This window comes from Rheinheimera sp. WS51 (assembly GCF_050936095.1).
Taxonomy (GTDB): Bacteria; Pseudomonadota; Gammaproteobacteria; order Enterobacterales; family Alteromonadaceae; genus Alishewanella.
Map to the genome: position 1 here is coordinate 57,672 of NZ_JBOTRC010000010.1, position 54,118 is coordinate 111,789.

The window sequence follows — 54,118 nt, forward strand, 5'->3', positions numbered from 1 at the left end:
TGGCAGCATGGGCATATTTACCTTAGCGTAATCAGCTTTGCGATGAATAGCGAGCGCCCAAAAGTGTGGCGGTGTCCAAGCAAAAATTATCATTACCAACAATAATGCATGGCCGTGTACTTCACCGGCAACCGCCGTCCAACCAAGTAGCGGTGGCATGGCACCGGCTAAACCACCGATCACAATATTTTGTGGTGTGGCGCGTTTTAAAAATTGCGTGTATACCACCGCATAGCCAAATAAACTTGCCAAGGTTAACCAAGCGGTTAACGCATTAACAGCAAAATATAATAGCAAAAAACCTAGTATCGCTAAGCTAGTAGCAAACACACTGGCTTGTTTACTACTTATACGCCCCTTTGCAATGGGCCTACTATAGGTTCGCGCCATTTGAGCATCAATTCGACGGTCGACCACATGGTTCATTGCTGCTGCAGCAGCAGATAGCAAACCAATACCTAGTGTCGCCACTATTACCGTCACCATATTTGGTAACCCAGGCACCGCAAGCATCATACCTACCCAGGCGGTTAACACTAATAAAGCCACTACTTTGGGTTTAGTTAGTTCTAAATAATCTTTGCAGACAGCGGTAAAATCAACGGGTTTACTTATACTCAGCATGCGGACTCCTTGCCGACACTTTACTCGGCACTTGTACCAACAATAACACTAACACCATCAATAAATTAGCTGCCACAACATTGTGGGCAACCGCATTTACTAAAGGTAAGTGCAGCACAACATTCATTACACCTAAGCAAAATTGGCCTATGAGTAAGGCAATAGCAATTAGGGTAAGCTTGCGAATTCTGGGTTGTATAGCTCGGCGCCATAATTGCCATAAATACAGTGCCACCACACTAAAGGTGACTATAGCTCCAAAGCGATGTAATACATGCACAGTTTGCCTCGCCTCTGCCGACATAACGCCATATTCATAATCGTCGTGGCCTAGATGCAAATCAAAGGCAGCAATTAAATCCATACGTTGCCACCAACCAGCTTCGCATACAGGCAATTCTATACAGGCTAAAGCCGCATAATTAGCAGCAGTCCAACCGCCTAGCGCTATTTGAGTTATCACAACAATAACCGCTAAATAGGCTAAAGGTTTTAGGCCTACTAATTCAGATTGCGCGGGTAATTTAGGCTGTAACTGCAGCCAATAAACAGCGGATAAACTTAATAGTGCAAAGCCACCTAACAGATGCCCCATAACCACTAGCGGCATTAAATTAAGGGTTACCGTCCACATGCCTAAGGCTGCTTGAAAAACAACTAATAACAATAATGCACTAGGAATAAGCTTCGGCTTCGCGGCTCGCCACCAGCTAGTAACAAAAATCAAGGCAATCAATACGCCTAAACTGCCGGCAAAATAGCGATGAATCATTTCGTTCCAAGCTTTTTCCGCATGTACAGGTCGATCAGGGAAGGCTTGCATCGCTTGCGCTATATGATGATCTTGCTGTGGCACTTTTAAAAAACCGTAACAACCTGGCCAGTCAGGGCAACCTAAACCGGCATCAGTAAGTCGAGTATAAGCACCTAAGGTTATGACGCACAATGTTAGAATAATGGCAAAGCTAGCCAACCAGCGTTGTCTTGTCATACTTCTGTCCTATCGTAATTGAGCAGCTTTAATAAATCTTGGCGTAACGCTTTTGCCGTTAACACCATTTCATCTTCTGTGTTAGGCATCGGGTAACGCAATAAAGCTAAGCCTTGATAATCTACCAGCACAATATGATTCGCTAATTCGGCATTGAGTTGCTGCTTAGCTGTATGCTGGTTAAAGCTGCTAGGTAAGGTTGTCATTGGTTCTGTAGTCACTAGCACCGGTTGAACTTGCTGCTGTTTGCGGCCTAAACCAATAAATAATTGCTGAACGGTATAAACCGCATTTTGGCATAGTTGCTCACATTCCTTGGCTGGCAACACAGTTATACGCCAATGCGCTTGCTCAGCTGTCGGCTCTAATACAAACACTTCTTCGGTTTGCCAATGGCCTTTACTGGTAACTCCACTTTCAAACCAACCCATTCTCAATACTAGGTAGGCTAAAATTAATGGTACGGCGCAACATAATATAAATAGCAGTAAGAATTTATTTTTAGCCATAAACGACCTTTCCTTGATGACTCGCTGCTAATGCCACCCCTAGCACGACAATAGCTAACAATAACCACTGCAAGGCGTAGGCTTGATGTTTTTCAGGAGGCATGACAACAGCTTGATAATGGTGAATAAAACCTGTTTGTTGTTGCTGATATAACAATGCAGGATAAATAGGCTGGGCAATCTGCTCGGCTATCGCAGTAAAGTTAACTTGCTGGATCCGCATTGGCCAGTGCTCCGAACTTTCTATGTTTTGGCCTAATAACAGCATGCCGGCAACATCAGTATGCAAAACGCCTTGCAGTGTTAATTGCGCAGGGATCTCAACAGCAGGTAATTTATCTCGAGAATCAGTGCCGGCAATCCAACCTAGATTAACCAGTAATAGCTTATTTGTTGTAGCAAGCTTAGCGGCCACAATCACATCATAGCCAACTTTTCCTTTAACAATTTGATTATCTAACAACCAAATATAAGGAGCTTGCCAGCTTGCGGATGTAGCTAACTGCAAACCATCTAACTCAACACTGTGGTTATCACTGACTAGGTTTTCTAGCGCAGCAGCGGTTAATACACTTTGCTCTGCCTGTAGTGCTAACTGATTAAGCTGTACAGTTTTTTGCTCTGCTCGTTGTAACTGCCACCAAGATAGGTTGATTAAAATAACAAAAGCAGCCACAGTTAAACACAACCACGTTACGCGTACGGCAAAAACATGATTTGCCACTTTAATCCGCATATGTCTGACCTAATAGAGCACTATTTATGTTAATTAAACTTATTATCATTGCACTACTACTCTTTATTATTTTTAATTTATTTCGTGCTGGGATCTTAATGCTGCGCCCATCACAATCGGGCGTCAGCATGTCGCGCTTTTTAGGGCGACGCTTAATTATTTCGGTCTTACTTTTATTACTAATTTTTTGTGCCATTGCGTTTGGCTTAATTCAGCCAAACGCGACTCCGTCTTAACCGGGTTACAAAACATAGACGAACACGTATAGACACAGCCAGACCACATCGACAAAGTGCCAATACCAAGCCGCCGCCTGAAAACCAAAATGATTTTCAGGCGTAAAATGCCCCTTTAATACCCGTAAAAAGATAAAGAATAAGATGATGGCACCTAAGGTGACATGCACACCGTGAAAACCGGTTAACATAAAAAAGGTGCTGCCATAAAAACCTGAAGCCATAGTTAAGCCTAAGTCACGATAAGCATGCACATACTCATACACCTGCAGGCATAAAAAGCTTGCGCCAAGCACTAAGGTAAAAAACAGCATTAACTTTAACTGACCGCGTTTACTTTTTTCCAGCGCAGTATGGGCAAAGTGTAAAGTGACAGAAGAAATGAGTAACAAGGCAGTATTAATCATGGGTAAGCCAGTTGCTGGCATTGCTTGAGTTTCTGTGCCACCAGGGGTTTTAAGTAGCGGCCAACTTGCTTGAAACTCTGGCCATAACAGGGCAAAGGTGCTGGCATTATTGCTACCGCCACTAAGCCAATCTAAGGCGATAATCCGGCCATAGAATAAGGCGCCAAAAAAAGCCATAAAAAACATCACTTCAGACATGATAAACCAGCTCATACCTAAGCGAAATGAACGTGACATCTGATTGCTATATAAGCCACTCATCGACTCATCAATCACGTTTCTAAACCAGCCAAACAACATAATAATAAGCGTGGCTATACCGGCAAACAATAAGTAGCCGCCAAAACCGGTTCGCTGATAATTAATATCGTTAATATAATGGCCAGCACCAAAAGCAATTAAAAATAACGCAACCGCACCTACAATAGGCCAAGGGCTTTGCGTGGGAACATAATATTTCTCGTAACTGTTACTCATGTTATTCCCCAATTTTTGTCGGCATGCTGGCAATTTCTTGCATATTCGCTGTAACGTCATACAAAGTATAAGACAGCGTTATTGTAGAAAACCGCTTTGGTAATGCCGGATCAACATAGAACTGTAAAGGCATCAACATGTCTTTGCCACCAGCTAGTTGTTGCTGGCTAAAACAAAAACACTCTATTTTGTGAAAAAATAATGCTGCTTGCCCAGGGGCGACTGAAGGTACGGCTTGGCCAATAATTAAGCGCTGAGTTGGGTTAGTTGCTAGATAATTCACTCGATGCACTTCACCTGGATGCACCTTTATTCGACGCGTTTCAGGCTTAAATAACCAAGGCATATCTTTATTAGGCCGTGCAATAAACTCAATAATAACTTCACGGCTGGTATCTATAACAGCCGCATCAGTTGACGCCGCTGTTGTTGCCGTTTTGCCATTTATACCCGTAAGATCACAGAACACGTCATATAACGGGACTAATGCAAAGCCAAAGCCAAACATGGCCAAGCATATCACCACTAGTTTTCGAGTTAATATCTTATGCACAGGCTTTATCATGTCGCTACTTCACCTCTGGTGGCGTGGTAAAGGTATGATAAGGTGCAGGTGAAGCTACTTCCCACTCAAGCCCTTTTGCTCCTTCCCAAACTTGTGCCGTAGCTTTAGTTCCGCCTCTGGCGCACTTAACAACAACCCAAACAAATAGCAGTTGTGATAAGCCAAACAAGAAGCCACCCACGCTGATTAAGGCATTGAAATCTGCAAATTGCAGCGCGTAATCAGGAATACGTCTTGGCATACCGGCTAAACCAACAAAGTGCATTGGAAAAAACAGCAGGTTGACCGATATTAGCGAACACCAAAAATGCCATTGCGCCAGCTTTTCGTCATACATAAACCCTGTCCACTTTGGTAGCCAGTAATAGGCAGCAGCCATAATTGAAAATACCGCGCCAGTGACTAGCACATAATGAAAATGGGCCACCACAAAATAGGTGTCATGATATTGGAAGTCTGCTGGCGTTATCGCTAGCATTAACCCTGAAAACCCACCTATGGTAAACAAGACAATAAATGCAATAGCGAACATCATAGGCGCTTCAAAGGTCATGGCTCCGCGCCACATGGTCGCAACCCAGTTAAATACTTTTACACCAGTGGGGACAGAAATAAGCATAGTGCAGTACATAAAAAACAGTTCAGCAAACACGGGCATACCGGTGGTAAACATATGATGCGCCCAAACTAAGAACGACAGCAAGGCGATACTACCAGTTGCGTAAACCATAGAGGCATAGCCAAATAATGGTTTTCGCGAAAAGGTCGGCACTATGCTCGAGATAATACCAAAGGCAGGTAAAATCATGATATAGACTTCAGGGTGACCAAAGAACCAGAAAATATGCTGGAACAAGACGGGATCCCCGCCTCCTGCTGCATCAAAGAAGCTAGTAGCAAAATACTTATCGGTTAATACCATAGTGACAGCACCAGCAAGTACCGGCATCACCATAATTAATAGGAATGCTGTCACTAACCAGGTCCAAACAAACAACGGCATTTTCATCCATGTCATTGTCGGTGCTCTCATATTGAAGATGGTTACAATCACATTGATCGCACCCATAATTGATGAGATCCCCATAATATGGACAGAAAACACAAATAAAGCAGTGCTATCACTACTGTATGTTGTTGATAGTGGCGCATAGAAGGTCCAACCAAAAGACGGACCGCCACCTGGCATAAACAGTGACATAAGTAAAATTAAAAACGCAAAAGGCAGGATCCAAAAACTCCAGTTATTCATCCGCGGTAACGCCATATCAGGCGCACCAATCATCATCGGAATCATCCAGTTTGCCAAACCGGTAAATGCAGGCATAACAGCACCAAACACCATAATTAGGCCGTGTACTGTAGTCATTTGATTGAAAAAATGTGGTTCAACAAATTGCAAACCTGGCTGGAACAACTCTGCGCGGATCACCATCGCCATAGTGCCACCAATAAAGAACATCACTAAGGCAAAAATTAAGTATAAGCTGCCGATATCTTTATGGTTCGTTGTGTAAAGCCACCGCTTTATGCCTTTAGGTTTATGATCATGATGCTCGTCAACCACGGCAGACTCTGTTATTGCGCTCATCTACTCATCCCCTTTGCCATTTAAGACTGCATGTACATCTGCAGCTTGTACTAAGTCACCCGTATTATTACCCCACGCATTTCGCTCATAGGTAATTACCGCAGCAATTTCTTTTAAGCTTAACTGCTTAGCAAACGCCTGCATTGCTGTGCCACTACTACCATGCAGTACCATATTAATATGAGCTGCTTTATCTTTTAGTACCATTGCACTGCCTTTTAATGCAGGGAACACACCTGGCAAACCTTCACCTGATGTTTGATGGCAAACAGAGCAATGACCATTATAAGTCCGCTCGCCAACAGTCATTAATTCATCTTTTGACATATTCATTGCTAATAAAGCCTGCTCTTCAGCTCTGGCATCAGCATTACGCTTCTCTTCTTGTGCCACCCAAGCGGCAAAATCTTCAGGTGTTTTAGCTATAACCACAATAGGCATAAAACCATGATCTTTACCGCAAAGCTCAGCACATTGGCCACGATAGATACCGGGCTCTTCAACCCGAGTCCAAGTTTCATTGATAAAACCAGGGTTAGCGTCTTTTTTAATAGCAAAAGCAGGCATCCACCAAGAATGAATAACATCATCAGAAGTCATTAAAAAACGGACTTTTTTATTAGTAGGAATAACTAACGGTCTGTCGACCTCGAGTAAGTAATTTTGCTCTTTATTAAAGCGATTATTAATTTGCTCTTTGGGCGTAGCAAGTAACGAGTAGTAAGCAACATCATGATCTAAAAACTGATAGTGCCATTTCCACTGCGAACCCGTTATTAACACGGTGATATCCGCCTCAGTGGTATCTTCCATAGCAATAAGTGTCTTAGTGGCAGGGATTGCCATTAGAATTAAAATAACAACCGGTATTGCGGTCCAAATTATTTCAACTTTGGTGCTTTCATGAAATTGTGCTGGTGTTACGCCGCGCGATTTTCGGTGCCGAAAAATAGACCAAAACATCAAGCTAAACACAACCACGCCAATACCACAACAAATCCAAAATATCGTCATATGCAGGTTATAAACCTGCTGACTAATATCAGACACACCCTGAGTCATATTTAAGGGCATTGTTGTAGCATTAACTGACGCTGTGCATAGCAAAGCTGGCAGCGACCAACGAAGCCTACTCGGTTTCGTCACTGGACTTCTCCTCTGTCATTTTGCAAAGCAAACTGCAGAAACCAAGTTCACAGCACTACACGGCTATTATATTCCCACACCGAATCTATGTTTTCAGTTTCATCAGTACATTATTATTATTTTACTTTCAGGTTTCGAGGCTAGCGCTGAAACCACATTGATTAAATTATTTTTAATCTTATGCAGACTAAGAATTGTTCATAGAATGCAAACTGTAAACCCAAAAACGAAAAAAGCACCGGCAAACCATTAAGGTCAGACCAGTGCCTTTAAAAAATAAGCTGTTGAGCTTAGTACATTTTACAGCCAACCGCCTTTACGAATAACGCCTACAGCCAAACCTTCAATGGCAAAATGCTGTTGTCGTAAATCTACCTTGATCACGGAAAAATCATCGTTCTCTGGCGATAAAAATACGGTGTGTCCATCGCGTTTGAATCGTTTCACTGTAACTTCGTCATCAACACGTGCAACAATAACTTGCCCAGCTTCAACCTGATTCGTTTTATGAACCGCTAATAAGTCGCCATCCAGTATGCCAATATCTTGCATACTCATGCCTTCAACTTGCAGTAAAAAATCAGCACAAGGTTTAAACATATTAGCATCAACTTGATAATGCTGTTGTACATGCTCAGCCGCGAGTATAGGCTGGCCTGCCGCGACCTTCCCCACTAAAGGTAAACCCAGTTGTTCAGGTTCATCATTATCAATTAACCGAATACCGCGAGAGGTTCCTGGCAACATTTCTATTGCCCCTTTTTTAGCTAGGGCTTTTAAATGTTCTTCTGCTGCATTAGCAGATTTAAAGCCTAGTTGCTGAGCTATTTCAGCACGTGTTGGCGGCATGCCGGTTTTAATCTGATAATCTTTGATCAGTTGTAATATTTCAGCCTGTCGCGGCGTAAGTGGTCTCATATGCTGGTTACCTGTACAGTTGATACTGTTAGTATATACAGGCAAGGTACAATTGCAAGCATCTGAGTTAATGCTAATTTAAGCTTAAGCCGCGACGTGGTATGCTACGCACCGGTTTTTTTGAGGATAGGATCATTATGTTTCGCTCGGTAAAATTGTTTGCAGCCTTATTAAAGTGGCCTTTACGCCCGCTGCTGAAGTACAAAGTTGTTCCTGAACAACCGGTTTCTGAGCTGCAACTAGATACTAGCCAACCGGTCTTTTATATTTGCCCTACTGAGTCGGGTTCTGATTTAGCGGCATTACAACACGTTTGCAAGCAGTTACAACTACCCGACCCAGCATCTTATGTTGTACTAGATGGTGTAAAACACTTTCGCACCTTATTTTTAGAAAAACCTCATTCTTTAGTATTAAAGCGCGGTAAAACTTCAGCCCATCAACAGGCTTTAGCTTTGTTAGAAGCGCACCTGAAAAACCCAACCTTAAATGCACAAATTATCCCTGTGTCAATTTTATGGGGCCGAGCACCCGGCAAGGAGAATAGTATCAAATGGTTACTCGGTGAAGCGCACGCGCCAAACTGGCTGGCAAAGTTACTCATTGTGTTAGTTTCTGGTCGTCATTCGTTAGTTCGGTTTATTCCGGCTTTGTCTTTACAACAAATGGCTGCTCAGTTTGGCGCCGATGACGATACATCACGTAAGCTATTACGGATGTCACGATTTCACTTTTACCGGCAACGTTTAGCGGCCAATGGCCCTAAACTCGTTAATCGTAGCCAATTGTTTAATTCTTTACTGGCGGCACCGGCTTTAAAAAAAGCCATTGCTGAAGAGGCAAAGTCAAAACACATTTCTCTGGTTCAAGCACAAAAAAATGCGCATAAATTATTACTAGAAATTGCCGCAGATTATCGTTCATCCACGCTAAGAGTGGCGGATAGAGTATTAAATTGGTTATGGAATAAACTATACACAGGAATAAAAGTTCACAATGCCGATGTGTTGCGTGATTTAGCCCAAAAAGGTCACGAAATTGTTTATGTTCCCTGCCATCGTAGCCATATGGACTACCTATTACTTAGCTACGTTATTTACCAACAAGGCTTAGTTCCACCGCATATTGCGGCTGGAATTAATCTTAACTTTTGGCCTGCGGGTACAATTTTTCGCCGTGGCGGTGCTTTTTTTATTCGCCGCAGTTTTAGTGGTAATAAATTGTATTCTGCCGTTTTTCGCGAGTACTTATGCCAACTCTTTATTAAAGGCTATTCAATAAAATATTACACTGAAGGTGGCAGAAGCCGAACAGGCCGCTTGTTACAGCCCAAAACAGGCATGCTAGCCATGACATTGCAATCGATGCTCAGAGGTATTGATCGTCCCGTCACAATAGTCCCTGTTTATTTAGGCTATGAACATGTTATGGAAGTCAACACCTATCTAAGTGAGTTACAAGGCTCAGGTAAAAAGAAAGAGTCTGTGTTTGGTGTTATTAAAGCCATTCGTAATTTGCGTGATTATGGCTATGGTTATGTTAATTTTGGTCAGCCGTTAACGTTAAATGATTACCTTAATCAAACTGTGCCTAATTGGAAGCAGGATATCCACCCTATAGAAGTGCAAAAACCGCAATGGTTAGCTAGTGTTGTCGATGATATATCTATCAATGTTATGCAACGGATTAACCAAGCTGCTGCGTTAAACAGTATCAATTTGATTGCGCTGTCACTACTTGCCACTGAAAAGCATACCTTAACTCGACAAGAACTAGAGCAGCAAGTCGATTTCTATTTACAGCTACAACAACAAGCTCCTTATCATAACCAAATGACTCTGCCAGACGCTAATAGCAGCACCTTGATTGAGCACGCCATTAGTTTAGATAAGGTACAACAGCAGAGAGATAACTTTGGTGAGTTAATTAGTCTGACTGACGAGAACGCCATATTAATGAGCTACTATCGTAATAATATACTACATCTATTCATTATGCCGTCGATTTTAGCCAACGCGATTTTGCACCAACGTGAAGTAAAACGGGAAAGATTACTGCACATTGTGCAACAACTTTATCCTCTGCTAAAACAAGAGATGTTTCTACAGCTAGATAATGTTGAAGATTACTGTTTGCAGGTATTAGATCACTTTGTCAAAGCTAATATTATCAAACAGCAAGGCGATCAGTATTTAGCTCCTGCGCAACAAAGTAGCCATTATTTTATGCTAAGCCTGTTAGCTGATAATGCAGAACATACCTTGCAGCGTTACGCTATGCTATTACAACTTATTTTAACCCAAGCACCACAAAACCGTGCTGACTTAGAGAAGCAATGCCACCTATTAGCACAACGCTTGTTGCAACAGCATGGCATTACCGCACCTGAGTATTATGATAAGCAGCTATTTACCACATTAATAAATGCGTTGCGCGATAATGGCTACACCAAAACCGATGACCAAAGCCGGATGTTAGCTACAGATTCACTAACCGAGCTTGATCAAGCCATAGACAGCTTATTACGTAACGATGTTTTGTTAAGTATTCATAGCATTTTACCTACTAGCCGCAGTTAGCGGCTGGTAGGATAAGCGCGTATAACACCTTCTTGAATTGTTGAGGCAACTAAAACGCCATCTCGATTAAAGAATTGACCTCTTACTAGCCCCCTACCACCTGAAGCGCTGGGGCTATCAATGGCGTACAGTAACCAATCATCAAAACGAAAATCTTGATGAAACCACATGGCATGATCAATAGTCGCAACTTGCATATTTGGCGCTAAAAACGACTTGCCATGAGGCTGTAACGCCGTTGGTAAGAAGTTAAAGTCAGACGCATAAGCGAGTAAGTATTTATGCACACGCAAATCATCGGGCATAGCTCCATTGGCTTTAAACCAAACATAGCGTTTAGCCTGACTTACCTTGGGTTTAAAAGGGTTTTGAAAGTCAACAGGCCGCATTTCAATTGGCTTTTCACAAATAAATTTGCTGCGCAAAGCTTCAGGAATAAGGTTAGCGTGTTGTTGATAAAAATCTAAATCAGACACTAACTGCTCTGGTGCCGGCACATCAGGCATCACATCTTGATGCTCAAAACCCGTTTCTTCTGTTTGAAAAGACGCGGTTAAATAAAAAATAGGCTTGCCGTATTGGATCGCTCTTACTCGACGTGTGCTAAAGCTTTTACCATCACGAATATTTTCTACTTCGTAAACAATCGCCCTAGAAGCATCTCCTGGACGCAAAAAGTAGGAGTGAAAAGAATGCAACTTTCTATCTTCAGCCAAGGTTTCTTTAGCTGCAGACAAAGCTTGCCCCATTACTTGACCACCAAACACCGACTTAAAGCCTAAGTCTTGGCTTGGCCCGCGATACAGGCCCTGCTCTATTTTCTCTAACCTTAACAATGATAATAAGCCATCTAATGCTTTGCTCATCTACTTTCCTTAATCGTGGGCTTAAGTTGTTATTCTGCCGTAAAACTATTTAATCAGCAAAGATTGTAGTTATTTTTTTAACTATAGCTATGCCGGAAAATTGGACAATACAACTGGCTATACTATGCTATAGAGTGCAATAAACGCTTACCATACACCTTGGTATCTTTCCGATAGCAAGAATCTTTACTTAAGCTATTTAAACAAATTAGATTTACTTTGGCTGGAGTCAAAGATGCATACAAACAGACGCCATCTAAATAAGGATATTCACTCTTTCTGGGACGACTTAAACTTTGCGCAAAAATTTGCAGTTGCAGAGCTGCGTAGATTTGGTTATGAGCTACTTTGCGTGCGCCATGTTGTGAATGGCAATATCGCTTTACTTGTATCAGGGCAACATATTGCAGCAATAGATATGGAGGGCCAGATTGATACGCGCCCAGAAGTGCAAGTAAGAGTGTAACTTGAATCAGTAAGCATAAAGATTTACGAAAAAATCTAGGCAAACCATAAACTAACAATGACTTGCCTAGAAATAGTTTATTTACAACTTAGTATTTGTTTGCTTAGTGCGAATATAGCGCTCAATTTGTTGCTCTAAAACAGCAAGCGGTAAACTACCATTGTCAAGCACTGCATCATGAAACTCTCTTACATCAAAATTACTGCCAAGCGCTTGCTCTGCTTCAGCGCGTAAACGTTTAATTGTTAACTCACCTAACTTATAAGATAAAGCTTGAGCAGGCCAGCTAATATAGCGGTCAATTTCGGTAGTTACATTGTGCATAGACAATGCTGTGTTGCTAGCTAAAAAGTCGATAGCTTGTTGCCGACTCCAGCCCATAGTATGCATACCTGTGTCTACAACAAGGCGTGCAGCGCGCCACATTTCAAAGGTTAACCGGCCAAAGTTGCTATAAGGATCTTGGTAAAAGCCCATTTCTAGCCCTAAGTGTTCCGCATATAAGCCCCAGCCCTCACCAAAGGCCGATGTATAAAAGCTACGGCGATAATCAGCTAAATCACTTTGCTCACGTGCTAGCGCCACTTGTAAATGGTGTCCCGGTACTGCTTCATGTAAAGTTAATGCCGGTAGTTCATATAAAGGTCGACGATCTAAGGCATAAGTATTAACCCAATAAAAACCTGCCTGATCATCACGAGATGGCCCAGAGTAACGGCCCGAGGTGTACTTAGGCGCAAACTCAGCAGGCACTTCCACTACACCGTAAGGTGTACGAGGCAAGGTTTTAAATAACTTAGGTAACTGAGCGTCGGCTTGTTTCGATAAATAGCTGGCATATTGTAATAATGCCATAGGCGTTTTAGCGTAAAACTGTTCGTCTGTACGTAAAAAGTGAATAAAATCGGCGAAAGTGCCATCAAAATTTACACCATCAATGACTTGCTGCATTTCGGCTCTAATGCGCTTTACTTCAGCTAAACCGAGTTGATGCACTTCTTCAGGTGTCATTTTTAATGTCGTGTAATGCTCTAAACGATTTTGATAATAAGCTTTACCTTGTGGTAAATCCTCAGCGGCTATAGTGTCACGCGCGGCAGGCATATAATCATTAACCATGAAATCATAAAATGCTTGATAGGCTGGATTGACTTCTGTCATAACAAGATCAGCGGCTTGTGCAGTCAAGTCTTGCCATACTACTGTTGAAATAAAATCAGGTTGCTGTAAAAAAGGCTGGTAGTAAACGCTCTGTGTTGGCTCTGCTACTACGTAAGAAATAATGCTATCTTCAAAGCCTTTTAATACAGCTTTAGGCTGAGTCATACCCGTTTTTATGCCTTGTTTCATCCAGTCGGTTTGTTGCTGCATATAAGTAGGAATAGCCGCAAGCTTGCCTAAGTAGTTTCTATAATCTTGTTCTGTTTTTAATGCCGTATTGCTGGCAATAAATGATAAATATGAATGAAACCCCGATTCAGCTGTAATAGGCATCATATGAGCACCAAATTTATACTCATCAATAGCATTACTTAACCGATAATCTAAAATGGCGTAATTTATTTGATCCTGATCCGACAAAGTACTGGGGTTAATCGCTTTAAGCTTCGCATACCAAGCTAAACGTTGTTGATGCTGGCTTTCTAAGTTAGCGGCTGACATATCCCAAAGCGCATCGGCAGCTGGCCGAGTTAAGTCCTGCTCTGCTTGCCATAAGGCGTCAGCAAATTGCGAAAAACTCTGCTCTTGTGTTGACTGTCCATTGCTAGCGCAGCCACTTAATAATATTAGCGTTGCTAATGTAATAATTATCTTTTTCATTAGTATATCCACTGACTGAGTTCACTTGATTGTAACTAGTTTTATTAGATATAACAGTAATCTCAACTCTGCTAATTGGCGGTTAATCTAAACTAAAAGTGTAGTTACTCCATTTGTAACCTTAAATTTATGAGAAATTGTCCAGATAAGTGGATAGATAAGTTGGCTGCTAAGCCGTTATCTCTTACACTAGGCGTACTTAAGATCTTATAGGTCAATTTAATGGATCAGAAAAACGACAACACAACTCATTTTGGTTATAAAACGGTTGAAGCTAAGCAAAAAGTTTCAATGGTCGCCGATGTGTTCCATTCTGTTGCGGCTAAATATGACGTTATGAATGATTTAATGTCACTCGGCATTCACCGGCTATGGAAGCGCTTCACCTTAGACTGCAGCGGCGTACGTCCTGGACAACAAGTTCTTGATTTAGCTGGTGGCACTGGTGATATTACAGCGTTATTTTCCAAGCGCGTTGGCCCAACCGGCAAAGTTGTTTTAGCCGACATCAACGAGTCGATGCTTAATGTTGGCCGAGACAAGTTACGCGATTTAGGCTTAGTTAATAATATTGAGTATGTGCAAGCTAACGCTGAAGCCCTACCTTTCGCCGATAATAGCTTTGATGTAGTAACAATAGGCTTTGGTTTACGTAATGTAACCGACAAAGATGCCGCGCTGCGCTCTATGTTTCGCGTATTAAAACCAGGCGGGCGTTTATTAGTACTTGAGTTTTCAAAGCCAGAGCAAGCTTGGCTTAGTAAAGCTTATGATTTATATTCATTTAAGTTACTTCCTGCCATGGGTCAATTAGTCGCAAACGATAAAGAAAGCTATCAATATCTAGCTGAGTCTATTCGTATGCACCCAGATCAAGAAACTTTAAAAGCCATGATGGAACAGGCCGGCTTTGCTGAGGTGAGCTACCATAACCTCACCGGTGGCATAGTCGCACTACATCGCGGGTATAAATTCTAATGCTACCCTTACTGCCACAATTGTTATGCGCTGCAGCAGAAGCGACTGTGGCCGGTATTATTAAATTAGATCCTAATGCGAAACAAGGCTTGCTTAAGCTACAAGGCAAACAGCTTTCGTTTACTCTACGAGAGCTGTCTTTAACGCTAGTCATCACAGCAACAACAGACACCTTGCTTTTTAATCAGCATAACGAACCAACAGATTGTGCCATAAGTACCGATTTTACTAGCCTAAAGCAGCTGCGAGATCCCAGCCAATTAACTCGATTAATTAAAGCCGATGCGCTTCAAATTGATGGCGATATTCAAGTTGCTCAACAATTCAGTTATTTTTTTGAACAGCTCAATCCTGACTGGGCTCAAGCCTTATCGGTATATATAGGTGATGCTGCCGCACATCGGGTGACTAAAGCAATTGAACAAATTCAGCGTTATATTACTGAGCAAAGCCAGCATCTAACTGAGTTAACCACCGAGTTAGCCCAAGATGAGCTACGGCTTAGCCCAACATCAATTGAAGTGGCCCAATTTAGCCAGCATGTGAGTGACGTTGCCGCCCGTGTAGCCTTGTTGCAACAGCAGCTAAATAAGTATCAGGAGTCTTAGTGCGCATTAGCCGTTTTTATCAAATTCAAAAAACATTATTGCAATATGGTTTGGATGAACTTATTCCGCAGCAATGGCAACCTTGGTACGGCCGACTTGCCAGAAAGTGCTTATTTTGGTTACGCAACCAACACCCAGATCAACCTGTAGGTGTTAGATTACGTTTGGCCCTACAAAGCTTAGGGCCAGTTTGGATTAAGTTTGGCCAAATGCTTTCTACCCGGCGCGATTTATTCCCTGCTCACTTAGTAGATGAACTGGCTAAACTGCAAGATAAGGTACCGGCATTTTCTGGCCAAGCCGCTCAAGCCATGATTGAAAAAGCATTAGAGCTAGATAGTATTGAGCAACGCTTTGTTGATTTTAATCAAACACCACTGGCCTCAGCATCTATAGCGCAAGTGCATACCGCCAAGCTTATTCTTGACGATGGCGAGCTGGCCGATATTGTTATTAAAGTTATACGCCCAGATATCCGGCAGCAAATTGAAGCCGACTTAGCCTTAATGGATACCCTAGCTGATGCAGCTCGTCGCTTTTTACCCGACGGCAAAAGGCTGCGTCCACGCGAAGTTGTTCAAGAATATAAAAAAACCATTTTAGATGAGCTAGATCTACAGCGCGAAGCCGCCAACGCTATTCAACTAAGACGTAACTTTACCGACTCAGACTCTTTATATATTCCTTGTATTTATAGCGAATATAGTCGAAGCAATGTCATGGTAATGGAGCGAATTTATGGTATTCCGGTTTCAGATATTGCAGCCTTAGAAGCTCAGAATACCGATATGGAGCTATTAGCTAAGCGTGGAGTAGAAGTGTTTTTTACCCAAGTGTTTCGTGACAGCTTTTTTCATGCCGATATGCACCCAGGTAATATTTTTGTTTCTTATGAAACGCCAAACAACCCTAAATATATTGGTATAGATTGTGGCATTGTAGGCACCTTAAATCCCGAAGACAAACGCTACCTAGCAGAAAATTTCGTCGCCTTCTTTAACCGAGATTATCGCCAAGTAGCACAATTACATGTCGACTCAGGCTGGGTACCCGCTGACACTAAAGTGGAAGAGTTCGAAAGTGCTATTCGCACTGTATGCGAACCTATTTTCCAAAAGCCATTAGCAGAAATCTCGTTCGGCCATGTGTTACTAAACTTATTTAGCACAGCCCAACGTTTTAATATGCAGGTGCAGCCTCAGCTAGTCTTACTGCAAAAAACCCTGCTTTATGTTGAGGGTTTAGGCCGCCAGCTTTATCCACAATTAGACTTATGGAAAACGGCAAAGCCCTTTTTAGAAAACTGGATGCAGCAGCAAATAGGACTGCCAGCGATTTGGCGGCAAATTAAAGATAACCTACCTTTTTGGGCCGAAAAAATGCCCCAAATGCCCACCTTGTTGCATCAGTATTTAGAGCAAGGCCCGGCGCAACAGCGCTTGTTACTTAAGCAGGTTCAACAGCTATCGTTACAACAAAGCAAAAGCAACCAACAAATAGTTGCTGCCACCTGTGCAGCAGCGAGTATAATCAGTGCTAGTATAGTGTTCTGTTTTGCTAACCCTTGGCTAGCAGCCCCCTTAATAGCCGTTGGCATTGCTTTTACTTTTAAAGCATGGATAACCTAAAGACTAAGGTTATCGTTATTAAAGGTTGCTATAATAAACACTAGTCATTTGTATAAGAGGATTTAATATGGGCTTCGGTGGCATAGGTATTTGGCAGTTACTCATTGTACTGGCTATTATTGTACTTTTATTTGGTACCAAGAAATTACGCGGTATCGGCACCGACTTAGGCGATGCTATTAAAGGTTTTCGTAGCTCAATTAAAGACGAACCAGCCAAAGATGACGACAAAGAAAAGGCACAATTAGCCGAGAAATCAACAACAGACACCAGCGAACAGCCAACAAAGAACGCTGCAAGCAAAGATAAAACGAACCTTTAATCTTATGGGATTCTGGGAGCTTGTTATTATTGGTGTAGTAGCGCTGCTTGTTCTGGGGCCAGAACGACTCCCTGGTGCGCTGCGCTCTGTGCATAAAACTATTCGTGGTGTAAAACAGTTTGGCCAACAAATGCAGGCTGAGCTTAGCGAAAACTTACGTGCCCATGAGCTACACCAAAAATTAAAAAGTGCCGAAGAAAAAGGTTTAACCAATCTTACTGCTGACGAACAGGCCGCGCTTGAAGAGCTAAAACAAGCCGCTGCAGACGTAACAGCACCACTATCAACCAGCAAACCCTCTGTTCACTCTGAGCCAAAGACACCTGATGAGCCAAAGTCCTAACACTCAAAGCCTATTGGGCCATTTAATAGAGCTACGCAATAGACTGCTTAAGTGCATTATTGCCGTATTAATTGTATTTGCAGCCTTAGCCGCCTTTGCCCAAGATATATATCATCTACTAGCTTTACCATTAATGGCCGTTTTACCAGAAAACAGCAGTATGATAGCAACCGATGTTGCCGCACCTTTTTTTGCCCCGTTTAAATTAACCTTTATTGTGGCAATTTGCTTAGCTATTCCCTATATTTTATTACAGATCTGGTTATTTATTGCTCCGGCATTATATAAGCGGGAAAAGCTATTGATGGCGCCTTTAGTGGTCAGCAGCACCTTGCTGTTTTATGCTGGTATTGCCTTTGCTTACTATGTTGTATTCCCTATCGTGTTCGGCTTTTTTACCAGTGTTGCACCAGAGGGTGTAACTATAGCCACTGATATCAGTAGCTATCTCGATTTTGTTTTAAAGCTATTTTTTGCTTTTGGTCTTTCGTTCGAAATTCCGGTAGCCATTTTATTGTTAATTTGGACCGGTGCAACAACACGTGATGCCTTAGCGCAAAAACGGCCCTATATTATTGTTGGCGCTTTTGTTTTAGGCATGCTGTTAACTCCGCCCGATGTTATTTCGCAAACGTTATTAGCCCTACCTATGTGGCTATTATTTGAGTTAGGCTTAATTCTTAGTCGGTTTTATAAACCGTCTATAGACACTAAACAACAGGAAGATAATATATGAAGTACTTTGTAACTAGCATGGTTCTACTAAGCGCTAGCTTTTATGCCTCAGCCATTCCCACAGAACAAGCACTTGAACTATGTCGTGCTGAGCAAAATGCATTAAAACGTTTAGTTTGCTACGATGCTATTAATGTTAATTCAGTAACGGCTTCTAAACAGGCAATCTCATCAAACTCAGAAGTTAATACTAAACCGATCGAAAGTAATACAGAAAAAAACTTTGGTTTAGAGCATTCAAAGCAACAAGATGCAGATTTAATCTATGTAACGGTTAAAAACTTTAATTATACGGCTCATGATAAACTGCAAATTGAGTTTGAAAATGGTCAAAAATGGCGCCAGCAAGGTAGTGATTACTACCCTATCGCTGTTGGCGAACGCCACCATATTAAGCGCGGCATATTCAATTCTTTTATGCTAGGCAGCGATAAAAATAATCGCACTATCAAAATTCGTCGTGAACAATAAGTTAGCGCTATTCCATGAACTTTTGGTGTGATATTGGCGTTAATTTATTTAGTGATCAATTTGCAGCTGATCGTGAGCAGATGCTTGCTCGTGCGCATGCGGCGGGTGTTAATCACTTAGTTGTCATTGGCAGTGATATTGCCGAGTCTGAACAAAATCAACAGTTTTGCCAGCAACAAGCTAATAAATCAAATATAAATATCGTTACCACTGCCGGCGTGCACCCTCATTATGCTAGCCAAGTTAATGACAGCTGGTTAGCGCAACTTAAACAGCTTCTACAAGCAAGCTCAGTTGTTGCTGTAGGTGAATGCGGCCTAGACTTTAATCGTGACTTTTCTCCTCGCCCACAACAACAGCTTGTTTTTGCAGAACAATTGCAGCTAGCAATACAGCATAATAAAGCGGTTTACTTACATGAGCGCGATGCCTTTGACACTCAAATCGCCATGCTAAAACAGCACTCCATTCAACGTGGAGTAGCACATTGCTTTACTGGCAACACCCAGCAATTACGGGCATATTTAGATTTAGGTTTATATATCGGTATCACCGGTTGGGTATGTGATGACAAACGCGGCGCAGAATTACAACAGGCCATCCGTTATATTCCGAACGATCGAATATTATTAGAAACAGATGCACCGTTTTTATTGCCTAAAAATATTCAGCCCAAACCTAAATCACGCCGCAATGAACCAGCTTATATAAACTACGTTGCTGAAAAAGTAGCGCTATTAAAGCAATGCACCGTTTCAGATATTGCAGCTGCTAGCTTAGAAAATAGTAAGCGACTATTTAATTTTCAATCGCAGCAGCATCATGACTGAAATAGGCTACTATTTTATTGCGGGCTTTAGCTTAGGCAGCGTTATCGCTTTTATAATCGCTAAGTTTTTTTTGCAGCGACAACAACAACAAATGGCAGCCCTGGCCACGGAATTACGTAGTCATAGCTTTGAGTTGCAAATAACTCTTAATGAGCTTGCTGATAAAAATCAGTTGTTACAACAGCAGTCTTTTATTGATAGCTTAACCAGCGCCTATAATCGTAGCTATTTTGACCAGCAAATGGCAGCAGAAATTACCCGTAGTCGGCGCGAACAAACGCCGTTAGCATTAATCCTGATCGATATCGATCACTTTAAAAGTATTAATGATAACAATGGTCACCTAATAGGTGATCAGGTTGTTATCAAGTTAGTTAGCTTAATGAAAGCGCAGCTAAAACGTGGCTGTGATAAAGTTTGCCGTTACGGTGGCGATGAATTTGCAATTATACTGCCAAATACCGAGCTCACTGGTGCAATAAGCCTGGCTGAATCCATTCTACAGCAGCTTAATCAGGCGCCATTGATTGCTCATGAGCACATCTTAAATATATCTATTAGTGCGGGCTGCTATGCTGCAATCGCAACTAAAGACAGCAATATTACTGAATACGTAAGCCAAGCTGATAAGGCGCTGTATCTCAGTAAGTCCAAGGGCAGAAATCAAGTTTATCCGCAGTCGAGCAGTACTGCTCAGCTCTCAACATAGGAGTTATCCATGAACACTAACCGTTATTTCCCTGCTACTAGATTACGCCGAATGCGCGCCAATGCATTTAGCCGTGACATGATGGCTGAAAACCAACTAACGGTAAAAGATTTAATCTACCCTATTTTTATTATTGAAGGCGAAAATCAACGAGAAACTATCGCCTCTATGCCTGACATTGAACGCCTGAGCCTTGATTTACTGCTTGCTGAAGCTAAGCAATTGGTTGAGCTGGGTATTCCAGCCATTGCTTTATTTCCAGTTACCCCAGCTGAGATAAAGTCTTTAGATGCTGAATATGCATGGCACCCTGACGGTTTAATGCAACGTGCAGTTAAGTTATTAAAGCAGCACTGTCCTGAATTAGGCCTAATCACTGATGTAGCCTTAGATCCTTACACTACTCACGGTCAAGATGGCATTATCGACGAAAACGGCTATGTCTTGAACGACATAACAACTGATGCTTTAGTAAAACAGGCTTTATCACATGCCGCTGCCGGTGCTGATATTATTGCGCCTTCAGATATGATGGATGGCCGGATCGGTGCTATCAGAGAGGCCTTAGAAGAGGCTGGTCATGTTAATACACGCATTATGGCCTATTCTGCAAAGTACGCCTCACATTATTATGGCCCCTTCCGCGATGCAGTAGGTTCAGCTGCTAACTTAAAAGGTGCCGATAAGAAAACTTATCAGATGGATCCGGCTAACAGCAATGAAGCTTTACACGAAGTAGCCCAAGATCTAGAAGAAGGTGCAGATATGGTGATGGTAAAACCAGGCATGCCTTATTTAGATGTTGTGCGCAGAGTAAAAGAGGAGTTTGCAGTGCCTACTTTTGCCTATCAGGTTAGTGGCGAATACGCCATGCATAAAGCCGCTTTTGCCAATGGCTGGTTGGCGGAGCAACCTGTCGTTATGGAGTCATTATTGGCCTTTAAACGCGCAGGAGCTGATGGCATTTTAACTTACTTCGCAAAACAAGTCGCTATTTGGCTACAACAAGCTAAATAAACACTGACTAAACTAAGCAAATACTCAGCAACAGGATTTAATTAACGCTTAATTGCCAACCCGCCTGTTGCTGATATTGCACCTCTTGCTCTAACTCTGCTGACATCAAGGGGTGCTGCTCTAGCCAGCCGTCAGGCAGCGTAATAACCAGTCGTTCAGCCTCACTTTTAATACTGACTTGCGGTAGGGCTTCATCTTTACGTCGCAGACATAAAATAACAGCTAAACGTAAAATACGAATTAGCCGCTGCGCTAAAAGCACAGAAGTCATAGTTTGTTTGCTAATAATATCATTATTAATATCAGCACGATGATTATGTATTAATGCAATAATCAACTGTTGCTGGGCACGAGTAAAGCCGGGCATCTCGGCATGAGTAATAATATAAGCACCATGATGGTGATGGTTTTTATACTCAATTAACAAGCCAATTTCATGTAGTAATGCGCCGCTATTTAGTAAACTATGGCCATCAAACTGATTTAAATCCCAGCTAGGCTCAAGCTGCATGGCCAAGTCTTTAGTAACCTCGGCTACCCTTAAGGCATGTTGCTGATCAATAAAGTAGCGGATCATTAAGCTTTGTACAGTACGATTACGCACATCAGCCTGATGCAACTGGGGTAATAAACTATAGAGCACGCCTTCTCGTAAGGCACCGCCAGACAAAATCATAGCTTTAATATTAAGCTGACGAAATAAAGCTATTAAGATCGCTAAACCGGAAGGAAAGGCTAATTTACGCTCTTGGACTAAACCGGTAATGGTTAGTTGTGATAATACTTTACATGCTATTGCTTGCTGCATAATGGATTCTAAGCGAGGCAAGGTAATATGCTCATCTGTACCTTGTGCAGTTAAAATTTCTTGCATAGCCTGCACAGTGCCAGAAGCGCCTAAAGCTAGTTGCCAACCATGCTCCTGATACGATTTAACTAAAGGTTGCACTTGCTGTTCAGCTGCGGCAATGGCCTGTTCAAAATTAGTTTGGCTTAAGACGTGATTAGCAAAATATTTGTCTAAAAACGTAACACAACCCATATTTAAACTTACTAATAATGAAGGCGTATGGTCAGTCCCGACAACAACTTCGGTACTTGCGCCACCAATATCAATCACCAAGCGTTTATCATGATGCGTTGAGGTATGAGTAACGCCCAGATAAATAAGCCGCGCTTCTTCTTCGCCTGTTATGATTTGAATTTTTTGGCCGACAATCGCTTCTGCTTGCTGTAAAAATAGCGCTGAATTTTTAGCTAAACGTAAGGTTGCCGTGCCGACTATACGGATATGTGTGGATGGAATATCTTGCAGCCGCTCAGCAAATAATGCTAAACACTCCCAACCTCGAGTCATCGCATCATTAGTGAGCATTTGCTGTTGATCTAACCCAGCAGCTAAGCGCACCTTGCGCTTAACCCGGCCTATCACTTGTACTGAGCCCGCAATCACCTTCACCATTAACATGTGAAAGCTATTAGAGCCTAAGTCAATCACTGCATAAATATCACCATGCAAAGATTGATCAGCTAAGCTAGTTAAACTAGCGAGGTCTGTTTCTAGGCGATCTTGGGCCATGACTATTACGTCCTGCCGAACTACGACCAGTACCACGCGCTTGTGCAGATGAGCGGCGACGCGCTCTTGGCTTAGGCACTTTCAAATCATCTAATAAAGCAGTAGCATCATATTGAGTCACTGCGATCGGATGACGAATATAGTCTTCAATAGCCGTTAAATTAAGTGCGTAGCGTTCACAAGCAAAACTAATGGCTTTACCGCTTTCGCCTGCTCGACCTGTACGGCCAATACGATGCACATAATCTTCACAGTCATCGGGTAAATCATAATTAAATACATGGCTCACTTTAGGTATATGTAAGCCACGTGCAGCAACATCAGTTGCAACTAAAATATCTAATTTACCACTACTAAAATCTTCTAAAATACGTAAACGTTTTTTCTGAATAACATCGCCGGTTAATAAGCCTACACGATGACCATCGGCTTCTAACCAAGCATGAACTTCTTCACACCAGTGTTTAGTATTAGCAAAAACAATGGCTTTATCTGGCCATTCTTCTTCCATTAACGTCAGTAATAACGGCAGCTTATGCTCATCAGAAGGATAAAATAGCTCTTCTGATATCCGGCTTCCAGTCATTTCTTCTGGCGCAATGTGAATATGTTCAGGTTGATTCATTTTTTCAAATGCCAGCTCTTGTACCTTATATGACAGCGTGGCAGAAAATAGTAAACTTAAGCGTTCAGTAGCTGGAGGCATCCGATTAAACATAAAGCGGATATCTTTAATAAAGCCTAAATCGAACATCCGATCGGCTTCATCTAATACGACAACTTGAATTTGCGATAAGTCGTATAAGCCTTGCTTTAAATAATCAATTAACCGGCCTGTGGTGCCAATTAAAATATCAACGCCATTTTGCAGTAGTTGACGTTGAGTATCGTACCCTTCGCCCCCATAGATCAAACCAAGACGTAAATTGGATTTTTCAGCCATAATTACTGCGTCTTGATGGATCTGTACTGCCAGCTCGCGTGTTGGCGCCATAATAATCGCTCTTGGCTGACCACTGCTTTTAGCAGGATGTGTTAGCAAGTGATGAAAAGTGGCAGTTAGAAAGGCGAGTGTTTTACCAGTCCCAGTTTGGGCCTGGCCTGCAATGTCTTTGCCCGCGAGAGCTAAAGGTAAACATTGCGCTTGAATAGGCGTACAATAGCCATAACCTTGCGCATCTAAAGCAGCAAGAACCTGAGGTGCCAATGCGAAATCGGCGAATTTATGTGATGTTAAGTGAGTTTTATTCATACATGCTAAGCATAACCGTTACGCTTGCAATAAGGAACAGCCAGGTTTAAATTGATAACACTTTTTTGCAGTAATTCTGCACGTATAACCGGAGACATACATGAGCGAGCATATTTTACAGGTTTCTGATGATAGTTTTGACACTGATGTTTTAAAATCAGATACCCCAGTATTAGTCGATTTTTGGGCAGAATGGTGTGGCCCGTGTAAGATGATTGCACCAATTCTTGATGATATTGCCCAAGAATATAGCGGCAAAGTTAGTGTTGCTAAAGTGAATATTGACCATAACCCAAATACACCGCCTAAGTTTGGTATTCGTGGTATTCCTACCTTGTTATTATTCAAACAAGGCCAAGTTGCCGCCACTAAAGTAGGCGCATTATCTAAAACGCAATTAAAAGAATTTTTAGATAGCAATATCTAAACCAAACAAAAAAGGCGTATTTTTATACGCCTTTTTTTATTCTGACACTAGACGTCTATGGCTTCAGCTGCTATTGTGTAGCCATAAGTACAAACTGTACTACCCGAACATCGCTTGTCTGTCGAAAAAAACCACTTCCAAATCTACGTTATCGAACCGATAAGCTTACTCTGTTTTTATCAACAAGAAACCCATCAATATGCACTTAACAGAACTGAAACTAAAGCCGATCAACGAACTTGTTCAATTGGCCGAGTCTAAGGGCCTGGATAACATGGCCCGCCTGCGTAAACAGGACATTATCTTTGCCATTCTAAAATCACACGCTAAAAGCGGTGAAGAAATTTTTGGTAATGGCGTACTAGAAATCCTGCAGGACGGTTTCGGTTTTCTCCGTTCTGGAGATAGCTCTTATTTAGCTGGTCCTGACGATATTTACGTCTCACCAAGCCAAATCCGTCGCTTTAACCTGCGAACGGGTGACAGTATTGCCGGTTTAATCCGACCACCAAAAGAAGGCGAACGTTATTTCGCTTTATTAAAAGTTAACGAAGTTAACTTTGGTCGTCCAGAACAAGCCCGCAACAAAATCCTTTTCGAAAACTTAACGCCTCTACATGCAAATTCACGTTTACGTATGGAACGTGGTAATGGTAGTCGTGAAGATATTACAGCACGCGTACTCGACTTAGCTTCACCTATAGGTAAAGGTCAGCGTGGTTTAATTGTGGCGCCACCGAAAGCGGGTAAAACAATTTTACTGCAAAACATTGCCCAGTCTATTGCCGCTAACCACCCAGATTGTGTATTAATGGTTTTACTTATCGATGAGCGTCCAGAAGAAGTAACTGAGATGCAGCGCTTAGTTAAAGGTGAAGTTATTGCTTCTACTTTTGACGAGCCAGCAAGCCGTCACGTTCAAGTGGCTGAGATGGTTATTGAAAAAGCAAAACGTTTAGTCGAGCACAAAAAAGACGTTATTATTTTACTTGATTCAATAACCCGTTTAGCCCGAGCTTATAACACGGTAATTCCAAGCTCTGGCAAAGTATTAACCGGTGGTGTTGATGCTAACGCCCTACATAAACCTAAACGTTTCTTCGGTGCGGCCCGTAATGTAGAAGAAGGCGGCAGCTTAACCATTATTGCTACAGCATTAGTTGATACTGGTTCAAAAATGGACGAAGTTATTTACGAAGAGTTTAAAGGCACCGGTAATATGGAGCTGCATTTATCTCGTAAAATTGCCGAGCGTCGCGTATTCCCAGCCATCGACTTTAATCGCTCTGGTACCCGTCGTGAAGAGTTACTCACCTCACAAGAAGAGCTACAAAAAATGTGGATCCTACGGAAAATCCTACATCCTATGGATGAAACTGACGGCATGGAGTTCTTAATCGATCGGTTATTAATGAATAAAACTAATGATGAGTTCTTTGATTCAATGAAACGGCAAAAGAACTAAGCTTATAAGCCACGTTAACGCTAACTAAAGCCAGTAATTAGACAGCCTAATTACTGGCTTTTTTATTCGCTAGCCAAATAAACCTCAGCCGATAGTTTTATGCACTAATGGCAAGGATGGTGAGCATTGTTTAGTTACTCGCAGCGCGTTCATGTATTCTAAACTAGCCTGTTTAGCCGCTTGCTCTGATGCCGCATGTACTTTGGCGATAACATCGCCTTGTTGTACTTTGCTGCCACATGCTTGGATATGACTAAAGCCAACTGTTGGATCAATTACTTGGTTTGGATGCGCTCGTCCACCGCCTAGTCTAACTACGGCCATACCTAATGCCACAGTATCAAGATACTGAATATAGCCGTTACTTGGTGCCACTATAGCCATTTCTACTGCGGCTGGTTTTAAATATTGACTTGGCTTTTCTAATAGGTCGGTTGGGCCACCTAGGCTGGCAACCATTTTAGTAAATATCTCAGCGGCTTTGCCGCTATCTAAGCTGTGCTGTAAAGCCGCTATCGCTTTACTTTTATCGTTAAATAAGCCGCTTAACATCAGCATGTTAGCACCTAGCTCTAAGGTGATCTGATGTAAACGCGGTTCGCGATATTTACCGCTTAAATAGTCTAAGGTTTCTATCACCTCAAGATTGTTTCCCGCTGTAGTGCCTAATATTTGGTTCATATCAGTTAAAAGCGCCCGAGTCGGTACCTTGGCGCCATTGGCAGTGTCGACAATGCTATTTGCTAAAGCAGAAGCATCATCAATAGTGCGCATAATGGCACCATTACCTATTTTGACATCCATCACTAGAGCATCTAAACCCTCGGCGAGCTTTTTCGATAAAATAGAAGCGGTAATTAACGGAATAGACTCTACTGTTGCCGTTACGTCACGAACGGCATACAGCCGGCGATCGGCAGGTGCTAAATCGGCGCTTTGGCCAACAATAGCGCAACCTAAGGTTGAGACTACTTGCTCAATTTTCGCTAACGACTGATTACAGCTATAACCCGGTATGGCTTCTAATTTATCTACAGTGCCACCGGTATGGCCTAAGCCCCGCCCTGCAATACTGGGCATATAAGCACCACAAGCAGCAACCATAGGCGCCAACATTAAGGTTACTTTATCTCCCACACCGCCCGTACTATGTTTATCTACTACGGGACCATTAAGTTTACCCTGCCAATTAAGCACGTGGCCTGAGTCACGCATCGCAACAGTTAACTCAACGATTTCCTCAGTTTGCATGCCATTTAAATAAATAGACATAGCTAAAGCAGCAACTTGACTATCGCTAAAGCTATTATCTGTTAACCCTTGGACAAACTGTTGTATTTGTGATCGAGATAAGGGCTGATTATTACGCTTAGTTTTAATAATTTCCTGCGGGATCATGCTTTAATAACCCCTATTTTTTCACTGTTATCTAAGTGTTTAGGCGTGAATGCTGCAGGCAAAAGTTCGGCTAGGGTCCAGGTTTGTTGTTGTTCTAGGTGATTACAGCTTGCCACGGGCGTACTGGGTAAGAAAAATTCGGCAATAACCTGGCGGCAAATACCACAAGGCGGTGTTAAATCGGTTTGCGGTGTATAGACTAATAACGCCTTAAACTCACGCTCACCCGCAACTACGGCCGCAGCAATGGCATTACGCTCTGCACAGACGGTTGCGCCATAAGAAGCGCTTTCAACATTACACCCTATATAAATTTTACCGCTGCTAGCCAGTACAGCAACACCAACAGGAAAATGACTATAAGGGGCATAAGCCTGAAGAGTTGCTTGCTTTGCTGCCTGCTTTAACGCAGGCCAATTAATCTTTGTCACAAGGATGCCTCTTTTTTATTGGCTGTATAGTGTTGCTGTGATTCTAATATTGGTCAAGCTTTCACTTATATCTGCCTAATCTATTATCAGTCAAATTAGCCTTTAATTTAGCATCCTTTATAATCTTAAGCTCAAAGCTTCTCTGAACAGGAATATAAGTGGCAACAGTAAACTTTTTAGCTGGCTATCCAGAGCATATTCAACAGCAAGCCCAAGCGCTTTATACCAGTGGTAAACTGACGATCTATTTAACTGAAAAGTATTCTCAGCAACATCAAATACAAAGTGACAAAGCACTCTATGCTTATATTAATGATTTAAAACAACAATATTTACGTAATAGCCCACCGCTTAGCCAAGTTAAATACGACAGCAAACTTAATGTTATCCAGCACGCACTTGGTATGCACACTTATCAATCTAGAGTGCATGGTAATAAACTAAAGGCACATAACAGTATAAATATTGCCGCACTTTTCAAGCAGGCTCCAGCAGACTTTTTACGCATGATCGTAGTACATGAACTGGCTCATTTTAAGCAAAAAGAGCATAACAAAGCATTCTATCAACTATGCCTTCATATGGAGCCGAATTACCATCAACTCGAGTTTGATACCCGCTTATGGTTACTTGCTAAACAACTTTAAAATGCCATAAACAAAATAACTACAGTCATCTTTTTATATGACTGTTAGTTAGCAACTATCTGTTGCAGCCGCTAGAGTTGTTTGTAATCATGAGTTATGGCTTATTTTATTAAGTATTATTATGGCAGAATATCATACCTTTACATCTGAAGACGCAAAGCAATTCGCTGATGAGCATAGCGGTTTATTTGGCAGCCACAGTAAATTACAAGCAGAAAAGCTGACAGAGAAAAATTTTAATCAAGTGTTTCGGGTTAGTAATGATAAAGGCTCTAGCCTTATTGTAAAGCAAGCGCTGCCCTATGCCGGTTATGGTAATGATAACTGGCCTTTAACTGTCGATCGGGCGCGAATTGAAGCCGAAGTTCTGCAAAAACATCATAGTCTATGTCCGGACCATACTGTTGAAGTACTTCACCATGATACTGAATTAGCTTGTATTTTATTAGAAGATTTAGACGATTATCGGCTACTACGTACTGAGTTAATTGCTGCAAAATCTTACCCTCATCTTGCACCACAAATGGCTAAGTATTTTGCTCACACCCTGTATCACACTAGTGATTTCGCACTAACCGGACCGAATAAAAAACAACAAGTGATTCGTTATCTTAATCCTGAGCTGTGCTTAATTAGCGAAGATATTATTTTTACCGAACCCTACTTTAATCATGAGAGCAATCATGTTCCGCCTGGCATGCAACAAGCCGCGCAAGCTCTCTGGGCGGATCAAGAGTTAAAAGCTGAAGTGGCGCAACTTAAAGTTCAGTTTTTATCTGCCCCCCAAGCTTTATTACATGGTGATTTAAATATAAGCAGTATCTTTATCAATGATGAGAACTGTAAGGTTATTGATGCAGAGTTTGGCTTTTATGGTCCTATGGGCTTTGATATTGGCAGCTTAATAGGCAGCATACTATTGAACTACATTGCTCATTTTGCTTTAACCGAGCAAACTGAGACTCGCCAAGCACATCAGAGCTATTTACTAGAACAAAGCGTCACCTTGTGGCAGCATTTTTCCCAAGCGTTTCAGCAGTTACTTACTGATAAGTGCACTTTACCTTTATTATCAAATAACGATTATCAGCACTATTTCATTCAGCAATTATTCGCTGATTGCATTGGCTTTGCTGGCTGTGAGTTAATCCGCCGTGCTATTGGGGTGGCTCGTATTGCGGACTTTGAACAAATTAGTAGCGACGCTGACAGAAATAACTGTAAAACTATGGCGCTTAACTTAGGACAGGCACTAATAATGCAACGTAAGAAACTAACTGACATTCAACAATTCCAGCAGCTAGTTGAGCAAAATTCACTCATAAACATACCAGATTAATCCTTAAATACTTTTAGAGTTAGATGCATAACCTAGAAGCTCCTTGTATATAAAAGCAGCATAATTAAATCTTTTTAGAATAAAGTGCTATATTTATGCTGCTTTTAATCAATGGAAAGCTGTGGTCACTCCGGCAATATCTCCATTACATTTAGCAGGCAACTCACACTTTATTATCAATAAAATGTTTACCTTAATGACAGCAAATACACAGTCAGCATTAGCGACGGCTATTCAAACCAGCCTATTTACTGCCGCTATTGGTCTTTCTTCTGTTGCTCAAGCACAGGAAAGTGACAAAGCCCAAACAAGCTCACAACAAGAGTTAGAAACTATTACGGTTACCGCTCAAAAGCGCAGCCAAAGTATTCAAGAAGTACCGATTTCAATTGCAACTTTATCTGGTGAGAAGTTTGATAGCATTTTCTCCTCTGGTGACGATATCACGGCATTAGCGATTAAAGTGCCTGGACTCTATGCCGAAACCTCTAACGGCCGAGCTGCACCGCGCTTTTATATTCGCGGTTTAGGTAATACTGACTTTGACTTAGCGTCATCACAACCCGTGTCTATCGTGATGGATGAAGTAGTAATGGTAACCCTTTCCCACAAGCACCTAAGACAATCTTAACCTTAAATGTGCGTTATGACGTTCCAGTTGAAAGTGGTGAGGTTTATGTATATGGCGATTATCAGTTACAGGGTAAAACCAATTTATTCTTGTATGAATCAGCTGAGTTTAAGTCAAAAAACAATTATGAAGCGGGTTTACGCATTGCTTATATAAATTACAACAATAATTACGAAGTTGGTGTATTTGGCCGTAATATTACCGATCAAGACAACTTAAAAGGCGCTATCGACTTTAGTAACTTAACTGGTTTTGTTAACGAACCACGTAGCTTTGGTGTTGATTTCAAAATTAGCTTTTACTAAGCACTAAGCCTAGAAGTTAAAACACGTTTAACCCAAGTAAATAGGGCCCTATTTTTATTGGGTAAGCGGATTAAATGGTTGATCTTACCTTTGCATGAGAGTGAGACAGACCGGCATCTCATCGGATTATCTGGTTGATGCTTCACCTACTGCTGGTGCATGTTTCCTTCGCTAATTCCAGCAAGAACCCCACACGCCTCAACTTCCCGGTCATCGTTGCAACTCGCTCTCAGTGAAACGAGTTGTTTCTCAAGCGCTTGCAGAGCGGTTATCTGCGACCGCACATGAGAGATGTGATCATCGAGCAAGGCGTTGACGGCGGTACAAGGCTGATGAGGGTCGTCCTGATAGCTCTGTAGTTCGTGAATCTCAGCCAGTGACAGGCCCAGGATTCTGCAGCGACGGATGAAGGCCAGCCCCTCACCATGCTTCTCGGTATAGACACGGTAACCGTTGTCCTGCCGATCAGGCGGCGGCAACAAGCCCTGCTGTTCATAGAAGCGGATCGTCTGTGTTTCGACCCCTACCAACTGCGCCAACTGACCAATGCGCATCAGCCTCCTCCCCAACGGATTCTTTACTCTATTGACCTTATAGTAGCTTTATAGTTTAAAATGGTACCACAACATTGTTCAAGTGGAGTCGTATCATGAGCAAATCCTGTGGTGGCGCCTGTGGCGGTGATGCAACGTCCGCAGCGGATACCGATATACAGGCCTCCTCCGAGGCGCCAGGGAGATGGGTCAGTGTTTATGCCGTGCCGAAGATGGACTGTCCATCAGAAGAACGAATGATTCGCCTAGCCCTGAATGGCTTTGAGGAGATTCGGGCGCTGTCCTTCGACTTGTCGAACCGCCGGCTGAAGGTCGTGCATGACGGCGAGGTCGAGCCCGTCACCTCGAAACTGAAGACCTTGGGGCTAGGCGCCGCGCTTCAGGAAAGCGTTGCTGCAAATCCGGAGACCATCAAGGCCGCCGAGTTTTCGGCAGCTTCTGCTAAGCAAGAATCCGGGACCCTGCGCTGGTTGCTCGGCATCAATGCACTTCTGTTCGTGGTGGAAATGACTGCCGGTCTGATCGCCCGGTCCACCGGCCTGATTGGAGAATCCCTGGACAATTTTGCCGATGCGGCGGTGTACGGGCTTGCCCTTTATGCGGTTGGACATAGCGTGAAAATGCAGGTACGTGCCGCGCATCTTGCTGGTGTACTGCAACTGATCTTGGCTGTGGGCGTACTCATAGAGGTGGTGAGACGCTTTGTATTCGGTAGTGAGCCTGAATCGCTGGTGATGATGGCTATCGCATTCGTCGCATTGATTGCCAATACCAGTTGTCTGCTGCTCATATCCAAACATCGGGAGGGCGGGGCGCACATGAAGGCAAGCTGGATATTCTCGGCCAACGACGTGGTGATCAACCTGGGGGTCATCACCGCCGGCGCTCTGGTCGCGTGGACCGGGTCCAATTATCCGGATCTGATTATCGGCACCATCGCGGGGGTAATTGTACTTAACGGTGCTAGACGCATTCTGGCGCTCAAGGATTAAGCAATGTCCATTTTTGGCAAACATCTGTCACCGTACGCTCTGTTGTCCATCTCCGGCCTGCTGGCAGCGTCTGATCAGGCCGTAAAATGGCTGGTGCAACAATCAATGGCCTATGGCGAGTCTATTTCAGTGACCTCATTCTTTAACTGGGTACACGTATGGAATACCGGTGCCGCATTCAGTCTTTTTGCGAATGGTGGAGGCTGGCAGCGCTACTTTTTTATCGGAATCGCGGTAGTGGTCTCGATTTTTCTGATCAAGCTGATCCTTGAAAATCGTCATAAAGGAGAAGCCATCGCTTACAGTCTTATCCTCGGTGGCGCCATGGGCAACCTGATTGACCGGGTCTTTCGCGGCTATGTTGTGGATTCCTTTGATTTCTATTGGCGAGACTGGCATTGGCCGGCCTTCAACCTGGCTGATATTGCAATTGTCCTCGGTGCCTTACTTTTAGTTTCCAGCAGCTTGTTGGGTAAAAAAGCAAACACCAATGCCGAGTCGGATGGATCTGACTGACACCTACGCCTATACAACACCATGACCGAACTTCCCGACAACATCCTTCACCTGCCGCAATACCAAGTACTGGGCTGCAAATCAACCGACGACGAAATGCACTTCCAGGTGGACGTGCCCGATCCCATCGCCTGCGAGGAATGCGGCGTGCAGGGTGAGTTCGTACGGTTCGGCAAGCGTGACGTTCCCTATCGTGATCTGCCCATCCACGGCAAGCGGGTCACTCTCTGGGTGGTCCGCCGCCGATACACCTGCCGGGCCTGCAAGACAACATTCAGGCCCCAGCTACCGGAGATGGTGGACGGATTCCGTATGACACTGCGTTTGTCGATATCGACGTCAGTAAATAGATGCTGAGAAATGGATCCCAATTCTTTGCTAGTAAGCGGCAGAGTATTAATTCCATCACTCCTGGCTTGACGTAAGGCTTTGAGAAATTGTTGGTTTTGCCTATCTTCAGGCTCTAAATAGATGACTACAATCTGATTATCCTGTGCCAAAACCTTGTGAGGGACATCTTCGAAAATCACAATACATTGTCCGGTGTGAATACTTTGTGCCTTGTAATCTTGAACCGAGATGTCTTTGTCTAAACCAATGCAAATTTGGACAGCATGATGTGCATGAACATCATTATCAGGACTGATTCCGATGTAAATCGCTTTGTAGGGCCACAAATGAATATGCATGGCTGACTCAGTATCAAAAGTTCAGGCTATTGATTTTTGCCTTATAAATCTACACAAATGACGAATGTTAGCCGATAGATACAAGTTAAGGTGAGCGCGCACAGTGAAATTGTGTTCTTCTTACAATTTTAAGTGTGTAAATAATTTAAAATACCACAGTCCCTAATGGTTTTGTCTTGGTCACACGATGACGCCATATTTTTGAGTGATGACTTTAATACGTTTAGCTCTTCAATGCGAATAATGACGTCTGATAAATGCTTAGCTATTAACGTATTGATATTTGAACAGCTCTGATCTGGCCTCGAACGACTGTCCATTAGCGTTTTTACTTCCATGATAGACATATCTAATGAACGACACTGTTTGATAAACAGGAGTTGTTCAATAGTCCCCTTGTCGTAGACACGATAATTTCCACTTGAGCGCTTAAGCTCAGGCAAGAGCCCCTTCTTTTCATAAAAACGAATGGTCTGAATACTACAACCTGTCGTCTTTGCGACATCACCAATTTTCATTTTTTCTCCTAACCGTTGACTCTATGCCAAGTATAGACTTTATACTCATACTATTCATCAGTAAAGAGTGTGTTTCTAATGAGCGGATGTGGGTGCGAAGTTGAAATAAAAGACCAGTCTCAACGACAGGTTTTGTATTGGCTTTTGGGAATAAACGCGACAATGTTTGTTATAGAAATGGGGATCGGGTTGCTTGCTGATTCAACCGCATTAATAGCCGATTCACTTGATATGCTCGCCGACGCAGTTGTCTATGGTGTTGCCCTTTATGCTATTGGTAAATCGCTATTGCACAAAGCCAATGCGGCTAAAATTAGCGGCTTTTTTCAGATGGCACTGGGTGTGTTGATTATCATTGATATTGTAAGACGGTCAATTTACGGTAGCGAACCTGAATCGGGACTAATGATGGCTATGGGGGCAGTTGCACTGGTTGCTAATGTCATTTGTCTTGTGATCATACGCAAACAAAGAAATGAAGAAGTGCATATGCGGGCAAGCTGGATATTTTCAGCCAACGATGTGATTGCCAACTTAGGTGTTATCTCTGCTGGCGTTTTGGTGTTTTGGCTCGATTCTCGATGGCCTGATCTGGTTATCGGTGTGATAGTTTCGTGCGTTGTGTTGCGCGGGGCAAAAATGATCCTCGAAGATGCTGGAAATGAAAGACAGCGAGCGCTTAATGCGCAAAGTTGATAAGAAAATGCCAATTTTTAATTGCACATCAAAACTGCGTAGGTTGGCATGGCTACTTATTACTTTGCTCATGTGTCAATCGGGCTTTTCGTTCGCCGCTCAATGCGATGACTACCCTGCGGAGGTATCGTCAGTCCCTGAACAATCAAAGTCGATAGGCACTTATGATGTTCCCGAAAAAAATGTAAATGCTGGTGATAATACGTCGAGTGAAGAGTCTAAGTGTTTCCATTGTGTGCTGTGTCAATGTGGACAGATTAAGTTTCTGGCACAGCACCCAATAAATGACGTATCTAAACCATTATATACCAATCAATACAGTTATTCCCGCAACGTCACTGACGGCCTAGTCGAAGGCCTTTTGCGCCCACCTCAACATTAATCCATTCCCTCCTATATGTTTGCATGGGTGCTTTCCATGTATGTCGTTATCTTATGAACAAAAGGTTCTTTTATGAGTTCTTCACGCCCATTGGGCATAAAAAAAGCTAGCTCAGCGTATCTGAAATTGATATCTGCTGCACTGGTAACCATGAGCATATCTGTTCAATCTGCCAATGCGCAAAAGTCTTCAATCACGCTTGAAAATGCGCTCAAACGCACATTATCAAACAACCCAGATTTAGTTGTGTTCGAATTTAAATCTTCGGCTTTGGTTGGTGAATCAAAAATGGCCAGCTTACGACCTGAAATGTCTGTTGGGGTTGAAGTTGAAAATGTGTTGGGAACAGGCGAAGTGTCTGGTATCAAAGATGCCGAATTGACACTGACCTTATCGTCGGTCATCGAGCTTGGAGATAAAGTCAGCGGCCGAATGAATGTGGTGAGTTCAAAAAAAGCACAACTGCTTACACAACGGCGCATTCGTACGCTGGACATCTTGGGTGAAACAACTCGACGATATATCAATGTCATTGTCCAACAAGCGTTGCACAAGACTGAGCAACGAGCTGAAATGCTGGCTCGCACAATGCTTCAGACAGTCTCTACACGGGTTGAAGCGGGGGCTTCTTCACCACTTGAGAAAAAACGTGCAGAGTCAGCGTTGTCGCAGGCGCGTTTGTCGTTATTGATAAGTGAACAAAAACTCAATGAGTATAAACGCGACCTGGCCATCATGTGGGGTGACACTAACGCTGCGTTTGCGGAAGTTGAAGGGACACTGTTATCGTTTCCAAATTCACTAACACTTGAACATATGCTTTCACAGCTTCAAAGCAATCCACACGTTCTGCTTTATGCTGATAACTATCGGGTACAAGAGGCCAGATTGAGAGTGGTTCAGGCCAGTCAGCAGTTCGACATTGCGTGGGAAGCCGGTATCCGAAGAATGCAGGGAATTAATGACACAGCGTTAGTCGCCAGTATTTCGGTGCCGTTAAATACCAAGCAGCGGAATCTAGGAGAATACGAACAACAGCGCGCATTGCTTGACAGTATCGACTATCAAAAACAAGCGAAAATTCGTGAACTCACTCGCCAATTAAATCAAGTCATTAGCGCATATGACCAAGCCTTGCTCACTGTTACGACCCTTCAAGACAATGTCGTCCCAACATTGGAATCTGCATTGAAATTGGCGCGGGATGGCTATGAAAGTGGTCGCTACAACTACATAGAGTGGGTGACAACGCAACAGCAACTCATAGATATGCAACGAACACTGATAAAAGCCGCAGGCTTAGTTCACCTTCGAAGCGCAGATCTAGAGGCACTTACGGGAATTCCCGTGTTTTCTGACTCTCCCTCGACGTCTGCTCAATCATCACAATGAATAGAGAAAAAATAATGAATAAATCACAATTTACATTAGTTACTAGCGCACGTGACTTGCTTGGCATGTTAGTCATGCTAGTTACTTTACTGTTTGCTTCTGTCGCCCTGGCTGATGATGACGATGAGGAAGCCGAAGAAAGACCCGAGTACGTAGTGTTATCTCAAGAACGGATGCTTGAACACGATATCGTGACTGCATCGGCCGCATCAGGAACATTATCGCTCACAACCAGAACCTTTGGGCGGATAGTTCATGATCCTGCGTCACTGAGTCATATTCGTGCCCGCTTCGACGGTGTTGTAAAACGTATCATGGTGAATATTGGAGATAAAGTAGAAAAAGGTGACACACTGGCAATCATTGAGTCAAACGAGAGTTTAAATCAATACTCAATCACCTCACCGATGTCTGGAAAAATCATAGCTAGACACGCCAATGATGGTGAGCTCACCAACGGTCAAGTGCTGCTTTCTGTTGCTAATTACTCTCGCGCAATTGCTCAATTGGCTATTTTCCCCAAACAACGTACTCATATTGCCGCTGATATGGAAGTCACTTTAAGGCTTGAGGAATTGCAGCAACAATCAAGTATAAGCCACATTACGTCCTCACCGGATGACAAACCCTATTCTATCGCGTTTGTGAACGTTAATAATGGCAGTGGTTATTGGCCTTTAGGCGCTATGGTAGAGGGTTATATTCAGATTGGTTTCCAAGAAGTCAATCTGGCACTCCCCAAAAGTTCAATACAAGAGTTAGATGGGCAAACCATTGTTTTTGTCAAAGAAGGGGAACGATTTTACCCCCGCCAAGTAAAACTTGGGAACACGGACAACCGTTTAGTAGAGATTGTGAAGGGCGTTCAAATAGGCCAGCAAGTCGTTGTAGAAAATAGTTATCTACTAAAAGCTGATTTATTAAAAATGGAGGCGGGCGATGATGACTAATTACATGCGCATTTATTGTCAAAAGCAAAGCCAAGTCCATAAAAACGGTGAGGTGAGAGCATGATTGCACCAATACTCCGTCTATCCATTGAGCGCCGTGGTGTCATGATGTTGTTCGCCTTGTTTGTCGCCTTTTTTGGTATGTACAGTTACAAACAACTGCCGATTGATGCTGTGCCTGATATCACCAACGTGCAAGTGCAGATAAATACCGCAACCCCAGGTTACTCGCCTTTGGAGACTGAGCAACGCATAACGTTTATAGTTGAAACCTCGCTGGCCGGTTTGCCTAATTTATCGTATACCCGCTCGATATCACGCTATGGCTTGTCGCAAGTCACAGTCGTGTTTAAAGAGGGCACCGATTTATATTTCGCACGAAATCTCGTCAACGAGCGTCTCACCGCCATCGCGGCGCAATTGCCAACAGGGTTAACCCCTGAAATGGGCCCTATCGCCACAGGCTTGGGTGAAATTTACATGTACTCGTTAAGTGCTGAGCCTCAGGCGCGACAGGACAACGGTCAACCCTATGATGCTATGGCATTAAGGGAGATCCATGATTGGGTAGTTAAGCCCCAATTGTCGCTTGTTGAGGGGGTGACCGAGGTTTATGCGATAGGCGGATTTGAAAAGCAATATCATGTGAATCCTAATCCAGTCGCAATGATAAACTTTGGGATAAGTACAGGTGACCTTCTCAGTGCGCTAGAACGCAACAATGCGAATCAAGGCGCTGGTTTTGTAGAACAAAATGGGCAACAAGTACTGATCAGATCGGAAGCCCAACTGAGGGGCATCGACGATATCGGCCAAGTGGTTGTTAAGATCATTGATGGCGTACCGGTAAAAATTCAAGACATCGCCCAAATCAACCTCGGTAAAGAGCTGCGCTCTGGAGCCGGCACGTTAAATGGCCAAGAAACAGTGATTGGCACGACAATGATGTTAGTGGGAGAAAACTCTCGTACGGTCGCCAAAGCTGTGGACAGTAAGCTCGAAACCATTAAAACAAGCTTACCTGAGGGCGTTATCCTTGAAGCGGTTTACGATAGAACAAGCCTCGTTGACAAAACCATCGACACAGTACAGAAAAACCTCGTCGAGGGCGCTTTACTTGTCATCGTTGTGCTATTCGTTTTGCTTGGGAATGTGCGAGCTGCACTTATTACAGCCGCTGTAATACCCCTGGCAATGCTTGCCACGATATCGGGTATGGTCAAAACCGATGTGTCTGCTAACTTAATGAGTTTAGGCGCACTGGATTTTGGCTTGATTGTCGATGGCGCAGTTATCATTGTTGAAAACTGTATCAGGCGATTATCCGAATCCCAGAAGCAAAACGGCGCAACTCTACCGCTCAAAGAAAGACTGAATGTTGTATATGAAGCCACTAATGAAGTCATACGTCCCAGTTTGTTTGGTGTATTGATCATTACCATTGTTTATATCCCCTTGTTCACGCTCACTGGCGTCGAAGGTAAAATGTTCCACCCCATGGCAGCGACCGTGATAATGGCTTTGCTTGCCGCAATGGTATTTTGTTTTACCGTAGTGCCTGCGGCGATAGCGATTTTCATGAGAGGTAAAATTAGCGAAAAAGAAAGCCCAATTATTAAAGGTGCAAAGGCAGTCTATCGTCCTGTTTTAATGGGCGCGCTGCGTTTTAGATGGCTAGTAGTAGTAGGTGCGAGTGCTTTGGTTATCGGCAGTCTATGGATGGGCAGCAAATTAGGCTCGGAGTTTATTCCTCAGCTCAATGAAGGTGATATCTTAGTACAGGCGATACGCATCCCTGGGACTGGGTTAGAACAAGCGGTTGAAATGCAAAAAGCACTTGAAGCGAAACTTATGCAGTATGAGCAAGTTCAGACGGTATTCGGTCGCACGGGTACGGGTGAGGTCGCTACCGATCCTATGCCGCCCAACATTACTGATACGTTTGTTATTTTGAAGCCTAGGGAACAATGGCCCGATCCATCAATGACTAAAGCCGAGCTAGTCGAAACGTTTGAAGAGGACTTGTTTACCTTGCCCGGCAATAATTATGAATTTACCCAACCTATTCAAATGCGGTTTAATGAATTGATCAGTGGGGTAAGGGCAGATTTGGGCATAAAACTATTTGGGGATGACTTAGATACCCTCTTTGCATCTGCTTCTGACATTTTGTCCGTTATTTCAACGATTGAAGGGGCTGATGACGCGAGGCTTGAGCAGGTAGAAGGCATTCCAATCTTCACCGTCACACCAAAGCCTAATCAATTGGCACGCTTTGGTTTGGATATAGCCGACTTGCAGTTATGGCTCAATGCTGCGACAGGTGGAAAAACCGCTGGAATGATTTTTGAAGGCGACAGACGCTTTGAAATTGTCGTGCGATATGCCGACGACATTCGAAATGAACTCACTCAGCTTGAGACCATTCCCATAGTTACGCCCTCTGGTGAGCATGTACCGATAAGCGAATTAGCCACACTGGCATTTAAAGAAGTACCTAGCCAAATAAGCCGGGAGAATGGCAAACGTAGTATTGTTGTCACAGCAAATGTGCGTGACAGAGATATTGGCACTTTTGTTGAAGAAGCTCAGGTGAGAATTAATGATGAAGTAGATTTACCTGCTGGTTATTGGCTCGACTATGGTGGAACCTTTGAGCAGCTCGAAAGTGCGAGTCAACGATTGACGATTGTGGTACCGGTTACGTTGTTTGTGATTTTGACAATGCTGGTAATTGCGTTTGGTTCTATACGCGATGCGTTGATTATCTTCACAGGTATCCCTTTGGCATTAACAGGCGGTGTAATGTCTCTTTGGTTAAGGGATATGCCTTTATCCATATCCGCGTCGGTAGGATTTATCGCGTTGTCTGGGATTGCCGTATTAAACGGATTGGTAATGCTGTCCTTCATCAAGCAACGTTTGCTAGAAACCGGAGAATTAGTGAATAGCATTGTTGAAGGGGCACTTATTCGTTTGCGTCCGGTATTAATGACAGCACTAGTGGCAAGCCTTGGATTTGTGCCCATGGCGCTCAATACGGGCATAGGTGCAGAGGTGCAACGGCCTTTGGCCACGGTGGTCATCGGTGGGATAATATCGTCAACCTTGCTAACACTGGTAGTGCTGCCTGTACTCTATCGACTCGTGCATAGTAAAGGGGATCAGTAGTGTTCTTGGGCATTTATTCGTAAATGCCCAAGTTTTACCTGAACGATTTTTAGGTACCTATTGACTCTTTATTAAGTATAGACTTTACAATCATATTCTTAACGTCATGTACGATAAGGATAGATATGGTTTCGCTTATTTTAATTAGTAGTTTTTTGGCGCTAGCCGTCCTCGGTAGAAGCTTTGTTCAATATAAGAGAAATGGTGATTTTGGTATAAGAGCAGCATCTATAAACGCACCATTAATAGAAATTGTACCAGGGGCTATATTCGTGGTTACGTTTTGCTTTGCATTTGGTCTAGTTCTTTTTGGTTACTTAGGACGTGCGCCCCTACTATTTGTTCCTTCAATTCCATTTCAGCTTCTCGGCTCCTTGATTGGCGCCTGCGGAATTGCTGTAACTTTGTTGTCTCAAATTCAAATGGGAGATTCATGGCGTATTGGCGTTGACCAGCAAGAAACGACTGCACTTATTACCCACGGGATTTACGCAAAGTCTCGCAACCCCATTTACTTTGGTATTTTTCTATTTTGGGCAGGGGTGTGTATAACGTTCCCACATTTGCTGCTTTGGGCATGTGCTTTTGTATATTGGATTTGCATTGAAGTGATTGTTCGACAAATTGAAGAGCCTTATTTGAAGAAAGTGCATGGCGATGATTTTCTAAAATATAAGTCTGACACTAACCGATACATACCTAAGCTTTCACGGAGTCCATCAACCGACTGGCCAAGGACAAGAACCGTGAAGGGCGCGGTTACTCCTTCGAGGTGATGCGGGCACGAATGCTCTACACCACGAAGCACAAGAAGAAGGCACCGACTGCGAAGGTCTCTCCTTTCTACAAGAAAACCATCGGTTACGGACTGCCGGACTTCGCAGAGGAACTCAACTACGGAGTCGATCTATCAACCATCTGAGGGTGGTATCAGATTGATGGGGTGAAGGTGCCCCATCAACCATTAAATCCGTATACCCTTTTTATTTAATTTTATCCTGTGTGAAAGCAAACCATAACAATATCTGTCTACTCTCTTACCCTGCTGTGTTGGAAGCTTTGTTATGAAACGCCTTTTCGTACTGGTCACAATTTTAATTGCTGCTCTATTCATTGTTTTTAATAGTAATAGTCCTCGCGCTAATACCGCCCTAGTCTTAACCGATAACAACATAGCCGGCAACGTGCAATTAGACAGTATCGTTCTAGGCGCGGGGTGTTTTTGGGGTGTTGAAAAACGCTTTGCAGCCATAGATGGCGTAATTGATGCCGTAGCCGGTTATGCTGATGGTCGCGGTGTTAAACCTAACTATCGTGCTATCACTTCAGACAAAAACCGCCATAACCCTGATAATTTTGCTGAGGTTGTGCAAGTGACCTTTGATCCGGCTAGAGTAACACTTAATAGACTACTGCAATATTATTATGAGCAGCATGATCCAACTCAGTTAAACCGCCAAGGTAATGATATTGGCAGCCAATATCGCTCTACTATTTTAACCAGCAATCAACAACAACTCGCTACCGCACAAGATATTACTGCTAAGTATCAACAACGACTAATGGCTGCGGGTTATGGCGACATTACTACTGTTATTAAACCTTTAACTCATTTTTATCCTGCAGAAGACTATCATCAAGACTATTTAGCTAAAAACCCTAATGGCTATTGTCCTGATCATGCAACAGGGGTTCGCTTTGCAGCTCACTCAGTGAAAACTGTTAATGTAGACAATACTGTATTGCAGCAAGGTAAGCAGATCCTGGTTATCGATTCTGAAAGCTATTGCCCGTATTGCGAAAAGTTTAAAGCCGAGGTGGCCAGCACATATAGCGGCGATATCCCACTGCAGTTTCGTTATGCCAGCCAGCTCAGTGGTTTAACGCTAAAAACTGCGACCTGGGCCACGCCAACCATTATTTTGCTGGAAGATGGTGAAGAAGTGTTTGGCCGCCAGGGTTATTTAAGCCCCGACGAGTTTTATCTGTTGCTAGGTAAATTTAAACTCGGCAACAGCGAAGCTTTTAATGTGGCATTTGATGAGGGCACCGACGGCCGCTTTTGCCAGCAATATGAAATTTTCAAAAACACCCCGGACGGCATTTTTGTTGATAAATTAAGTGGCGCGCCACTGTTTGACACCCGCGACCGCTTTGACTCTGGCACCGGCTGGTTATCGTTTACCAAGCCGGTAGCGGGGGCCGTAATTGAAAAGCCGGATAACCGCTACGGTATGCGCCGCATCGAAATTCGCGCCAAGGTATCCGGCATTCACTTAGGCCATGTGTTTAACGACGGCCCAAACGGCAAACCGCGTTACTGCATTAACGCCACCGTGCTGGATTTTGTGCCGCGGGGCTAGGTGTATTAAAGCCTGACGGCTTCCGCAGCCACGATTATAGCTTTGGCAGGCTTATGTCGTATGGCAAGCAGCAAACCGGTAACAATAATCAGCAGTACGCCGCCAAGCTGCAGCGTACTTAAGCTTTCATTGAACAACAGCCAACCGGCCAGGATTACCGTTACCGGCTCTGAATAAGCCAGCGTAGCGTAAAGTCGGGTCGGCAAGTGTTGCAGCGCAACTATGGCGCAGTAAATGGCAATAAAGCCTGGGAAAATACCAGCCAACGCTATCCAGACAATATCTTCGGCCAGCGGCATTCTCATATCAGCTAAAAACGGCAGCACGCAACAGGCACCAATAATCAGCTGGTAAAAGGTACGCAGTAACTGTGAATGCGCCGGCAACGAGCGGCGGTTTAGCAGTAAAAAGCCGCTGTAGCACAACAGCGCCAGCAAGCCATACAACAACCCCGGCAACTGGCTGGCATCGAGAGCGGGCAATAATGCCACTACTGGCCATCGCCACAGCCGATATCAGTGCGAGAACTACGTATCTGCTCATTAACTACCTCAAAAGAAAAACCGGCTTATTATGCCGGTTTATTATTCATATGTGATAGCCAGATACAGTTAATAAGTCATCTGCCTGATACCAATACGCAAGTTTTTTAAGTGTATAGGCACGTCATCAGCATGGATATGATAAGCAGCGTTCCAGTTCAGGATAACCTGTACACCCTGAACTCTATTGTAGCGTTCACCGGTCAGTAAATTGTGTACGTCAATGTGCACACTTATCGCAGGCATGGTGCCTTTTCTGCTATCGAGTAGAAAGTTTGCTGGTAAGGCGGTTTTGTCTTCCATACCATCCCAACGGGCTTTGTCGCCAGAATATTCCGCTATAGCTTTTGCAAAATGCAACGACAGCAATACGTCTGCCTGGTACTTCTGCCGATACTCTGCAATAACGCTGTTATCTAGCTGTTGCTGCAATGCGTGATTAAATCTGCCGGTTACTGCGTCATAAAGCCGTGTGTTTCCAGGTATGATTTGTTGCGCAATCTGAGCATAGTGTTCAGCAGCTACCACACGACTATAGCCTTGTGTCGGCAGATAATTAATCAGATCAGCCTCAACTTGCTGAAGAAAACCGGCAGGCAATTTCAGCTCTTTGTCAGCCGAGAGCTTAACTATACCTACAACTTTCTCCTTTCCGGTAACCCAGGGGTTGTGGTCACGCTGCATGATGCGAGGCTCTGGCGTTATGCGGCAGCCTATCAGTAGGAATACCGATAGCAGAAAAAAAGCGCATCCTGCCGCTAACTTAACTTTGTTTTTCATCAAGCAGCTTCCTTAACGCTTCTGTGACAGAATAAGCCATAGTGTTGCTATCTTGTAGTAGCTCAGCTACGGGGAGAGGCTCAAACTTGTCTTTATCGTTTAACTTGCTTATTAGTTGAATACCCCCTGCCCCCATATAAAGCTCTTTTGCATTCACATCGTTGATAAATACCAGATAGGAAATGGCTGGCAGACGGCCCGATGTTTGTTGCACCATAGAGCTGAAAAAATTAGCTACATCGCTGTTATTTTTCTCATACGCTTCTGATTGCCCATCCCACTCCGCGCGGTATTGACCAAAATTGGCATTCCGCACCCGAATATCATGGTAAAGCACCGCATCAATATTGTGTGTTTGCTTCAAACGGGCCAGTGTTTCACGCTGAACCTTGGCAAATTTTTCGTCGTCGCGCTGGCCGGTTTGCGCATTAAAGTAACCACCGTTAGCGTCACGAATTGCATTAAAGGCGCTGTAATACACCTCCGGCTCAACTACCTGGATACTATTTCTGGCAAATATCTCTTTGATTTGTTTTAAATAATAACTACGTACATCTTGCCTGTGCTGCATAGCATCCGGCAGGATCAAATCGGTCAGCACCACCGTCTTGACTTGCATTTTAAAATCTTGTTTTGATACAGAACTGCGATGCACCGCAGTTGAGCAACCAGCAATAAATGTTATGGCAATAGCTAATAACGTTAAGACAACCCTTTTCATTACAACTCCTTTTAATAAAAAGTTGCAATTTTAAGGGTTACTTTGCTAAAGGCAATAAAAAACCGCCAAAAGGCGGTTTTCCTAAAAGCTGCCTAACCGGAATTTCGCATACCAGCAGCAATACCGGCGATGGTGACCATTAGCGCCCGGCTGATGGTCGGGCTTACCCGCTCCGGTTGATGCCTTACCCGGTGCAACAGCTCAGCTTGCAGAATATGCAGCGGGTCAACATAGGTATTGCGCAGCATTATCGATTCGCGGATCCAGCCCTCGCGGGCCATTAGCGTATCACTGTGAATAAGCTTTAGCAGCAGCTCGCGATCGGCGGTCAACTGGGCGCGCAGTTGCTGGCCTAAGTGTTTTAGCTCATCCGGCACCAACACCTTGTCATAGTAAGCAGCAATATCGCTGTCGGCTTTTAAAAACACCATTTCCAGCATCGACATCCGGGTGGCAAAAAACGGCCACTGCTGCTGCATTTCATCCAGCAAGGCTGTTTTATCCTGCTCGGCCGCTTTGGCCAGTGCCGAGCCAGCGCCGAGCCAGGCTGGCAGCATTAAGCGGTTTTGCGACCAGGCAAAGATCCACGGAATAGCCCGCAGGCTTTCTACGCCACCGGTTGGGTTACGCTTGGCCGGTCGGCTACCCAGTGGCAACTGGCCCAGCTCTTGCTCGGGCGTGGCGGCGCGAAAATACGGCACAAAGTCTTTATTGTGGCGCACCACAGCGCGGTAAGCCTCGCAAGAGTCTTCTGCCAGCTGGCTCATCAGTGTGCGCCAGCTTTGCTTCGGTACCGGCGGCGGTAGCAACATGCCTTCGAGCACGGCGCTGGCATACAGCGCCAGACTGCGCTCAGCCAGTTTGGGTAAACCGAATTTAAAGCGGATCATCTCGCCCTGTTCGGTTACCCGTAAACCACCAGCCAACGAACCTGGCGGCTGCGATAAAATAGCGGCATGCGCCGGGCCGCCGCCACGGCCGATAGTACCGCCACGGCCATGGAACAAGGTCAGTTGCACCTTGGCCTGCTGACATATCGCCACTAAGGCTTCCTGGGCACTGTACTGTGCCCAGGCGGCGGCAAATACACCGGCATCTTTGGCCGAGTCGGAGTAACCAATCATCACTTCCTGTTTACCGTTAATGTAGCCGCGGTACCAGTCGATGCTAAGTAGCTTGCGCATACAATCGGGGGCATTTTGTAAATCGCTTAGCGTTTCAAACAGCGGCGCCACCGGCATAGGAAAGCTGATGCCAGCTTCTTTTAGTAGCAGTTGTACTGCCAGCACATCGGACGGTTTGCCGGCCATTGAAATGACATAGGTGCTTAGTGCTTCACTGCCATGACGGGCGACAATATCGCAGGTATCCAGCACTTCCTGTACATCGGCTGACGGCTGCCAGCTTTTCGGAAACAGTGGCCGGCGATTGGCCAGCTCGGCCAGTAAAAATGCCTGGCGTGCGCTTTCGTCCCAGGCGCTGTAATCACCCAACCCCAGGTGTTGGGTTAACTCACCAAATACCTGAGCATGACGACCGGCATCCTGGCGGATATCCAGCTTTAACAGTGTGACACCAAAAGCATAGGCGCGGCGCAAGGTATCAAGCAGCCGGCCATTGGCAATCACCGCCATACCACAGTCGAGCAGTGACTGATAACACAGCAGCAAGGGTTCAAGTAATTGCTGATTGTGCCAAATAAGATCCTGTGGTCGTTGCAGCCGGTCGTGCTTTAATGCTTCGGTCAGCCAATCGCGGCTTCGCAGCAGACCGCTGCGAAGTTGATTCAGCACCACGCGATAGGGCTCGCTGGCCTCACCCGCGGCTTGCCGTAGCACAGTGTTGGCCTGATACATCGACAACTCACTGCTGAGAAAATCCAGATCGGCAGCGAATAAATCGGCCGCTTTCCAGCGGCTAAGTAGCAATACCTGACGGGTGACCTTAGCGGTAACAAAGGGGTTGCCATCACGGTCGCCGCCCATCCAGGAGGAAAACTTCACCGGCGCAGCATTAAGCGCCAGCCCTTTGCCTGTTGCGCTAACCAGCTTGGTATCCAGTTCACGTAAAAAGTCCGGTATGGCCTGCCACAACGAGCTTTCAATCACGGCAAAGCCAGATTTGGCTTCATCGACCGGCGTTGGCCGCTGCTCGCGGATTTCATTGGTGTGCCAGGCCTGGGCAATCAGCTCGCTTAGCCGCAGTTCAACCCGCTGTTGCTGCGTTGGCGTTAAGTCCTGCTCTAACTCGGTTAAACAGCCGGCAATCTCGGTCAGCTTATGAATAAGCGTGCGGCGCGAGACTTCAGTCGGGTGCGCGGTAAGTACCAGCTCTATCGATAAATTGGCCACTGCCTGTTGCACCTTAGCCGTATCCAGTTGCTTTTCGTCAAGCAAGCTAAACAGCTCTTGCAGTGGCTCAGGCTTTTCAATACTGGCGTGGCCAATACGGCTGATGCTGTGATGCTGCTCGGCTAAGTTAGCCAGATTAAGGAACTGGGCAAAGGCACGTGTTACTGGCAGCAGCTCGTCATCAGATAAACTTTGCAATACCTGTTTTAACTGATCAGCCTGCAGTTCTTCCCCTTGGCGCGCTGCTTTGGATAACTGCCGAATTTGTTCTACCCGCTGCAACACTTTTTCGCCCAATTGGTTACGAATGGTATCGCCTAACTGGGTGCCCATTAAATTTACATTAGCTCGCAACGCTGCATACTGATCCATAAAAAGCACCTTAAAATTGTAGATAAAAATACCCTATAGGGTTATGAAAATAGACTCAACACTGCCCCTTAACAAAATAGGCTGTTATTAAAAATAAATCACTAGCACTTCATTAAAGCAAAGATATGCGTACAATACAGGCTTATTATCAGCTTGATTTAAATCCATATGAACCAGCCTCGCAGCAAGAAAAAGTCAAATTTTTTAAGTGATATGTTGTTTAATATCATTGCTCCTGCATTGATATTAAGCAAGTTAAGCACTGAAGATACCTTAGGCCCCGTCTGGTCTGTGGTTATCGCGCTAGCTTTTCCTTTAGCTTATGGCGGCTGGAGTTTAATTAAGTCAGGTAAAGTAAATTTTTTCTCAATACTGGGGGTAATAAGTGTATTGCTCACCGGTGGCATTAGCTTATTGCAGCTTGACCCTGCCTATATCGCCATTAAAGAAGCCATGGTACCAGCATTAATTGGTGTTGCTGTATTAATTAGCCAGTACACCCGCTATCCCTTAGTAAAAACCTTACTAATTAACCCAGAAGTGATAGATATAGAAAAGTTAGATAAGGCTTTAGCTTTGCGTGGCAACAGCGCAAAATTTGCCAAAAGCACAGAGCGCGCCGGCTTTATTGTTGCTGGCACTTTTTTTATCTCGGCCGCGTTAAATTATATTTTAGCCAAGGCCATAGTCGTTAGCTTGCCTGGCACGACCGCTTACGCTGAAGAGCTTGGTCGCATGACATGGTTAAGTTACCCTGTTATTGCCCTACCAAGCATGGTGATGTTAATGGCCGCTATTTTTTATATCTTCCGCCAAATTGGCCGACTCACCGGCCAATCGTTAGAAGAGTTTATTGTACTTTAGTATTCACTAGTTGCGCCCGCATGTGCGCCAGTTCTTGTTGTAATAACTGCATTTGCGCCAGCAGTTGTTGCTGAGTCGCGGCGTCAGCATCATGCTCTGCTTTATGCTCTTCGTCATGCATGCTTTGCACGGCGTTAACTATCACAGCAATAAACAAATTAAGCATGGTAAAAGTTGCGATAAGAATAAAAGGCACAAAAAATAGCCATGCATAGGGGAATTGTTCCATTACCGGACGCGCAATGCCCATAGACCAACTTTCTAGGGTCATAATTTGAAATAAGGTATATAAAGACGCGCCTAAACTACCAAACCACTCGGGAAAAGCCTCACCAAACAGCTTGGTTACCATGACCGCGGCAACGTAATAAATTAAGCCGAGCACCATAGTAATAGAAAGCATGCCATTAAGAGACTGCATTAAAGCACCGACTATTTTTTTCATTGAGGGTACAAAGGTAAGCACCCGCAACACCCTTAAGACTCGCAGTGCACGCAACACTGAAAACGGCCCGCTGGCAGGCAGTAATGCGATACCAACTACAATAAAATCAAAAACACTCCAGGCATCTTTAAAGAAACTCAGTCGGTATACAAACAGCCTTAGCGCTATTTCTAACACAAAGATCGTTAAAATTGCCTTATCTAAAATATGTATAACCGGCCCTATTACAGCCATTACAACAGGAAAGGTTTCTAAACCTAGTGTTACAGCGTTAATTAAAATTAGCGCCAGCAAAAAATGCTGTACTAAGGGTTTTTCAATAAAAAATTTAATACGATTATTTCGCATAGGTACGGCAAGTGTTGTCTCAGTGCTCATACAGCTACCTTAAGTATAGGGAAGTTTTTTCGCTATTGTATGTCAGCAATTTGCACCGTCAATCTTTGCCATATATTTTATTCAGCCGCATGAAATCGTGCAAAAGCTTGACTTAGATCTGTGATTAAATCGTCTATATCTTCTAAACCAATATGTAAGCGTAATAACGGGCCCAGCTGTGGCCAACAAGTGGCTGTACGTAGCCGTTGCACCTGCATAGTAGCGGTAATTAAACTTTCATAACCACCCCATGAAAACCCCATCTTAAAATAAGACATGCCTTCAATAAAAGCCGCTATTTGACTGGCTGTTCCACACGTTAATGCAAAGGAAAACAACCCATTACTGCCACTGAAATCGCGCTTAAAAATATCATGTCCAGGGTGACTGGCTAATGCGGGGTGATAAACTTGTGCTACTTCTGCTCGTTGCAGCAGCCAATCCACTACCGCTAACGCGCTTTGTTCATGTTGTTTTAACCGCACCGCTAAAGTTCGAAGGCCCCGTAACGCTGTGTATGCATCGTCAGCAGACGCACAATAACCCAACAGATAACTTTGTTCGCGTAACTGTGGCCAATGTTGTTCATTAGCAGAGGCGGTACCTAACATAACATCAGAGTGACCCACGATATATTTAGTCGCGGCTTGAATAGAAACATCAACCCCTAAAGCAAATGGCTGGCATAGAATAGGCGAGGCCCAAGTATTATCTAGCACCGTAACAATATTGTGCTGCTTAGCAACCTGACAAATAGCCGGAATATCTTGTACTTCAAAAGTAAGCGAGCCGGGTGATTCTAAAAAAATCATTCGTGTATTCGGTTTAATTAACTTACTTATCTCGGCTCCAATACGCGGGTCATAGTATTCGGTTTCTACACCCAGTCGTTTTAAAATTTTATTACATAAAGCACGGGTAGGCTCATAAACGCTATCGACCATTAATAAGTGATCACCCGCCGACAAAAATGCCAACAAAGCCCCACTGACTGCGGCCGAGCCACAAGGATATAACGCGCAGCCCGCACCTCCTTCGAGTTCACAGATAGCTTGCTGTAAAGCAAAGTGAGTATCTGTACCTCGCCGACCATAATAAGGCACCCTATTCCCCATTTGGCCAGCCGCATGCTTTAGCTGGGCAAAGCTTTCAAAAACAATAGTCGATGCGCGAACAACTGGCGGGTTAACGGCATAGCCACTGTACTTTTTATTACGACCAGCACAAATCAATTGCGTTTGTTTTTTCATACTCAATCCAACCTATTTCATTATTGCCAGCTATCTAGCCATTACTCACTAATAGTAGTGCACTGTCAACACCACCTAATATTTGCGCTAGCTAGCTTAAGGAAATTGTTACGCTAATAACAAGTTCAGGGCTTAAACTAGCAAGCTTGTAACAGAGCTGTATAATAGCTAAATAATAAAGAGTGCTAGTAGCTTAGGCCTGACCATCGGGACTGCCATGAAATATAAAGATTTACGTGATTTTATTGCTCAATTAGAAAAACGTGGTGAACTTGTCAGAGTGACCACAGAAGTAGATCCGGTATTAGAAATGACCGAAATAGCCGATCGTACTCTGCGCGCGGGTGGGCCGGCTATTTTATTCGAAAACCCAAAAGGCTATAACACGCCTGTATTAGCGAATTTATTTGGTACCACTCAGCGAGTTGCGTTAGGCATGGGCCAAGAAGACGTTTCTGCCTTGCGAGAAGTGGGTAAGTTACTGGCTTTTTTAAAAGAGCCAGAACCACCAAAAGGCTTAAAAGACGCCTTTAATAAACTGCCTATTTTTAAGCAAGTGCTTAATATGTCACCTAAGCAAGTAAAAAAAGCACCCTGCCAAGATGTTATATTAACCGGTGATCAAGTTGATTTAACTAAACTGCCTATTATGACCTGCTGGCCAGGCGATGCCGCGCCTTTAATTACTTGGGGCTTAACCGTTACCAAGGGCCCCCATAAAGAGCGGCAAAATTTAGGCATTTATCGCCAGCAATTATTAGCTAAAAATAAATTAATTATGCGCTGGCTGTCTCACCGAGGTGGCGCCTTAGATTTTTATGAGTTTAAAAAAGCAAATCCAGGTAAAAACTATCCGGTTTCAGTGGCATTAGGCGCAGATCCTGCCACTATTTTAGGTGCTGTCACCCCAGTACCGGATAGCTTATCTGAATATGGTTTTGCTGGGTTATTACGCGGCGATAATACTGAAGTGGTCAAGTGTATAAGTAACGATTTACAAGTGCCTGCCAGCGCTGAGTATATTCTAGAGGGTTATATCGACCCAAGCGAAATGGCGCCTGAAGGCCCTTATGGTGATCATACTGGTTATTACAATGAAGTAGACGATTTTCCGGTATTTACCGTTACCCATATTACCCAACGTAAAGATCCTATTTATCACAGTACCTATACTGGCCGGCCACCTGATGAACCGGCTATTTTGGGCGTGGCACTAAATGAAGTTTTTGTGCCCATATTACAAAAACAGTTTCCAGAAATTACCGACTTTTACTTGCCGCCAGAAGGCTGCTCGTATCGCTTAGCTGTGGTTACCATGAAAAAGCAATACCCTGGCCATGCTAAACGAGTAATGATGGGCGTTTGGTCGTACTTACGCCAGTTTATGTATACTAAATTTGTTATTGTTTGTGATGACGATATCAATGCTCGCGACTGGCAAGATGTTATTTGGGCCATTACCACTCGGATGGATCCAGCTCGCGATACAACCTTAGTTGAAAACACGCCCATAGACTATCTAGACTTTGCTTCACCCGTTTCAGGCTTAGGCTCGAAAATGGGTATGGATGCCACGAATAAATGGCCCGGCGAAACCGACCGAGAATGGGGCGAGCCAATCGTTATGGACCCTGCAGTAAAACAACGGGTTGATGATATATGGCCAACTCTTGGGATCACACTGCCCAAACAACCGTAATAGAATCGCTAAGCATCAGGTACGCTTAGCGCAACAATATAATTAACCTTGTACTAAAATTACACCTTTATCTGAGAGCGCTATGACCATAATTGCTTGTACTATTGATGCTATAGAACCATTAACGCCAACAGTGAACCGCGTGCTATTAACACCACACACGCCCATTAACTATCAAAGTGGTCAATACCTACAAATTTGCTTAAGCGATGAAGACAAAAGACCATTCTCTATTGCCAGTCACGCCAACAGCAAGCAAATAGAGTTACATATAGGCGCATCGGTAGCAGACAAGTATGCCGGCCAAGCATTAACTCATTTACAGCAGCTATATGCCGCTAAACAGCCGGTATTAGCTGAAATTGGTTTAGGTAATGCACAATTGCGCGTCGATAGCGACCGACCACTCATTTTATTAGCCGGCGGCACCGGGTTTTCTTATATTTATAGCATTGCCCAAACCCTTGCCAAGCAACAAGTTAACCGTCCTGTTTTTGCCTACTGGGGCGTGCGTGATCAAGACGCCTTATACCATCACCCCCAAATGCAACAATGGGCCAACAGCAACCCGCTATATACTTTTGTACCTGTTGTACAAAACCCCACAACACAATGGCAAGGCAGAACCGGCTTAGTCCACCAAGCGGTGTTAGAAGATTTCGCCTCCTTAGCCGACTTTGATATTTATATCGCCGGCCCTTTTGCCATGGCCGGCGTTGTTAGAGATGCTTTTGTACAGCATGGTGCAGAGCGTGAAAATATGTTCTGTGATGCTTTTGCTTATATCTAATAGTAAGAATGCCCTAAACGGGCATTTTTACTTTTTTATCCATTGACTACTTTTACACACCCTACTGTTACATAAACTGCTTTTTCATTTCTAAGGCGGGTTTATAGTTTTTTGCTATAGTCTGCTCCAGCAACTGCATACCTTGCTCGCGTTTTCCATCTAAAATAAGTTTACTCCCTGCCCACGCTATGACTTCTGCGTCATCTTGTTGCAACAAATATTCTTCCCATTGTTTATGATAAGCTGCCATCACACGCTGCGCATCTAACAGACCATTTTTAGCAGCTTGCTCCCACCAGAACATACCCGACATTGACCGAGAAACCTGTAATGAAGGTGTGACGATAACCTGTTTTGTACCAGACATTGGCCTACGCCAAATACGATAAACGTCTGTTTCAACATTACCTTTAAATTTTAAGCCAACTAAATTGGTTAACTCACTTTTAGGGTCAAAATCTGCTTTTATTTGCTCAGTAATAGTGCCATCCGCCGCAACACGAACAATGGCATTACCCCAAAAACCGCTAAAATCTGGACGTAAGGTGGCTATATTTTTATATATAGAAAAGTCTGGCTGTGCAGCAAGCGGTAATTCGGGATTAAACCAAAAACTATTACCACTTTGTAATCAAAGGGGTCAGGTTCATTGATTT

General features: G+C 43.7%; 54 protein-coding genes and 2 pseudogenes (1 of these 56 running past the window's edge). 32 read left to right on the plus strand and 24 right to left on the minus strand.

All coding sequences use genetic code 11. The features are described 5' to 3' along the window. The 4 genes in view from cyoE to ACRCA4_RS11720 are tightly spaced (each overlapping or abutting the next) and all read right to left on the minus strand, a layout consistent with a single transcriptional unit that may run on beyond the window. Positions 1-624 carry the 5' portion of a heme o synthase gene (gene cyoE / locus ACRCA4_RS11705; protein ID WP_433188669.1) on the minus strand. It extends 291 nt beyond the left edge of the window, so 624 of the gene's 915 nt are visible here — the first part of the coding sequence; its start codon is at positions 622-624; its stop codon lies off the left edge, out of view. Continuing rightward, positions 608-1,615, minus strand: a complete 1,008-nt coding sequence (locus ACRCA4_RS11710) for a COX15/CtaA family protein (RefSeq protein WP_433188672.1) — start codon at positions 1,613-1,615, stop codon at positions 608-610. Before ACRCA4_RS11710 ends, cyoE begins: the two co-directional genes overlap by 17 nt. Further along, positions 1,612-2,124, minus strand: a complete 513-nt coding sequence (locus tag ACRCA4_RS11715; RefSeq protein ID WP_433188675.1) for a hypothetical protein — start codon at positions 2,122-2,124, stop codon at positions 1,612-1,614. The genes ACRCA4_RS11710 and ACRCA4_RS11715 overlap by 4 nt, the downstream gene beginning before the upstream one ends. Next, on the minus strand, positions 2,117-2,860 hold the full coding sequence (locus ACRCA4_RS11720) for an SURF1 family protein (protein WP_433188678.1): 744 nt from the start codon (positions 2,858-2,860) through the stop codon (positions 2,117-2,119). The genes ACRCA4_RS11715 and ACRCA4_RS11720 overlap by 8 nt, the downstream gene beginning before the upstream one ends. A 26-nt stretch (positions 2,861-2,886) precedes the next feature. Between ACRCA4_RS11720 and ACRCA4_RS11725 the strand changes: the two genes are divergently transcribed. Next, positions 2,887-3,096, plus strand: coding sequence for a DUF2909 family protein (locus ACRCA4_RS11725; RefSeq protein ID WP_433188681.1), 210 nt, complete (start codon positions 2,887-2,889; stop codon positions 3,094-3,096). 5 nt (positions 3,097-3,101) lie between these two features. Here the strand turns inward: ACRCA4_RS11725 and ACRCA4_RS11730 are convergent, their stop codons facing one another. From ACRCA4_RS11730 to lexA, 5 genes are all read right to left on the minus strand, one after another. Continuing rightward, positions 3,102-3,980, minus strand: a complete 879-nt coding sequence (locus tag ACRCA4_RS11730) for a cytochrome c oxidase subunit 3 (RefSeq protein ID WP_433188684.1) — start codon at positions 3,978-3,980, stop codon at positions 3,102-3,104. Position 3,981: 1 nt separating this feature from the next. After that, the gene (locus ACRCA4_RS11735) at positions 3,982-4,545 is read right to left on the minus strand and encodes a cytochrome c oxidase assembly protein (RefSeq protein WP_433188687.1); all 564 of its coding nucleotides are present in this window, start codon (positions 4,543-4,545) and stop codon (positions 3,982-3,984) included. Between the two features lie 4 nt (positions 4,546-4,549). Further along, entirely contained in the window at positions 4,550-6,136 is a 1,587-nt protein-coding gene (gene ctaD / locus ACRCA4_RS11740) for a cytochrome c oxidase subunit I (protein WP_433188690.1), read from the minus strand. Beyond that, positions 6,137-7,282: a cytochrome c oxidase subunit II gene (gene coxB / locus ACRCA4_RS11745; RefSeq protein WP_433188692.1), complete on the minus strand. Its 1,146-nt coding sequence runs from the start codon at positions 7,280-7,282 to the stop codon at positions 6,137-6,139. It abuts the gene before it with no gap. 300 nt (positions 7,283-7,582) lie between these two features. Beyond that, on the minus strand, positions 7,583-8,200 hold the full coding sequence (gene lexA, locus ACRCA4_RS11750) for a transcriptional repressor LexA (RefSeq protein ID WP_433188695.1): 618 nt from the start codon (positions 8,198-8,200) through the stop codon (positions 7,583-7,585). A 137-nt stretch (positions 8,201-8,337) separates the two neighbouring features. Between lexA and plsB the strand changes: the two genes are divergently transcribed. Continuing rightward, positions 8,338-10,779 (plus strand): glycerol-3-phosphate 1-O-acyltransferase PlsB, encoded by a 2,442-nt coding sequence (gene plsB / locus ACRCA4_RS11755; protein WP_433188698.1) that lies wholly within the window; start codon positions 8,338-8,340, stop codon positions 10,777-10,779. Here the strand turns inward: plsB and tesB are convergent. After that, positions 10,776-11,645: an acyl-CoA thioesterase II gene (tesB, locus tag ACRCA4_RS11760; RefSeq protein WP_433188701.1), complete on the minus strand. Its 870-nt coding sequence runs from the start codon at positions 11,643-11,645 to the stop codon at positions 10,776-10,778. The two genes, plsB and tesB, sit on opposite strands and share 4 nt — an antisense overlap. 235 nt (positions 11,646-11,880) lie before the next feature. On the opposite strand from tesB, the gene ACRCA4_RS11765 reads away from it, so the two are divergent. Then, positions 11,881-12,111: a hypothetical protein gene (locus tag ACRCA4_RS11765; protein WP_433188704.1), complete on the plus strand. Its 231-nt coding sequence runs from the start codon at positions 11,881-11,883 to the stop codon at positions 12,109-12,111. Between the two features lie 81 nt (positions 12,112-12,192). On the opposite strand, the gene ACRCA4_RS11770 is transcribed toward ACRCA4_RS11765, so the two are convergent. Continuing rightward, positions 12,193-13,932: a DUF885 domain-containing protein gene (locus ACRCA4_RS11770; RefSeq protein ID WP_433188707.1), complete on the minus strand. Its 1,740-nt coding sequence runs from the start codon at positions 13,930-13,932 to the stop codon at positions 12,193-12,195. Between the two features lie 222 nt (positions 13,933-14,154). Here ACRCA4_RS11770 and ubiE point away from each other — a divergent pair, with 222 nt between their 5' ends. The 10 genes from ubiE (at position 14,155) to hemB (ending at position 21,573) form a co-directional block, all read left to right on the plus strand. After that, positions 14,155-14,910: a bifunctional demethylmenaquinone methyltransferase/2-methoxy-6-polyprenyl-1,4-benzoquinol methylase UbiE gene (gene ubiE / locus ACRCA4_RS11775; protein WP_433188710.1), complete on the plus strand. Its 756-nt coding sequence runs from the start codon at positions 14,155-14,157 to the stop codon at positions 14,908-14,910. Next, positions 14,910-15,518, plus strand: a complete 609-nt coding sequence (locus ACRCA4_RS11780) for a ubiquinone biosynthesis accessory factor UbiJ (protein WP_433188713.1) — start codon at positions 14,910-14,912, stop codon at positions 15,516-15,518. Before ubiE ends, ACRCA4_RS11780 begins: the two co-directional genes overlap by 1 nt. Next, entirely contained in the window at positions 15,518-17,146 is a 1,629-nt protein-coding gene (ubiB, locus tag ACRCA4_RS11785; RefSeq protein WP_433188716.1) for a ubiquinone biosynthesis regulatory protein kinase UbiB, read from the plus strand. Before ACRCA4_RS11780 ends, ubiB begins: the two co-directional genes overlap by 1 nt. A 67-nt stretch (positions 17,147-17,213) precedes the next feature. Then, positions 17,214-17,468, plus strand: coding sequence for a twin-arginine translocase TatA/TatE family subunit (gene tatA, locus ACRCA4_RS11790; protein WP_433188719.1), 255 nt, complete (start codon positions 17,214-17,216; stop codon positions 17,466-17,468). A gap of 4 nt (positions 17,469-17,472) precedes the next feature. After that, positions 17,473-17,811 (plus strand): Sec-independent protein translocase protein TatB, encoded by a 339-nt coding sequence (gene tatB / locus ACRCA4_RS11795; RefSeq protein WP_433188722.1) that lies wholly within the window; start codon positions 17,473-17,475, stop codon positions 17,809-17,811. After that, positions 17,795-18,547 (plus strand): twin-arginine translocase subunit TatC, encoded by a 753-nt coding sequence (tatC, locus tag ACRCA4_RS11800; protein ID WP_433188725.1) that lies wholly within the window; start codon positions 17,795-17,797, stop codon positions 18,545-18,547. Before tatB ends, tatC begins: the two co-directional genes overlap by 17 nt. Then, on the plus strand, positions 18,544-19,017 hold the full coding sequence (locus ACRCA4_RS11805) for a hypothetical protein (RefSeq protein WP_433188728.1): 474 nt from the start codon (positions 18,544-18,546) through the stop codon (positions 19,015-19,017). The genes tatC and ACRCA4_RS11805 overlap by 4 nt, the downstream gene beginning before the upstream one ends. 14 nt (positions 19,018-19,031) lie before the next feature. Then, a complete protein-coding gene (locus ACRCA4_RS11810) occupies positions 19,032-19,847 on the plus strand; it encodes a TatD family hydrolase (protein ID WP_433188731.1) in 816 nt (271 codons plus the stop codon). Continuing rightward, positions 19,840-20,556 (plus strand): GGDEF domain-containing protein, encoded by a 717-nt coding sequence (locus tag ACRCA4_RS11815; protein WP_433188734.1) that lies wholly within the window; start codon positions 19,840-19,842, stop codon positions 20,554-20,556. Before ACRCA4_RS11810 ends, ACRCA4_RS11815 begins: the two co-directional genes overlap by 8 nt. A 9-nt stretch (positions 20,557-20,565) precedes the next feature. Then, on the plus strand, positions 20,566-21,573 hold the full coding sequence (hemB, locus tag ACRCA4_RS11820) for a porphobilinogen synthase (protein WP_433188737.1): 1,008 nt from the start codon (positions 20,566-20,568) through the stop codon (positions 21,571-21,573). Between the two features lie 37 nt (positions 21,574-21,610). Here hemB and gppA read toward each other — a convergent pair whose 3' ends face one another. Together gppA and rhlB are read right to left on the minus strand one after the other, a co-directional pair. Continuing rightward, a complete protein-coding gene (gene gppA / locus ACRCA4_RS11825; protein ID WP_433188740.1) occupies positions 21,611-23,152 on the minus strand; it encodes a guanosine-5'-triphosphate,3'-diphosphate diphosphatase in 1,542 nt (513 codons plus the stop codon). Further along, entirely contained in the window at positions 23,118-24,404 is a 1,287-nt protein-coding gene (rhlB, locus tag ACRCA4_RS11830) for an ATP-dependent RNA helicase RhlB (RefSeq protein ID WP_433188743.1), read from the minus strand. The genes gppA and rhlB overlap by 35 nt, the downstream gene beginning before the upstream one ends. A 100-nt stretch (positions 24,405-24,504) precedes the next feature. Between rhlB and trxA the strand changes: the two genes are divergently transcribed. Continuing rightward, the gene (trxA, locus tag ACRCA4_RS11835) at positions 24,505-24,831 is read left to right on the plus strand and encodes a thioredoxin TrxA (protein WP_433188746.1); all 327 of its coding nucleotides are present in this window, start codon (positions 24,505-24,507) and stop codon (positions 24,829-24,831) included. 199 nt (positions 24,832-25,030) lie between these two features. Then, positions 25,031-26,296: a transcription termination factor Rho gene (rho, locus tag ACRCA4_RS11840; RefSeq protein WP_433188749.1), complete on the plus strand. Its 1,266-nt coding sequence runs from the start codon at positions 25,031-25,033 to the stop codon at positions 26,294-26,296. 84 nt (positions 26,297-26,380) lie between these two features. Here the strand turns inward: rho and deoA are convergent, their stop codons facing one another. Both deoA and ACRCA4_RS11850 read right to left on the minus strand, forming a co-directional pair. Continuing rightward, positions 26,381-27,694, minus strand: a complete 1,314-nt coding sequence (deoA, locus tag ACRCA4_RS11845; RefSeq protein WP_433188751.1) for a thymidine phosphorylase — start codon at positions 27,692-27,694, stop codon at positions 26,381-26,383. Further along, positions 27,691-28,125, minus strand: a complete 435-nt coding sequence (locus ACRCA4_RS11850) for a cytidine deaminase (RefSeq protein ID WP_433188754.1) — start codon at positions 28,123-28,125, stop codon at positions 27,691-27,693. The genes deoA and ACRCA4_RS11850 overlap by 4 nt, the downstream gene beginning before the upstream one ends. A 158-nt stretch (positions 28,126-28,283) precedes the next feature. On the opposite strand from ACRCA4_RS11850, the gene ACRCA4_RS11855 reads away from it, so the two are divergent. From ACRCA4_RS11855 to ACRCA4_RS11870, 4 genes are all read left to right on the plus strand, one after another. After that, entirely contained in the window at positions 28,284-28,772 is a 489-nt protein-coding gene (locus ACRCA4_RS11855) for a M48 metallopeptidase family protein (protein WP_433188757.1), read from the plus strand. 121 nt (positions 28,773-28,893) lie between these two features. Next, complete coding sequence (gene mtnK / locus ACRCA4_RS11860) at positions 28,894-30,111, plus strand: S-methyl-5-thioribose kinase (protein ID WP_433188759.1); 1,218 nt, start codon at positions 28,894-28,896, stop codon at positions 30,109-30,111. A 196-nt stretch (positions 30,112-30,307) separates the two neighbouring features. Next, a complete protein-coding gene (locus tag ACRCA4_RS11865; protein WP_433188762.1) occupies positions 30,308-30,742 on the plus strand; it encodes a hypothetical protein in 435 nt (144 codons plus the stop codon). An 8-nt stretch (positions 30,743-30,750) separates the two neighbouring features. Beyond that, the gene (locus tag ACRCA4_RS11870; protein ID WP_433188764.1) at positions 30,751-31,047 is read left to right on the plus strand and encodes a hypothetical protein; all 297 of its coding nucleotides are present in this window, start codon (positions 30,751-30,753) and stop codon (positions 31,045-31,047) included. Positions 31,048-31,193: 146 nt separating this feature from the next. Here the strand turns inward: ACRCA4_RS11870 and cadR (ACRCA4_RS11875) are convergent, their stop codons facing one another. Continuing rightward, a complete protein-coding gene (gene cadR, locus ACRCA4_RS11875) occupies positions 31,194-31,601 on the minus strand; it encodes a Cd(II)/Pb(II)-responsive transcriptional regulator (RefSeq protein WP_004364961.1) in 408 nt (135 codons plus the stop codon). 95 nt (positions 31,602-31,696) lie between these two features. Here cadR (ACRCA4_RS11875) and ACRCA4_RS11880 point away from each other — a divergent pair, with 95 nt between their 5' ends. The 3 genes and pseudogenes from ACRCA4_RS11880 to ACRCA4_RS11890 form a co-directional block, all read left to right on the plus strand. Further along, positions 31,697-32,593, plus strand: coding sequence for a cation transporter (locus ACRCA4_RS11880; RefSeq protein ID WP_433188769.1), 897 nt, complete (start codon positions 31,697-31,699; stop codon positions 32,591-32,593). Between the two features lie 3 nt (positions 32,594-32,596). Further along, a complete protein-coding gene (gene lspA, locus ACRCA4_RS11885) occupies positions 32,597-33,109 on the plus strand; it encodes a signal peptidase II (RefSeq protein ID WP_004813174.1) in 513 nt (170 codons plus the stop codon). A 21-nt stretch (positions 33,110-33,130) separates the two neighbouring features. Beyond that, positions 33,131-33,436 (plus strand): annotated as a pseudogene (locus ACRCA4_RS11890) (transposase family protein); the annotation flags it as partial. Positions 33,437-33,926: 490 nt separating this feature from the next. On the opposite strand, the gene cadR (ACRCA4_RS11895) reads toward ACRCA4_RS11890, so the two are convergent. Beyond that, positions 33,927-34,316 (minus strand): Cd(II)/Pb(II)-responsive transcriptional regulator, encoded by a 390-nt coding sequence (cadR, locus tag ACRCA4_RS11895; RefSeq protein ID WP_433188773.1) that lies wholly within the window; start codon positions 34,314-34,316, stop codon positions 33,927-33,929. A 78-nt stretch (positions 34,317-34,394) separates the two neighbouring features. On the opposite strand from cadR (ACRCA4_RS11895), the gene ACRCA4_RS11900 reads away from it, so the two are divergent. From ACRCA4_RS11900 to msrA, 7 genes and pseudogenes are all read left to right on the plus strand, one after another. After that, complete coding sequence (locus ACRCA4_RS11900) at positions 34,395-35,012, plus strand: cation transporter (protein WP_433188776.1); 618 nt, start codon at positions 34,395-34,397, stop codon at positions 35,010-35,012. 454 nt (positions 35,013-35,466) lie between these two features. Next, positions 35,467-36,786, plus strand: coding sequence for a TolC family protein (locus ACRCA4_RS11905; RefSeq protein WP_433188779.1), 1,320 nt, complete (start codon positions 35,467-35,469; stop codon positions 36,784-36,786). A 14-nt stretch (positions 36,787-36,800) separates the two neighbouring features. Further along, the gene (locus ACRCA4_RS11910) at positions 36,801-37,736 is read left to right on the plus strand and encodes an efflux RND transporter periplasmic adaptor subunit (RefSeq protein WP_433188781.1); all 936 of its coding nucleotides are present in this window, start codon (positions 36,801-36,803) and stop codon (positions 37,734-37,736) included. A 60-nt stretch (positions 37,737-37,796) separates the two neighbouring features. Further along, positions 37,797-40,907, plus strand: coding sequence for an efflux RND transporter permease subunit (locus tag ACRCA4_RS11915; protein ID WP_433188784.1), 3,111 nt, complete (start codon positions 37,797-37,799; stop codon positions 40,905-40,907). 125 nt (positions 40,908-41,032) lie between these two features. Then, on the plus strand, positions 41,033-41,683 hold the full coding sequence (locus ACRCA4_RS11920; RefSeq protein WP_433188787.1) for a methyltransferase family protein: 651 nt from the start codon (positions 41,033-41,035) through the stop codon (positions 41,681-41,683). Then, a pseudogene (locus ACRCA4_RS11925) lies at positions 41,611-41,829 on the plus strand (ISL3 family transposase); the annotation flags it as partial. The gene ACRCA4_RS11920 and the pseudogene ACRCA4_RS11925, both read left to right, overlap by 73 nt. 142 nt (positions 41,830-41,971) lie before the next feature. Then, the gene (msrA, locus tag ACRCA4_RS11930; protein WP_433188790.1) at positions 41,972-43,270 is read left to right on the plus strand and encodes a peptide-methionine (S)-S-oxide reductase MsrA; all 1,299 of its coding nucleotides are present in this window, start codon (positions 41,972-41,974) and stop codon (positions 43,268-43,270) included. A gap of 5 nt (positions 43,271-43,275) precedes the next feature. Here the strand turns inward: msrA and ACRCA4_RS11935 are convergent, their stop codons facing one another. The 4 genes from ACRCA4_RS11935 to ppc all read right to left on the minus strand — a co-directional run bounded on the left by ACRCA4_RS11935 (position 43,276) and on the right by ppc (position 48,036). Continuing rightward, positions 43,276-43,761: an EamA family transporter gene (locus ACRCA4_RS11935; protein ID WP_433188793.1), complete on the minus strand. Its 486-nt coding sequence runs from the start codon at positions 43,759-43,761 to the stop codon at positions 43,276-43,278. A 120-nt stretch (positions 43,762-43,881) separates the two neighbouring features. Next, positions 43,882-44,592: a hypothetical protein gene (locus tag ACRCA4_RS11940; RefSeq protein WP_433188796.1), complete on the minus strand. Its 711-nt coding sequence runs from the start codon at positions 44,590-44,592 to the stop codon at positions 43,882-43,884. Continuing rightward, a complete protein-coding gene (locus ACRCA4_RS11945; protein WP_433188799.1) occupies positions 44,576-45,313 on the minus strand; it encodes a hypothetical protein in 738 nt (245 codons plus the stop codon). Before ACRCA4_RS11945 ends, ACRCA4_RS11940 begins: the two co-directional genes overlap by 17 nt. A 92-nt stretch (positions 45,314-45,405) precedes the next feature. Then, positions 45,406-48,036, minus strand: a complete 2,631-nt coding sequence (ppc, locus tag ACRCA4_RS11950) for a phosphoenolpyruvate carboxylase (RefSeq protein ID WP_433188802.1) — start codon at positions 48,034-48,036, stop codon at positions 45,406-45,408. A gap of 168 nt (positions 48,037-48,204) precedes the next feature. Between ppc and ACRCA4_RS11955 the strand changes: the two genes are divergently transcribed. Next, on the plus strand, positions 48,205-48,900 hold the full coding sequence (locus ACRCA4_RS11955) for a VC0807 family protein (RefSeq protein ID WP_433188805.1): 696 nt from the start codon (positions 48,205-48,207) through the stop codon (positions 48,898-48,900). On the opposite strand, the gene ACRCA4_RS11960 is transcribed toward ACRCA4_RS11955, so the two are convergent. Next, on the minus strand, positions 48,887-49,723 hold the full coding sequence (locus ACRCA4_RS11960; RefSeq protein WP_433188808.1) for an ion transporter: 837 nt from the start codon (positions 49,721-49,723) through the stop codon (positions 48,887-48,889). The genes ACRCA4_RS11955 and ACRCA4_RS11960 overlap by 14 nt on opposite strands. A gap of 77 nt (positions 49,724-49,800) precedes the next feature. Continuing rightward, positions 49,801-50,973 (minus strand): cystathionine beta-lyase, encoded by a 1,173-nt coding sequence (gene metC / locus ACRCA4_RS11965; protein ID WP_433188810.1) that lies wholly within the window; start codon positions 50,971-50,973, stop codon positions 49,801-49,803. Positions 50,974-51,190: 217 nt separating this feature from the next. Between metC and ubiD the strand changes: the two genes are divergently transcribed. Both ubiD and fre read left to right on the plus strand, forming a co-directional pair. Next, positions 51,191-52,672 carry a 4-hydroxy-3-polyprenylbenzoate decarboxylase gene (gene ubiD / locus ACRCA4_RS11970; protein WP_433188813.1) on the plus strand — a complete coding sequence of 494 codons (1,482 nt, stop codon included), beginning with the start codon at positions 51,191-51,193 and terminating at the stop codon, positions 52,670-52,672. Positions 52,673-52,754: 82 nt separating this feature from the next. Further along, positions 52,755-53,462, plus strand: a complete 708-nt coding sequence (fre, locus tag ACRCA4_RS11975; protein ID WP_433188816.1) for an NAD(P)H-flavin reductase — start codon at positions 52,755-52,757, stop codon at positions 53,460-53,462. A 67-nt stretch (positions 53,463-53,529) separates the two neighbouring features. On the opposite strand, the gene ACRCA4_RS11980 is transcribed toward fre, so the two are convergent. Beyond that, positions 53,530-53,829, minus strand: a complete 300-nt coding sequence (locus tag ACRCA4_RS11980) for a hypothetical protein (protein ID WP_433188819.1) — start codon at positions 53,827-53,829, stop codon at positions 53,530-53,532. Positions 53,830-54,118: the final 289 nt, after the last annotated feature.

Bases quoted from the DNA above. Each gene is read 5' to 3' on its own strand.
- ACRCA4_RS11710 (WP_433188672.1), bottom strand. From the start codon at position 1,615: ATGACAAGACAACGCTGGTTGGCTAGCTTTGCCATTATTCTAACATTG.
- ACRCA4_RS11715 (WP_433188675.1), bottom strand. From the start codon at position 2,124: ATGGCTAAAAATAAATTCTTACTGCTATTTATATTATGTTGCGCCGTA.
- ACRCA4_RS11720 (WP_433188678.1), bottom strand. From the start codon at position 2,860: ATGCGGATTAAAGTGGCAAATCATGTTTTTGCCGTACGCGTAACGTGG.
- ACRCA4_RS11725 (WP_433188681.1), top strand. From the start codon at position 2,887: ATGTTAATTAAACTTATTATCATTGCACTACTACTCTTTATTATTTTT.
- ACRCA4_RS11730 (WP_433188684.1), bottom strand. From the start codon at position 3,980: ATGAGTAACAGTTACGAGAAATATTATGTTCCCACGCAAAGCCCTTGG.
- ACRCA4_RS11735 (WP_433188687.1), bottom strand. From the start codon at position 4,545: ATGATAAAGCCTGTGCATAAGATATTAACTCGAAAACTAGTGGTGATA.
- ctaD (WP_433188690.1), bottom strand. From the start codon at position 6,136: ATGAGCGCAATAACAGAGTCTGCCGTGGTTGACGAGCATCATGATCAT.
- lexA (WP_433188695.1), bottom strand. From the start codon at position 8,200: ATGAGACCACTTACGCCGCGACAGGCTGAAATATTACAACTGATCAAA.
- plsB (WP_433188698.1), top strand. From the start codon at position 8,338: ATGTTTCGCTCGGTAAAATTGTTTGCAGCCTTATTAAAGTGGCCTTTA.
- tesB (WP_433188701.1), bottom strand. From the start codon at position 11,645: ATGAGCAAAGCATTAGATGGCTTATTATCATTGTTAAGGTTAGAGAAA.
- ACRCA4_RS11765 (WP_433188704.1), top strand. From the start codon at position 11,881: ATGCATACAAACAGACGCCATCTAAATAAGGATATTCACTCTTTCTGG.
- ACRCA4_RS11770 (WP_433188707.1), bottom strand. From the start codon at position 13,932: ATGAAAAAGATAATTATTACATTAGCAACGCTAATATTATTAAGTGGC.
- ubiE (WP_433188710.1), top strand. From the start codon at position 14,155: ATGGATCAGAAAAACGACAACACAACTCATTTTGGTTATAAAACGGTT.
- ACRCA4_RS11780 (WP_433188713.1), top strand. From the start codon at position 14,910: ATGCTACCCTTACTGCCACAATTGTTATGCGCTGCAGCAGAAGCGACT.
- tatA (WP_433188719.1), top strand. From the start codon at position 17,214: ATGGGCTTCGGTGGCATAGGTATTTGGCAGTTACTCATTGTACTGGCT.
- tatB (WP_433188722.1), top strand. From the start codon at position 17,473: ATGGGATTCTGGGAGCTTGTTATTATTGGTGTAGTAGCGCTGCTTGTT.
- tatC (WP_433188725.1), top strand. From the start codon at position 17,795: ATGAGCCAAAGTCCTAACACTCAAAGCCTATTGGGCCATTTAATAGAG.
- ACRCA4_RS11805 (WP_433188728.1), top strand. From the start codon at position 18,544: ATGAAGTACTTTGTAACTAGCATGGTTCTACTAAGCGCTAGCTTTTAT.
- ACRCA4_RS11810 (WP_433188731.1), top strand. From the start codon at position 19,032: ATGAACTTTTGGTGTGATATTGGCGTTAATTTATTTAGTGATCAATTT.
- ACRCA4_RS11815 (WP_433188734.1), top strand. From the start codon at position 19,840: ATGACTGAAATAGGCTACTATTTTATTGCGGGCTTTAGCTTAGGCAGC.
- hemB (WP_433188737.1), top strand. From the start codon at position 20,566: ATGAACACTAACCGTTATTTCCCTGCTACTAGATTACGCCGAATGCGC.
- gppA (WP_433188740.1), bottom strand. From the start codon at position 23,152: ATGGCCCAAGATCGCCTAGAAACAGACCTCGCTAGTTTAACTAGCTTA.
- rhlB (WP_433188743.1), bottom strand. From the start codon at position 24,404: ATGAATAAAACTCACTTAACATCACATAAATTCGCCGATTTCGCATTG.
- trxA (WP_433188746.1), top strand. From the start codon at position 24,505: ATGAGCGAGCATATTTTACAGGTTTCTGATGATAGTTTTGACACTGAT.
- rho (WP_433188749.1), top strand. From the start codon at position 25,031: ATGCACTTAACAGAACTGAAACTAAAGCCGATCAACGAACTTGTTCAA.
- deoA (WP_433188751.1), bottom strand. From the start codon at position 27,694: ATGATCCCGCAGGAAATTATTAAAACTAAGCGTAATAATCAGCCCTTA.
- mtnK (WP_433188759.1), top strand. From the start codon at position 28,894: ATGGCAGAATATCATACCTTTACATCTGAAGACGCAAAGCAATTCGCT.
- ACRCA4_RS11865 (WP_433188762.1), top strand. From the start codon at position 30,308: ATGACAGCAAATACACAGTCAGCATTAGCGACGGCTATTCAAACCAGC.
- cadR (WP_004364961.1), bottom strand. From the start codon at position 31,601: ATGCGCATTGGTCAGTTGGCGCAGTTGGTAGGGGTCGAAACACAGACG.
- ACRCA4_RS11880 (WP_433188769.1), top strand. From the start codon at position 31,697: ATGAGCAAATCCTGTGGTGGCGCCTGTGGCGGTGATGCAACGTCCGCA.
- lspA (WP_004813174.1), top strand. From the start codon at position 32,597: ATGTCCATTTTTGGCAAACATCTGTCACCGTACGCTCTGTTGTCCATC.
- cadR (WP_433188773.1), bottom strand. From the start codon at position 34,316: ATGAAAATTGGTGATGTCGCAAAGACGACAGGTTGTAGTATTCAGACC.
- ACRCA4_RS11900 (WP_433188776.1), top strand. From the start codon at position 34,395: ATGAGCGGATGTGGGTGCGAAGTTGAAATAAAAGACCAGTCTCAACGA.
- ACRCA4_RS11905 (WP_433188779.1), top strand. From the start codon at position 35,467: ATGAGTTCTTCACGCCCATTGGGCATAAAAAAAGCTAGCTCAGCGTAT.
- ACRCA4_RS11910 (WP_433188781.1), top strand. From the start codon at position 36,801: ATGAATAAATCACAATTTACATTAGTTACTAGCGCACGTGACTTGCTT.
- ACRCA4_RS11915 (WP_433188784.1), top strand. From the start codon at position 37,797: ATGATTGCACCAATACTCCGTCTATCCATTGAGCGCCGTGGTGTCATG.
- ACRCA4_RS11920 (WP_433188787.1), top strand. From the start codon at position 41,033: ATGGTTTCGCTTATTTTAATTAGTAGTTTTTTGGCGCTAGCCGTCCTC.
- msrA (WP_433188790.1), top strand. From the start codon at position 41,972: ATGAAACGCCTTTTCGTACTGGTCACAATTTTAATTGCTGCTCTATTC.
- ACRCA4_RS11940 (WP_433188796.1), bottom strand. From the start codon at position 44,592: ATGAAAAACAAAGTTAAGTTAGCGGCAGGATGCGCTTTTTTTCTGCTA.
- ACRCA4_RS11945 (WP_433188799.1), bottom strand. From the start codon at position 45,313: ATGAAAAGGGTTGTCTTAACGTTATTAGCTATTGCCATAACATTTATT.
- ppc (WP_433188802.1), bottom strand. From the start codon at position 48,036: ATGGATCAGTATGCAGCGTTGCGAGCTAATGTAAATTTAATGGGCACC.
- ACRCA4_RS11955 (WP_433188805.1), top strand. From the start codon at position 48,205: ATGAACCAGCCTCGCAGCAAGAAAAAGTCAAATTTTTTAAGTGATATG.
- ACRCA4_RS11960 (WP_433188808.1), bottom strand. From the start codon at position 49,723: ATGAGCACTGAGACAACACTTGCCGTACCTATGCGAAATAATCGTATT.
- metC (WP_433188810.1), bottom strand. From the start codon at position 50,973: ATGAAAAAACAAACGCAATTGATTTGTGCTGGTCGTAATAAAAAGTAC.
- ubiD (WP_433188813.1), top strand. From the start codon at position 51,191: ATGAAATATAAAGATTTACGTGATTTTATTGCTCAATTAGAAAAACGT.
- fre (WP_433188816.1), top strand. From the start codon at position 52,755: ATGACCATAATTGCTTGTACTATTGATGCTATAGAACCATTAACGCCA.
- ACRCA4_RS11980 (WP_433188819.1), bottom strand. From the start codon at position 53,829: ATGTCTGGTACAAAACAGGTTATCGTCACACCTTCATTACAGGTTTCT.